Genomic DNA, 50,281 nt, shown 5'->3' on the forward strand with positions numbered 1-50,281 from the left:
TTTTCCTGTGCGGGTTTTTTTTTTTTTTTTTATTATCCCCCTTTCTCCGGGCCGCCCCCCCCCCGCCCCCCCCGCCGCGCCGCCCGCCGCCCCCCCCCCCCCCGCCGCGGTGATCCCGACCGAGAACCCGGCCAGAGGCAGCACTTCGGTCATGGCGACCCCACGTGCACCACGCCGTTGACGACGCGCACGGGGTAGGTCTGCACGGACACGCCGTCCTCGTCGAGGCATCGCCCCGTCTCGAGGTCGAACTGCTGCTTGTAGATCGGCGACGCGACCACCGGGACACCGGCGCTGTCGCCGACGATCCCCCGCGACAGCACGGCGGCGCCACTGAACGGGTCCACATTGGACAAACCGAAGAAGTCCTTGCCGGTACGGAAGATCGCCACCTGTGTCCCGTCGGCCAGCAGCGCGGCGACGCCGGCGCCGGTGGGCACCTCGCCTGCCGGGCACACGGCGACCCAGGATCGCTCCACGGAAACGGTCATCGTCCCACCACCTCGGGAATGCCCAGCATGACCGGGACCTTCTGCTCCCGCTCGGTGCGGAAGGCGATGCTCGGGTCCGGCACACCGGGCGCGTTGACGAACGAGCTGAACCGCGCCAGCTTCTCGGGGTCGTCGAGCACGCCGCGCCACTCGTCGGCGTAGGTGCCGACGTGCTCGGCCATCGCCGCGTCCAGCTCGGCGCAGATGCCGAGACTGTCGTCGACGATCACCTCGCGCAGGTGATCGAGCCCGCCTTCGAGCTCCTCGATCCACGGCGCCGTGCGCTGCAGCCGGTCGGCCGTGCGGATGTAGAACATCAGGAACCGGTCGATCACCTTGATCAGTGTCTCGCTGTCCACATCGGACACGATCAGGTCGGCGTGCCTCGGCGTCGTGCCGCCATTGCCGCCGACGTAAAGGTTCCAGCCCTTCTCGGTGGCGATGACGCCGAAGTCCTTGCTGCGTGCCTCCGCGCACTCCCGCGCGCAGCCCGAAACCGCGGACTTGAGCTTGTGCGGCGACCGCAGGCCCCGGTAACGCAGTTCCAGCTCGATCGCCATGCCGACGCTGTCCTGCACGCCGTACCGGCACCACGTCGACCCGACACAGGATTTGACCGTGCGCAACGCTTTCCCGTACGCGTGCCCGGATTCGAACCCGGCGTCCACCAGCCGCCGCCAGATCTGCGGCAGCTGGTCGACGGTCGCGCCGAACAGGTCGATCCGCTGACCGCCGGTGATCTTCGTGTACAGCCCGAAGTCACGTGCGACCTCGCCGATCACGATCAGCTTCTCCGGCGTGATCTCCCCGCCGGGGATCCGCGGCACCACGGAGTACGTGCCGTTGCGCTGCATGTTCGCCAGGTACTTGTCATTGGTGTCCTGCAGCCCGGCCTGCTCGCCGTCGAGGATGTGCCCGTTGCCCAGCGAGGCCAGGATCGACGCGACCGCCGGCTTGCAGATCGCACAGCCCGCGCCCGTGCCGTGCTTGCGGATCAGCTCGCTGAACCGGTCGATCCTGGTCGCGCGCACGATCTCGAACAGCTCGGCACGCGACTGCGTGAAGTGCTCGCACAAGGCCTTCGACTGCTCGACGCCGCACGCGGTCAGCAGCTTGCCCAGCAACGGCACGCAGGAACCGCACGCGGTGCCCGCCCTGGTGCAGGCCTTGACCTTGGCGACCGAGTCGCAACCCTCGCCGATCGCGTGCGTGATCGCGCCCTTGGTCACCGCGTTGCAGGAACAGATCTGCGCGGCGTCCGGCAGCGCGTCGACGCCGATCGCCGCGCCGGAGGCTCCCGCGCTCGAGATGATCGAGGCCGGATCGGCGGGCAGCCGCTCGCCGACGAGCGCGCGCAAGGTGTTGTACTCGCTCGCGTCGCCGACCAGCACGCCGCCGAGCAGCGTCTTGGTGTCGTCGGAGACCACGAGCTTCTTGTAGGTCCCGCCGACCGCGTCGTTGACGACGACCTCGAGCGCGCCCTCGGTCGCCGCGTGCGCGTCGCCGAAGCTCGCCACGTCGACGCCCATCAGCTTCAGCTTGGTGGAGGTGTCCGGGTCGGGGAAGGTCGCCTCGCGCCCGGTGAGCTGCGCGGCGACCACCTCGGCCATCGCGTAGCCCGGCGCGACGATGCCGTAGACCTTGCCTTCGACGGCCGCGCATTCGCCGATGGCGTAGATGTTCTCGTCGCTGGTGCGGCAGCTCCGGTCGACGAGGATGCCGCCGCGCTGGCCGAGGTCCAAACCGGACTCGCGGGCCAGGTCGTCACGCGGGCGGATGCCCGCGGAGAACACCACGAGGTCGAGGTCCAGCTCGGTCCCGTTGCCCAGCCTGGCGAACAGGCGATCGCCGTCGGCCTCGATCGCGTCGGTCGAAGTTCCCGTGTGGACGGTCACGTCGAGCCCGGTGATCAGCCGCCGCAGCAGCCCGCCGCCGCCCTCGTCGACCTGCAGCGGCATCAGCCGCGGCCCCATCTCGACGACGTGCGGCGACAAACCCATGTCCCGCAACGCCTTCGCGGCCTCCAAGCCGAGAAGACCACCACCGACGACCATCGCGGACCGGCGCCCGCGACCGGGCCTGGATGCCCGTTCACGGATCGCGTCGAGGTCCTCGATGGTCCGGTAGACGAACACGCCCGGCAGGTCGTGGCCCTTGACCGGCGGCACGAACGGCCGCGAGCCGGTGGCCAGCACCAGCGCGTCGTACGCCTGCTCGAACCCGGCCGCGGTGACGACCGTCTTGCGCTCGCGGTCGACCCGGACCACCGGGTCGCCGAGCCGGAGTTCGACGCGCCGGTCGCCCTCGTAGTCCGCTCCGGGCATCGCGAGCTTGGCCGCGTCCCAGCCGTCCACATAGGACGTCAGGGCGACCCGGTCGTAGGCGGGGCGGCGTTCCTCGCCCAGCACGACCACCCGCCAGGCTCCGGCCAGGTCGTCGGCGCGTACGGCCTCGACCAGCCGGTGCGCGACCATGCCATGTCCAGCGACTACCAGGGTCTTCATGATGCTCAGACCTCCGCTCCGGCGAGTGCCAGTCCTCGGGTGCTCGTGACGGTCGAGGGCTGCTTGCGGAGGTAGACCGCCCAGGTCACCACGAAGCAGACCCCATAGAAGGCCAGGAAGCCGATGAACGCGGGCACGCCGCTCTTGGCGCTCGCGAACGACTCACGGAAGGCCAGGTTGATGAACAGCCCGCCCAGCGCGCCGACCGCGCCGGCAAGCCCGATGAGCGCGCCGGAAAGCTTGCGTGCCTTGAGAAGTTCCGTGGTCTCGTCCGCGCCTGCCTCGATCGCGACCTTCGCCTTGGCGCGGAAGATCGCCGGGATCATCTTGTACGTCGAACCGTTGCCGACGCCCGTCAGTACGAAAAGGACGATGAACGCGATCGTGAACAGCGCCAGTGACTTCGCGTTCGACGCGATGATCAGCACGACCGTCGCCGAGCCCATCAGCGCGAAGGTGCCGAAGGTGACCTTGCCGCCGCCGAGCCGGTCGGACAGCCAGCCGCCGACCGGGCGGGACAGCGAACCCAGCAGCGGGCCGAGGAACGTCACCGCGACCGCCTGCAGCGGCGTGCGGCCGAACTGGTTCTGCAGCACCAGCCCGAACGCGAAGCTGTAGCCGATGAACGAACCGAAGGTACCGATGTAGAGGAACGACATCACCAGCGAGTGCGGGTCCTTGATCACCTCGCGCATCGCCTTGGTGTCACCGCGCACGGTCGACAGGTTGTCCATGTACAGCCACGCGAGCACGGCGGCGACCACCACGAGCGGGATGTAGATGTAGAGCACCAGCCGGGGCTGCGCGGCGCCGACCGTGCCGATCACCAGCAGGCCGACCAGCTGGACCGCCGCCACGCCGAGGTTGCCGCCACCGGCGTTGAGGCCGAGCGCCCAGCCCTTGCGCTTCTCCGGGAAGAAGGTGTTGATGTTCGTCATCGACGACGCGAAGTTGCCGCCGCCGACACCGCCGAGCGCGGCGACGATCATCAGCGTGCTCAGCGAGACGCCGGGTTCCAGCACGATCGCCGCGAGGATCGTCGGGATCAGCAACAGGACCGCGCTGATGACCGTCCAGTTGCGGCCGCCGAACCGCGCCACCGCGAAGGTGTACGGCAGCCGCATCAGCGCGCCGACCGCGGTCGGCGTCGACACCAGCAGGAACTTGTCTGCGGCGGTGAACCCGTAGTCCTTGCCCATGAACAGGACCATGACCGACCACAGTGTCCACACCGAGAACCCGATGTGCTCGGCCAAGATCGAGAACCAGAGGTTGCGCGAGGCCACCTTCTTACCGGTGGATTCCCAGAACTGTTCGTTCTCTGGTTCCCAGTGCTCGATCCAGTGCGAGCCGGTCCTGCTGCCCATGCCATTCTCCTTCGTCGTCACTGGGAACCGAGCCAATCGGCGATCCCGCGGACCGCGTCGCCGCAGCCACCGCAGCCGGTCGTCGCGCGGGTCGCGGTCGCCAGCTCGGCCACCGAACAGGCGCCGGACTTCCACGCCTCGATGAGCCTGCCCTTGGTCACGGTGTTGCAGCGGCACACCACCGCGGACGCGGGCAGGTCGGCCGGGCTCGACGCCGGTGTCGAGACTCCGGGCAAAGATCGTCCTAAGAGGACACTTAACCGATCCACGGGCACCGGTGTCCCGCGGTCGTAAAGCTGGGTGATGGTCGCGGCCGCGTCAGGGATGCCGAGCATGATCGCGCCGGCCACCTTGTCCTTGCGCACCACGAGTTTCGCGTAGCGGCCGCCCGCCGGGTCCGCGAAGCAGAGCACCTCGGACTGCTGGTCGCCGACCTCGGCGCCGACCTCGCCGAGCGACGCGAGATCGATGCCGCGCGCCTTCAGGCGGGTCACGACCGAGGTGCCCCGGTACCGGGCACGCATGTCGGTGCCGGTCAGCAGATCCGCCAGCGTTTCGGCCTGCTCCCAAGCGGGCTGCACGAGCCCGGAGATCGTGCCGGGATGCTGCGCGCAGTCGCCGATCGCGTGGATGCGGCCGTCGCTGGTGCGCAGCGCGTCGTCGACCAGCACGCCGCGGTCGACCTCGAGCCCGGCTTCGACGGCCAGCGCGGTGTCCGCGCGGACACCCGCCGAAACCACGACCAGGTCAGCCGGGACGTGACTGCCGTCGTCGAGCTTCAGTCCGTCGCCGGGAAGATACCGTGCCGCGCTCGCGCCGAGGCGGAAGTCGATGCCGAGCTTTTCCAGTGAACGCACCAGAACCTGGCTCGCTCCGGGGTCGAGCTGGCGTTCCATGATCGTCGGCAACGGGTGCACGACCGTGACGAAGTTGCCGCGACCGGCGAGCCCGCGCGCGGCTTCGAGGCCGAGCAGCCCGCCGCCGAGCACGGCCACCGGGGCGCCGAACTTGGCCGCTTCGAGGATGCGGTCGCAGTCGTCCAGCGTGCGGAACGCGACGACGTCCTTGCCGAGTTCGAGCCCCTCGACCGGCGGCAGCCACGGCCTGCTGCCCGTCGCCAGCACGAGCACGTCATAGTCCACTGTGGAGTAGTCGCCGAGCACGACCTGGCGCGCGGACCGGTCGATGCTCGTCACGCGGGTGCCGACACGCAGGTCGACACCGGCCTTGTCCGCCCAGCCTTCGTCATGCAGGCGAACGGTTTCCGGGCGCATCGTCCCGGCGACGACCGCCGAGAGCAGCACCCGGTTGTAGGCGTGGTGCGGTTCTTCGCCGATGACGGTCAGCGTGACCCGCGCACCGTCGGGGTCACGGCGGCGGATCTCGTCGGCCAGCCGCGCGCCCGCCATGCCGTAGCCGAGTACGACGACCTTGCGTGGACTCATGCCGGATCCTCCTCGTCACGGGACAGGGAAACCGCACACACCTTGAACTCGGGCATCCGGCTGATCGGGTCGAGCGCGGGATTGGTGATCAGGTTCGCCCGCTGCGCGCCGGGGAAGTGGAACGGCAGGAACACGACGTCCGGCCGCATCGACGCGACCGCGCGCACGCGCGCCCGCGTCTCGCCGCGCCGCGACTTCACCAGCGCCCAGTCCCCTTCGGACAGTCCGGCCCGCGCGGCGGTGTCGGGGTGCACTTCGACGAACACCTCGGGCACCGCCCGGTTCAGCTCGTCGACCAGCCGGGTCTGCGCACCGGATTGGTAATGCTGCAACACCCGGCCGGTGGTGGCCTGCAAGGGAAACTCGTCATCGGTCGGCTCGGCGGGCCCGGAATGGTCGACCGCGACGAACCGAGCGAGCCCGTCGGCGTGCGCGAACCGGTCGAGGAACATCCTCGGCGTGCCAGGATGATCGACTTCCGGCACGGGCCAGTACAACGCCTCACCGGCACGCAGGCGCTCGTAACTGACCCCGGAATAGTCCGCGAGGCCACCCCGCGAAGCCTCACGGAGCTCGGTGAACACCGTCTCGGCGTCCGTGGGGAACCGGCCCTCGGGCTGGCCGAGCAGCGCGGCGAGCCCGGCGATCACGTCGAGGTCGGTGCGCACGCCCGCGGGCGGGGTGACGGCACGTTTCCTCAGCAGGACCCGGCCTTCGAGATTGGTCATCGTGCCGTCCTCCTCGGCCCACTGGGTCACCGGGAGCACGACGTCCGCGAGCGCGGCCGTCTCCGACAGCACGAGATCCGCGACCACGAGCAGATCCAAGGCGGCGAGCCGGTCCGCGATGTGCGCGGCGTGCGGCGCGGACACGACCAGGTTGCTGCCGAAGACCATCAAGGCTTTGGGGCCGTTTTCGGTACCGAGCGCGTCGAGCAGTTCGTAGGCCGACCGGCCGGGGCCCGGCAGTGAATCCGCGGGCACGCCCCACACACCGGCGACGTGTTCGCGCGCGGCGGGGTCGTCGATCTTGCGGTAGCCGGGCAGCTGGTCGGCTTTCTGGCCGTGCTCACGCCCGCCCTGGCCGTTGCCCTGACCGGTGATGCAGCCGAACCCGGAACCTTTGCGGCCCGGCAGGCCCAGCGCGAGCGCCAGATTGATCCACGCGGTGACCATGTCGGCGCCGCGCGCGTGCTGTTCGGTACCGCGTGCGGTGAGGATGTACGCGTTGCGTGCGGCCGCGAGCCTGGCGGCGACCCGGCGCTGGTCGGCGGCGGACACCCCGGTGACGCGTTCGGCCCGTTCCGGCCACCACTGGGCGACGACCCGCCACATGTCTTCGAAGCCGGCGGTTCGCGAGTCCACATAGGACTGGTCGAGGTGGCCGTCGGCGACGACCGCGTGCAGGATTCCCAGCGCCAGCGCCAAATCCGTACCAGGAGCGGGAGCCAGGTGCAGGGCCGCCAGTTCCGCGGTAGCGGTACGCCTCGGGTCGACGACGATGAGTTCACTGCCACGCAGGTGCTGGGTGAACGGCGGCATCGTCTCGGCCGGGTTCGCGCCGATGAGCAGCACGACATCGGCCTCGGCGAGATCCGTGACAGGGAACGGCATCCCCCGGTCGAGCCCGAACGCCCGGTTGCCCGCCGCCGCGGCCGACGACATACAGAACCGGCCGTTGTAGTCGATCTGCGACGTGCCGAGCGCCACCCTGGCGAATTTCCCCAGCAGATAAGACTTCTCGTTGGTCAGCCCGCCGCCGCCGAACACGGCCACCGAATCCGCGCCGGAATCGGCACGCAGCTGAGTGAGCCTGCGAGCGATCAGGCCGAGCGCGTCGTCCCAGCTCGAGGGCACCAGCTCGCCGTCCACCCGCACGAGCGGGGTGGTCAGCCTGGCCGGTGAGTTCAGGAGGGCGCCGGAGGTCCAGCCCTTCTGGCAGAGCCCGCCCGCGTTGGTCGGGAACTGGCGGGGCTGGACGTCGCTGCCGCGCAGGCTCATCCCGCACTGCAGTGCGCAGTACGGGCAGTGCGTAGCCACAGCGGTGGTCGGCACAACGGTCGCGGTCACAAGCGTGACGCTAAGCAGCGCTTGTTACCTGGAAATGCCCTTATGTTTCAGGGAGTTGACATTGCCTGCCGCCGCAGCGCCTCACATCGTGAGAAACAGCGTGCTGGATGTCACACGAGTTCGCTGACCTCACGCGCCGCGGCACGCAATCCGTCCAGCGCCGCACGCGTCGACCTGGGGTTCAGCGCGTGCGCGGCGAGCCGGAACAAGATCGCCCGCAACAGCAGCTGTGGCCATTCGGGCAGATGCGCCCAGCGATGCAACAACTGGATGTCGGCGCCGCCCCACGCGATCGCGTCGACCGCCACCACGGCCGCGCCCCACTCGGCAGGCCGGAAATAAGGGACGAAGTCGACGATTCCGGGCGCGGCCTTGCCCGAGTAGACGACGCTGGCGAGCAGGTCGCCGTGGACCACCTGGTCCGGCAGCTTGACCGGACGGCGCGCGCCGGCGAGCACCTCGAACCAGCGGCCGCCCCTGGTCTCCTCCAGCGGCACTTCCAGCTCGCCCCACGCGACGCGGTCGGCGACGGCCTCGGGTTCGTCGCGGGTGGCCAGGAAGGACGGGCGCGAGAGCCGCGCCGTCGCCTGATGCAGCTTCACCGCGGCGAGCACGGTCTCGTCCGCGCGAGGTTCCGGTGTGCCAGGCACGTACTTGTTCGCGGCCCAGCCCGCGACGATCCAGCGTCCGTCCGAAGCGCGCACCGGCCGCGCGATCCGCAGGTCCGGCGCTTCGATCAGCTCCAGCGCCCGCGCCGACCAGACGGCACGGCTCTTGTCGGCCACGGGTTTCACCACGATGTCGCCACACCGCCAGACCGTCCCGCCAGGCAACGGCTCCAGCTCGGCCGGATGAGCGCCGAATGCCGAGCAGACATGCTCCGGGGGACTCTGATGTCTGACGACCACGGCCACACACGTTACCTCGCGGACGGCTCCACGAAAGAGAACGAACCAGCGTCCCCGCAGTTGAGTAGACCTACGGATGCACGGGGACCGCGAGGCCCGACAAGATGCCCGCATGAACATCACCAGGGCGAGCTGGGTGCAGCTTGCCTCACTGTGGGGAGCGGCCGTCCTCGTACTCGTGACGGCGGGCTGGCTGCTGTTGCTCGCCGGATTCTTCGGCTCGCCGCTGCTGGCGGCGCCGGTGCCGTTCGTGCTGGTCGGCACGGCATACGGGCTCGGCTCGGCCTTCCCGTCCGCGTCGCGGCTGACCGAGAACAACGGCAGCCGCCTGCTGTGGGCCTGTTTGGTCGGACTCCTCGGCTTGGCGGGCACGTTCTTCGTGTTCGCCGCCTTCGACGCCGCGGACATCGACCATCTGCCGTGGGTGGCGATCATCCTGTGCGGGCTGCCTTATCCGCTGGTCGCGGGCATCCTCGCGACTCCGTGGCCGTTCCGCGCGGGCGCCGCCGCGCTCACGGCCGCGCTGATCGTGTTCGGCGTCTGGCTCCCGGTGAGCCGCGACAAGCCGGCGTCGACGGGCGACCGGTTCGCGGAAATGGTCCACGACGTCTTCATCCCGCACAAAGCGAAGCAGATCAAGTTCGATTTCCGGAGCTGATACGGCAAGGGCACGTTTGAAATGTTGAGCATTTCAAACGTGCCCTTGCCGAACTCGAGATCAGTAGGTCGGCAGGCTCTGGTCGATCTGCCTGGCCCAGGCGAGTACGCCACCACCGAGGTGGGTCGCATCCTTGAACCCGGCCTGGTGCAGCGCGGCCAGCGCCTCGGCCGAGCGCGCGCCCGACTTGCAGTGCAGGACGATCGGCTTGTCCTGCGGCAGCTCCGCGAGCGCCTCGCCCGAGAGGATCCGGTCCTTCGGGATGAGCGTCGCGCCCTTGATGTTCACGATCTCGTACTCGTGCGGCTCGCGGACGTCGATCAGCGCGAAGTCCTCGCCGCTGTCGAACTTGGCCTTGAGCTCTGCGGGGGTGATCGTGCTGCCCGCGGCGGCGTTGGCCGCCTCGTCGGACACCACGCCGCAGAACGCGTCGTAGTCGATCAGCTCGGTGATCTTCGGGGTCTCCGGGTCCTTGCGGATCTTGACCTCGCGGTACTTCATCTCCAGCGCGTCGTAGCTGATCAGCCGCCCGAGCAGCGGCTCACCGATGCCGGTGATGAGCTTGATCGCCTCGTTCACCATGATCGAGCCGATCGACGCGCACAGCACGCCCAGCACCCCACCCTCGGCGCACGACGGGACCATGCCGGGAGGCGGCGGCTCCGGGTAGAGGTCGCGGTAGTTGAGGCCCTTGCCGTTCGGCGCGTTCTCCCAGAACACGCTGACCTGGCCCTCGAACCGGAAGATCGAGCCCCACACGTAGGGCTTGCCCAGCAGCACGGCGGCGTCGTTCACCAGGTAGCGCGTGGCGAAGTTGTCGGTGCCGTCGACGATCAGGTCGTAGTCGGCGAAGATCTCCAGCGCGTTCGTGCTGTCGAGGCGGTCCGTGTGCAGGTAAACCTTGACGAACGGGTTGACCTCGGCGATCGACTCCTGCGCCGAAGCGGCCTTGAGCTTGCCGATATCGGACTGGCCGTGGATCACCTGACGGTGCAGGTTCGACTCGTCGACCTCGTCGAAGTCGACGATGCCGAGCGTGCCGACACCGGCGGCGGCGAGGTACAGCAGCGCGGGGCTGCCGAGGCCACCGGCGCCGATGACCAGGACCTTCGCGTTCTTCAGCCGTTTCTGCCCGGTCACCCCGACGTCGGGAATGATCAGGTGACGGCTGTAGCGAGCCACCTCTTCCTTGGTGAGCTCGGCGGCCGGCTCAACGAGCGGCGGCAGCTTGCCAGACATCCGGGTCCTCCATATCGCGCGTTATCGCGTTCGCATCCCAGTATGTCTAACGCGCGCGGGCAAGCCGTACTTCCCGTTGCCCACTTCGTGGGATTCAAGCGCCGGGCTTGCCAGAGGGATTAGGCCACGCGTTGGGCTTGCAGACCTTGCCGTCAGCGGGCACCTTGCCCTTGTCACCACCGGGGATGTTGTTCAGCTTCTCGACGTAGTCGTTCGCGACGCCGAAGGACTGCTGCATCATCACCGGCGCGAGCCCGCCGTTCTCGGCGCAGCCGACGTGCTTGCCGCCGAGCGCGTGGCCGACCTCGTGGTTGATCGCGTACGCGCGATAGCCGCTCAGGTCGGTCTCCCACGCCTTCGCGCCGCGGATCCACCTGGCCACGTTGATGATCACCCGGCCGGCACTGCTGCGGTAGCAGGAGGCCTCGAACTTGATCTGGTAGCCGCACAGGTCCGCACGATGTGAGGTGTTCGGGCTGGTCAGGCTGACCTTGAAGCTGGGGTTGGGGAAGTTCGCGTCGACACGCTGCAGGGTGTACTTCCCGGTGCCGATCCAGCTCTGCTGGCTCGACAGGGTGTTCTGCACCGAGGCCGCGAAACTGTCGTCGCCCTGGTAGGTGGCCGGATCGAGGCCGTCCTCCGCCTCGATCGTGTAGGTGAACAGCGCGCCGCCGGTGCCCTTCTTCTCCGGCGGCGGGCCAGTGAGCGGGATGGCGTGCCAGGTGCCCTTGCCGGACTCGGTGATCGGATTGCCGTCCGGCAACTCGGCCGTGTCCACCTTGAGGTCGATCGGCGCAGGCGGGTTTTCGACCAGCACATCGCCGCCGTTGCCGTCCCCCGAGCCGTCGCCTGCGCCGGCTGCGGCACCCGAGGTCTGCCCGGCCGCCTCGCTGACGGGCTCCGCCGGGCCGCTGGCGGTCCGGAACACGACGAGCACGGTCAGCACGACCAGGATCGGCACGGCGTACATGCGCCAGCCGTAGACCTTGCCGAGTTTGGAGAGCTTGCTCTTGTCAGCGGGCCTTCGCTTCGGAGGCTCCGCCTTGGGCTCCCAGGCCGCCGTCAGCGGCTGCGCGGATGTGCGGCGGGAACCGGGGCTGTAGCGCTCCTCGGTGACCCGCGAGGTGCTCGCGCGCTGGCTCGGCCGGTACTGACCGGTGTGCGGTGCGCGGCGCTGAGCCGACGGATACTGAGCCCGCCGTTCCTCGCCTCGCGCATCCTTCGTCACCCGGTCCACGCACCAAGAGTGCCATAACCAAACCGTGATGCTTCGAGCGACTGGCGGAATACCGAAGGAATGATATTCACTCGAATGGGCTACCAAGTCCTATTTTCGACACTTTCCCACATGCCCAGAACGGCCCTCGCTACGGCAACCGGGCGTTCCATCTGGGCCACATGGCCAGTTCGGGGTAGAACGAGTAGCCGCGCGTGCGGCAGGGCCTCGGCGGTGCGCACGGCGCGTTTGGCGGAGATCACTCGGTCGTGGATCCCCCACACGACCAGGGTGGGAACGGTCACACTCCGCGCGACCGACCACAGCGAGGCCTCGCCGCGAGCGGTCCAGGTCCGGAAGATCCCGAAAGTACTGCGGGCGAGCGCGGGCGTCGCCCATTTGAACTCGGCACGCTCGCTGTGTTCGGCTTCGAGTTCATCGAGCCGGCTCTCGGCGAAGACGTCCGGCTCGGCGTAGCAGAGCTTGATGACCTGCCTGGCCCGCTCACGCGGACCGAGCGCGGCGAGCTGTTTGCGGACCCGCCTGCCCACGAGCGGCAGATACGCGAGCGCCATCCGCGGGTCGGAAAGCCGACGCGGGTCCAGGCGGCGATCCGGCATCGCGGGCGAGATGAGGGTGAGCGTCCGCACGAGCTCCGGCCGTCGCGCGGCGAGCAGGAGCGCGACCGCACCGCCCATCGAGTTGCCGAGCAGGTGCGCCGGCTTGCCACCCTGCTCTTCGACGTACCTGCCGAGGATCTCGGCGTGCGCGTCGAGGCTGAAGTCGAATCCGGGCTCAGGCTCGGAGAATCCGAATCCCGGCAGGTCAACGGCGGTGCCACCGGCGAACGGCGAGAGCTGCGCCGCCAGATCCGTCCAGTTCGTCGACGAGCCGCCGAGCCCGTGGACGTAGACGGCGGTCGTGTCCGCCGGGCCCTCCGTACGCCGGACCGCGAGCCCCATCTCGACCGTCCGCGGGTAGGGCGGGCGGGCCCCGTCGAGCGGCGGGAGCGGGGTGTTCGACAGCGGAACGTGGGTCAGCGGCGAGCGGGTGACACCTGGGCTGGAAACTGTACGAGACACCAGACCAGGATGCCTCACCCTTGGCGGTAGAGGTGTACCGGCGAGTAATGTCGGGTGAGCTTCTGGTGGCGGCGACCTCGCCACCGGCGGAGGGGTCGCTCGACGTGGAGGAAGCATGACGGAGATGGCGCGTTTGCAGCAACGAGGAGTCCGCCTACCCCGGACCGAACGCCGCGCTCAACTGCTGGCGGCAGCGCAACGCGTCTTCGCCGCCAACGGCTACCACGCGGCGGCGATGGACGAGATCGCCGAGGAGGCCGGCGTCAGCAAGCCGGTGCTCTACCAGCACTTCCCCGGCAAGCTCGACCTCTACATCGCGCTGCTCGAAAGCCACGTGGACGAGCTCGTCCGCCGCGTCAAGGAGGCGCTCGAGTCCACCACGGACAACAAGCAGCGCGTCCCGGCGACCGTCGGCGCGTTCTTCGACTTCGTCAACGGCGACGCCGGCGCGTTCCGCATGGTCTTCGAATCCGACCTGCGCGGCGAGCCGGCGGTCCAGGAGGCGGTCGACAGGGCCACCTCGGCCAGCGTCGACGCGATCACCGACACGATCACCGCCGACGCGGGCCTCGACGAGGACAAAGCCCGCCTGCTCGCGGTCGGACTGGTCGGCCTGAGCCAGGTCAGCGCCCGCTTCTGGCTCGCCCACCACCAGTCGATGAGCCGGGAAGAAGCGGTCGCGCTGACGGCCAACCTCGCCTGGCGCGGCATCGGCGGCGGTTTCCCGCTCCAGCACCAAGAGTCGTGAGTGATGCGGCCGGTGAGAACCGGCCGCATGGCTTGGTGAGGCCCCCTCCCGGGTCACTTGAAGGAATGAAAGCCACGTTCACAACGCTGAGCGACACAAACGCCCCGTTCATGCCGTCCAGCCCGCCCCACAATGCGGGCAAAAGCGACAAGGTGGGGGCAAAAATCGCGAGCGCGAGTCCTTTGTGGACGTTTCGCGGCCACCTGAGGCAAGTTGATCTTCGTGAAACCCGAGTTTGGGCCATTGAATGGCCCAAACTCGGGTTTCACGTATCGCCGGGGCCTGCCGTGCACGGTCAGCCGATGCAAGGACACAGTTCGCTGACTTTTGCCCTAAGTTGTCGCATTTGCCCGCATTCTTGCAGGCTCTGGACGGAATGACCGGCGCTTATGCGTCGCTCAGCGTTGTGAACGATGCGTTCATTCCTTCACCCGACCTGCCCCAGTCCCACTCAGGCTGAGGCCCGGCGCGGCCCGGCACACGCGCGGGTCAGCGCGCCGAGGCGAGCGGCGACCTCGTCCGCACGCTCTTGCGGGAGCATGTGACCGGCGCCCGGGTACAGCGCGAAGCCGGCCTGCGGCAGCTCATCGGCGATCACCCGAGCGTGCTCGACCGGGCAGAGCCGGTCCTTCTCCCCCGCCAGCACGACCGCCGGGACGTGCCGCAGCACGGCCAGCGCGACGCGGCGGTCGTGCCGGGAGATCGCATCCTGAAAGCCCCCTACGCTCGCAGGGTGCGCGCAGAGCAGCTGCTCCGCGACCGAGTGGACGTCCTCGCGGCGCGGATGGTCGCCGAACACCAGCAGCCGGGCGCCCGGCCGGACCATCGACGGCGGCAACGGCAGCGCTTCCGCGCGACGCCGTGAAAGCAGCTTCGCCAGCCGCCGCTCGAAACGGGCGGCTCCGCGACCGGCCACGCCGGGAAGGCCGAGCGTGATGCGGTCCATCTGGCCTGACGAAGTCGCCACGAACGCCACGCCCGCGACACGTTTCGAAACGAGCTCCTGGTGCCGTTCGGCCAGTTCCATGATCGTCATGCCGCCCATGGAGTGCCCGGCCAGCACGACCGGGCCGTCCGTGCGGGCCGCGATCAGCTCGGCGAGGTCGTCGGCGAGCTGCGGGATCGTCGCGGTGTCCGGCGAGGCCGGCGCCGAGCCGCCGTGGCCGCGCAGGTCGTAGCGCAGCACGCGCACCGACGGGTCCAGTCGCTCGACGACCGAATCCCAGGTCCGGTGATCCTGGGTCCAGCCATGGACGAGCACCAATGTCAGCGCGGAGTCCAGCGGGCCGGACGTCCTGACGTGCAGCGCGGTGCCGTCCGCGGTGACGAAGCGATGCGCGCCTGCCGGGTTCCGGCGCGTCTCGACCGTGGTCATCGGAGGAGGAAGGACTTGCGCCAGAAGTACATTCCCGGCTTGCCGACGAGACCGGACTCCTGCAGGAACGGCATGATCTTGCCGCCTGCCCAGTGGATGGTCTCCTGCCAGTGCTCGTTGTTCAGCGCGGCCTCGACGCCGTCGCGCGGCCTGATGCCGACGGCCTTGTAGACGCCGGGGTTGATGAACGCCCGTGTCACGAAGTACGAGATCAGCGCGATGATGAACTGCTGGTAGACGATCTCCTTCTTGGACAGCTTCGCCATCCCGCGGGTGACCTCTTCGCGCGCGAAGGTGACGTGCCGCGCCTCTTCGAGCACGTGGATCCGGTTCACCATCCGCACCAGCGGCTGGATGTCCGGGTCGTTCATCTGCTCGCGCTGCAAACGGTCCAAGACCTCTTCGGCGACCAGGATCGCGCCGTAGCGGGCGGGGCCGTAACTGATGGTCGGCATGAGCTTGGCGAGCCTGCGCAGCCACGGAACCGGGCCGTACGCGGGACAGCCGATGCGCGCGGCCATCCGCGCGAACATGGTCGAGTGACGGCACTCGTCGGCGACCTCGGTCAGCGCGTACTGCGCGTGCGCGCTCGTCGGGTCCTGCTCGTAGACCTCCTTGAGCAGCATCTGCATCAGCAGGATCTCGAACCACAGCCCGGTGGTCGCGACACTCGCGACCTCGTGCTTGCCGAGCTCGATGCGCTGCTCCGGGGTGAGCTTCTCCCACAGCTCGGTGCCGTAAAGCGAGGACCGGTGTTCCGGGATGAAGCGCTTGCCCTCGACGAGCGGCGCGGCCCAGTCGAGGTCGACATCGGGGTCGTAGAACTTGGTCGCCGACGACTTGAGCAGCCGTTCGGCGGTCTTCTCCCGGTCGGGTTCCCTGAGCGTCCGCGTCATCGCGTCGTCCTCCCAATTGCATGTAACTTGAGGTAACAGTTACCTCTGGTAGCATGACTTCCGTGATCGAACGTGTCAAGCGCACCAGCAAGCAGGCCAGCAAGCGCCCCGCGGGCGACGAAGACACCGGCGACGCCCGCCGCGACCGCTGGCGCAAGCACCGCATCGCGCGCCGCGCGGAGTTCGTGGAGGCGGCACTGCGCGCGCTCGACAAGCACGGCCCCGAGCTGGGCATGGAGGACGTCGCCGCCGAAGCGGGCGTCACGAAACCCGTGCTGTATAGGCATTTCGACGACAAAGCCGACCTGTACGTCGCACTCGGCCAGCGCGGCACGGAGATCCTGTTCCAGCGCCTGATCCCGGCCATCAACGCCGAACTCGCGCCGGTGCCCCGCATCCGGATGGCGCTCGACGCGTTCTTCACCGTGATCGAGGAGCACCCGAACCTGTACCGCCTGCTCGCGCGTGGTTCGTTCCTGGACAAGCCGGTCGATTCGGACATCGTCGCCGAGGACAAAGAGGTCATCGCGACGGCGCTGACCGCACTGCTCGGCGACTACATGCGCATGTTCAACATGGACTCCGGCGCAGCCGAGCCGTGGGCGCACGGAATCGTCGGAATGGTCCAGAACACCGGGGAATGGTGGCTGGACCGGCGATCGATGGGCCGCGACAGCGTGGTCGAGTACCTCACGCAGATCATTTGGGCCGCCATCGACGGGCTCACCCGGCAGCAGGGCATCGTGATCGATCCGAACCTGCCGCTCGAGGAGAACAAGGTCATCCAGATGAGCAAAGCCAAGGAGGCCCAGTGACCGAGCACGACGAAGACGGCTATCGCGGCGAGGCGGTGCTGGTGCTCGACGGCACCGAGTACGCGGTGGAAGTCGACCTGCGCGGCCATTTCCAGCCGATCGACGGCTTCTACCGCTGGTACGGCCGCATCAAGGCCGACGACCGCATCGCCGAGATCGCCGGCGGCAAGAAGAAGGCCGCCGAGATCCGGATCCCGGAAGGCTCGGCGTCCGGCGAGATCTCGGACCCCGACCCGTGGGGCCGCTACCGCATCATGGGCACGAGCACCCCGCCGTTCCACGTCCCGACCTCGCTGGCCGAGCTCGAAGACGCCTAGGCCCCACAGGGGTCGTGAGTGGTATCGCCGGTTAGAACCGGCCGCATCACTCACGACCCCCGGCGGCATCAGCTCGCGAGCTGCGGGTAAAGCACCGAGACGTCCTGGGACAGGCCCGCCTTGACCTGGCGCGTCAGGTCGTCGGCGAGCACTTCGTGGGCACCGGATTCGATGCCGTCCAAGGCCTGCTTGGCGACCGACTCCGGCGAGCTCTTCGGCGCGTCGATGTGCGCGGCCATGTCGGTGTCGATGTACCCGACGTGCAGGCCGGTCACCCCGATTCCCTTCGGCTTCAAGTGCAGCCGCAGCGAGTTCGACAGCGACCACACCGCGGCTTTCGACGCGCTGTAGCCGTCGGTCAGCCCGACCCACGACAGCACCGAGTGCACGTTGAGCACGTGCCCGCCGCCGTTGCGCTCGATGATCGGCGCGAACGCGCGGACCAGGTGCAGCGGGCCGTAGAAGTTGGTCTCGAACTCGGCGCGCACGTCCTCCACCGGGCCGTCGAGGAACGACGCCGAAGTCGACACGCCCGCGTTGTTCACCAGCACGGTCACGTCCTGGGCCAGCTCGGCCGCCGCGGCCACCGAAGCGGGATCCGTGACCTCCAGCACGAGTGGCACGACGCGCGGATCGCTGCTCGGCTTCGGCGAGCGCGCGGTGGCGTAGACCTTCTTCGCTCCTCGGGCCAGCAAGTCGTCTACCAGCGCTTTCCCCAGCCCTCGGCCGCCGCCGGTGACCAATACGGTGGCGCCCTGGATCGCGGTCATGAGCTTCTCCTCAACTAGGAAACAGATCGGTTTCCTCCAAGGTAAACCGATCTGTTTCCAAGCGCAAGGTTTCGCCGTATGCTCGGGTCATGACCAAGGCACCGACCCGCGAACGGCTGCTCGACACCGCCGCGGAGTTCTTCTACCGGGATGGCGTGCACATCGGGATCGACGCGTTGTGCAAGGCGGCCGGCGTGTCGAAGCGGTCGATGTACCAGCTGTTCGACACCAAGGACGCGGTGATGGCGGCGAGCCTCGACCGCATCGCGGGCGACTACGAGGCCAAACTGCTGCCACCGGACGGCGACGGCCGTTCGCACTACGACCGCGTCCTTTACGTCTTCGAGCAGCTCGACGAGGCGTCGGCGACGGACGGCTACCGCGGCTGCCCGTTCGTCAGCACGGCTTTCGAGCTCAAGGACCCCGAACACCCGGCGAGCGTCGTCGCGCGGCGCCACAAGCAGAGCCTCACCGACTTCTTCCGCCATGAGGCCGAGCAGGCGGGCGTCGCCGATCCCGAGCTGCTCGCGATCCAGCTGACCATGGTGTTCGACGGCGCGGGCGCGCGCGTGGTCGTCCGCGCGGAACCGTTGCGCGGGCTGGCGAAGGAGACGGCGAAGGCGGTGTTAACCGCGTCTGGCTGGCTCGGGGGCGGGCAGTAGGTACTTCGGCCAGTTCGACAGGTGGTGCAGCGCCCATTCGAGCGGGCCGCGGCCGATCCACTTGCGCCAGGCCATCGCGGCGAGGATCGCCACCGCCGAGAACTCGAGGAAGTGCGCCAGGCTGTAGACGCCCTCCTCGCCTTCGTGCCACAGCAGCGCGATCGCGACGAAGTGCAGGACGTACGCGCTCAGCACGCGGCCACCGAGATCGGCCAGCGGCCGGACGGCGCGGGTGAACCGGGCGGCGACCAGCTGGCAGCCGCCGATCACCGCGGCCGCGATCCCGATCGAGATGACGAAGTCGAACGGCGTGTACGAGGCGCCGGTCGGCAGCAGCTCCCACGCGAGCGTCGTGGTCGGCGGGGTGCCGTGGATCCAGGTCTGGTTGAGCGAGAACAGCTGCTCCGGTGACATGCCATAGTGCGCGGCTTCGGCGCCGAGCGAGCGGTAGATCGCGTTCATCCCGCCCAGCAGGTCGGTCGCGATCCACGAGACGAAATACCCGAGCCCGGCGAGCGCGGCACCGCCGAAGAAGAGGCGGCGGCACACTCGCGTCGATCCGAGGTCCAACCGGCCCAGCGCCATCCCCGCGAAGATGTAGGTCATCAGGTTCAGTGCGGGAAAGGTCCCGGTGATGACCAGGATGACCGCCCCGCGCAGGAAGGCGGGCGACGAGCCGAAGTCTTCGAGTGTGAGATCCGGCGGCAGGAAGGTGAGCCCGCGCGGCTCGATCTGCGCCCGGATCAGGAACGAGATGAACGGGAAGACCGCGGCCGCCACGACGGCCATGCCGGCCAGCACTTTCACGCCGAAACGCAGCCAGGGGATCGCGAAGAGGAAGCAGACGCCGTAGTAGGCGAGGATGACCAGATAGCCGGTGTCGAGGTTCGTCAGCCAAAGCCCGAGAGCGACCAGCAGCGGGGCGCGCGTGCCGAGCCGCAGCATGACGGTGGTTCTCGCCCGGCCGGTCTTCGGTCTGCGCCCGCCCGACATCAGCGAGATCGACACACCGGCCAGCACCGCGAACAACGCGGCCGAATGGCCTTCGAACACCCGGAAGAAACTCGCGTAACCGCCTGCGGCCGGATCAGGCCCGACGTGCACGGCGTACATGCCGAGCACGGCCAGGCCGCGCGCGACATCGATTCCGGTCAGCCGGACTGTCTTCTGGGGAACCGGGGCGACGGGCGTGTCGTGCACGCCCGTCGCGCGATCGGCCAAGACGGTTACGTCGTCCACCTCGTCTCTCGGTCAGCTCCACTGAAAACCATTCCCCGAAAGGGTGGTGGGTGAAACTGAGAGAGACCTGAATCTGCCCGGTGTCCGAGCTGTGATTTACGTCAGCGCAGGTCAGGAACCTACGGCGAAACCGACCTTGCGGACGTCCGAGGGCGCGATCTCGATGTAAGCGATGCGCTCGGCGGGCACGATGTACTTCCGGCCCTTCTCGTCATCGATACGGAAGATCCCGTCGCTGGACTTCAGCGCGTCGGCGACCAGCTTCTCGACCTCGTCGGGAGACTGGCTGCTGGAGACCACGAGCTCTCGCGGAGTCTCCTTGATGCCGATCTTGACCTCCACGTGCGACCTCCGCATTTTCGAGTGGCGTAGCAGGACCAGGCTAGCCGAGTCCGAGCACCTGCATCCGCTTGGTGTGTCCCTGCTGCAACCGCCGGAACAGCCCCGCGATTCCCGCCAGATCACCGGATCCCGAGATGATCAGCTCGGCGAGCCCGTCGCGCTCGGCCACCACGTACTGGGCCTGGGTCAGCGCCTCGCCCAGCAGCCGCCTGCCCCAGAGCGCCAGCTTGTCGCGCTCACGCCTGTCCGCCTCGATGCCCGCGGCGACTTCGCGCTCGGCGAACGCGGAATGCCCGGTGTCGGCGAGCACGCTGAGCACCAGGTCCTTGGTGTCGGGGTCGAGCCAGTGCGCGATCTCGCGGTAGAGGTCGGCGGCGAGCCCGTCGCCGACGTAGGCCTTGACCAGCGACTCGAGCCACGAGTTGGGTGCCGTCGACTGGTGGAAATGGTCGATGTGGTTGATGAACGGCTCCATCGCGCTCTCGATGGAGACGCCGTAGCCGGCCAAATGCTTCTTCAGCAGGTCGTAGTGCCCGATTTCGGCCGCCGCCATCGACGCCAGCGCGGCCCGTCCGGACAGATCGGGCGCGGTGCGCGCGTCCTCGGCCATCCGGTCGAACGCGGAAAGCTCGCCATACGCCAGCACGCCGAGCAGGTCGACGACGCCTTCGTTGATTTCTCGTGCCTCGGTCACGTCCGAGAGGGTATCGGGCGTGGCCAGAGATGGATCCCACTCGAGGTTCGGCGCGCCTATGACTGTCGCAAAAGGCCTGACCAGGTACACTGCGTGGGTATTTGACTAAAGTACCCGCTCCTCGACGGCCAGGCTCCTACACACCTCGTAGCCGGGCCGCGACCTTCGAAAAGCCGTCGTGAGCTGCGGAGACAATGTGCGTGCACGCCTCGATAAGGCATTCCCGCGAACCACATTTCGGTGCGGTCGAGTGTCGAGTAGTGACCAGGCAGTGCGCGCTGGCATGAGAGAGGCTGATCACCCTGACCGCACAATCAACCGACCCCGTGGCGCTCGAACACAGCGAAAACGGACCGGCCATGCTTGACACCTCGCACCCGCTGCAAGCCGGTGCGCCCGTCGAGCCCGAAGCTCCCACCTTCGAGTCCTTCGGCGTCAAGCCGGAGATCGTCAAGGCGCTCGCCGAGGCGGGCATCGAACGCACCTTCGCCATCCAGGCGCTGACATTGCCCCTGGCCATGGCGGGCGACGACCTCATCGGCCAGGCACGCACCGGCATGGGCAAGACGCTCGGTTTCGGCGTCCCGCTGCTGCACCGCGTCGAGACCCCCGGCGACGGCACCCCGCAGGTGCTGGTCGTCGTTCCCACCCGTGAGCTCTGCGTCCAGGTCGCCAACGACCTCAAGGGCGCGAGCAAGCACCTGGGCATCCGCACGCTCGCCATCTACGGCGGCCGCCCGTACGAGTCGCAGATCGAGGCGCTGCGCAAGGGCGTCGACGTCGTGATCGGCACCCCCGGCCGTCTGCTCGACCTGGCCGAGCAGCAGCACCTGGTGCTCGGCAAGATCCGCGGCCTGGTCCTCGACGAGGCCGACGAGATGCTCGACCTGGGCTTCCTGCCCGACATCGAGCGCATCCTGCGGATGGTGCCCGAGAAGCGGCAGACGATGCTGTTCTCGGCGACCATGCCCGGCCCGATCATCACGCTGGCCCGCACCTTCCTCACGCAGCCGACGCACATCCGCGCGGAGGAGAACGACGCGGGCGCCATCCACGAGCGCACCACCCAGTTCGTCTACCGGGCGCACTCGATGGACAAGCCCGAGCTGATCGCCCGCGCGCTGCAGGCCGAGGGCCGCGGCCTGTCGATGATCTTCACCCGCACCAAGCGCACCGCGCAGAAGGTGGCCGACGAGCTGGTCGAGCGCGGTTTCGCCGCCGCCGCCGTGCACGGCGACCTCGGCCAGGGCGCCCGTGAGCAGGCGCTGCGCGCGTTCCGCTCCGGCAAGGTGGACGTGCTGGTCGCCACCGACGTCGCCGCCCGCGGCATCGACGTCGACGACGTGACGCACGTGATCAACTACCAGACGCCGGAGGACGAGAAGACCTACGTCCACCGCATCGGCCGGACCGGCCGCGCCGGCAAGACCGGTGTCGCGGTCACACTCGTCGACTGGGACGAGGAGCCGCGCTGGAAGATGATCTCGGACACGCTCGGCCTCGACAAGCCGGAGCCGGTCGAGACGTACTCGTCGTCGAAGCACCTGTTCGAGGACCTGGGCATCCCCGAGGGCACCACCGGCCGCCTGCCGCTGGGCCAGCGCACCCGCGCGGGTCTCGGCGCCGAGGCCGAAGAGGACTTCGGTGGCAAGAAGCGTGGCCGTGGCGGCCGTTCCGGCCCCGCGCCTGCCGACGCCGAGGCCGCGCCCAGGAAGCGTGCCCGCACCCCGCGCAAGCGCACCCGTGGTGGCGCCGACGCGGCAGCCGCGATCGAGGCGGCCGACGCCGCCGCGAAGACCGGCGAAGGCGAGACCGGCACCGAGCCCGGTGAGGCGAAGACGCGCACGCGCCGTCGCACCCGCAGCGCGGCCGCGGGACCCGCCGTCGAGGCGTCCGGCCCGGCAGCGGAGAAGGAGACCGGCGAGAACGGTGAGCGTCCCGCGCGCCGTCGGCGCCGCCGTCGTCCCGCCGGAGCGTCGGCCGCTGGAGCAAACGCCCCCGAAACAGAGTAGTTTTTATGCTCATTCTTTCAGATGAGCACTGTCAGATGAACGCCGTCAGGCCGTCCCGGCCTGGCGGCGCTCGTACTGGCGGGCCGACAGCTGAGGGCGGGGAGTGGGCGTGAGCGAGCCCCTTGACGGTGGCAACGACGGCGGCAGGCATCGGCATGACCTGCCGGTGCTGGACTACGGCATCGAGGACGTACTCGCCAACCAGGGAGCGACGCGCGCGGCGCCCAAGCACGCGGTCAAGGCACGCAAGTCGCCGTGGAACCGCAAGCGGGACCGGCTGACCGCGCTGGGCATCGCGGTGGCCGTGCTGGTCGCGGCACTGGTCAACTGGCTCACCAGTGACAACCGGGCGACGAGTTCGACCATGGCGTCGCCACCGGCCGGGCTCTCCGAAGCACCGCAGGCGGTGCCCGGTTCGCTGACCGAGATCTGGCAGGCGCCCAGTTCCGCCACGCCCGTGCCGATCGGCGAGGGCAACTCGGTGGTGACCGCGGACGGCAGCGAGGTCGACGGCCGCGACCCGCAGACCGGCGAGATCCGCTGGCACTACGCGCGTGACCTGCCGTTGTGCACGGTCGCGGTGGCAGGCGCGCGCGTCAACGCCGCGTACCGCAAGGACACCGGCTGCAGCGAGGTCACCCAGCTCGACCCCGGCACCGGGCGCCGCACCGCGCAGCGCAACGGCGACGCCGAGCTCGGCACCCAGCTGCTGGTCGACGGCAACCACACCACCACGACCGGCAAGAAGCTGCTCAACGTCTGGCGCGAAGACCTCGTCAAGAGCATGGAGTACGGCGAAGTACCGGCCATCGTGAACCCGCAACGGCAGCCGCGCACCGGCTGCACCTACGGCTCGACCGCGGTGGGCAGCGGCAAGGTCGGCGTGATCGAGCGCTGCGCCGGCGACCCGGCCGACCGGTTGACCGTCTTCAAGGACACCGGCGACGACGCGGACGCACCCAAGGTCGTGTTCAGCTCGGTGCTGGCGGGCAAGTCCGCGAAGGTGATCGCGATGACCGGCGACTTCACGGCGGTCGCACTGCCCGAGCAGAAACTTCTGGTCATCTACGGCGCCGACGGCAACCAGCGCTCCGCGTACCCGTTGCAGCTCCCCGATTCCGACCTCGCGCAGGACCCGCCGGGCGGCGCGATGATCACCTCGCGCACGCAGGACGCGATCTACTGGTTCACCGGTTCCAAGACCATGGCGCTGTCCGCCGAGGACCTCACCCCACGCTGGTCACTGGAAAACGCGACCGGTCCCGGCATCACCTTCGCCGGTCAGCTCGTGGTGCCGATCAAGGGTGGGCTCGCGGTGCTCAATGAGGACAACGGGTCCACGATCAGGACCGTCGGCGTCGACCGCCGCGGCTACACCGGTCCGGTGCGGCTGGCTTCCGTCGGCCCCGTGCTGCTGGAGCAGCGCGGCGACACCCTGGCGGCGCTGCGCTGATGTTCACCAGTCCCTATGGGCCGATCGCCCAGCTCAGCACCCCGCCCGGTGACGCCGTCGCGTTGCTCGTGCCCGGTTACACGGGCTCGAAAGAAGACTTCACGCCCTTGCTGGACGGTTTCGCGGCCGCGGGTTTCCAGGCCATCGCGATCGACCTGCCCGGCCAGTACGAGTCACCAGGCCCCGAGGATGAGGCCGCGTACTCCCCGAGGGCACTCGGCACGATCGTCGCGTCGGTGATCGCGAGCTTCGACCAGCCGGTGTTCCTGCTCGGCCATTCCTATGGCGGCTTGGTCGCGCGCGGCGCGATCCTCGCGGGCGCGAAGGTGGCCGGCCTGACGTTGATGGACACCGGCCCCGGCCCGCTCACCAGCCTGCCTCGCCTGGAAGCGTTGACACTGGGCGAAACCCAGCTCCGCGCCGGCGACGTCGAGGGCGCGTACGCGATCCGCGACCAGGTCCAGTCCCGGTTCCCCGGCTGGGTCGCGCTCGACGAAGAGCTGAAAGCCTTCTACCGCAAGCGTTTTCTCGCGACCCACCCCGCGTGCCTGCTCGGTATGGGCCACTGGCTGCGCTCCGAACCCGACCTCGTCGACGAACTGACGCTCGCGCTAGGCAAGACCCCGAGCGTGGTCATCACCGGCGAGCACGACGACGCCTGGTCCGTCGCGGAGCAGCAGGAAATGGCGCGCCGCTTGAATGTCCCGTTCCTCAAGGTCCGGGGCGCGGCCCACTCCCCCAACACCGAAAACCCGGCCGAGCTACTCGCCCAGCTCATCCCACTCTGGCGAACCTGGCTCAAGCTCGGCTAACCCCAAGCGCGTTCACGTGAACGACGCTTTCACAACGTTGAGCGTTGCGAAAGCGTCGTTCGCATCGTGCGAACCGGGTGAGCTAGGCCCACCAGAAGAGCCACACCGCGACCACGGTGATCACGAGCACCGACAAGGCGGCCACCGCGGCGGGTCCGCCGCGGTGGCGGTCGGCGTAGCGCTGGGCCAGCAAGGCGAGTCCGGCCGCGATGAGGTGGCCGAACAAGGAGAACGCGCCGGGGCCGTTGATCTCGGTGAAGAGGCTGAGGACGCCCGAGCAGGTGACGCCGAGCGCGAGCAGGACGAGGCCTGCCGCGACCGATCCGCTCAGGCCGCGCCACCAGCGGCCGGTGGGCCGGGGCGGCTTGCCGCCGGAGCCGGGTTCCGGTGAGGGCATCGGCGTCGTGGCCGTTTCGGATTCCGTCACCAGCGCGTCCTCTCCTTGTGCCCGGTCATGGCGCGAGCAGGTCCCATGGCTGCGAGGCGGGGGCGGCCTGCTGGCCCGCGGCGCAGCTGGGCCGGAAGTCGCACCATGAGCAGTGCTTTCCGGTTCGGGCGGGGAAGAGCTCTTCCGCGTCGCCACCGGCTGCCAGGGTATCCGTCGCCGCGCGCAGGTCCTCGGCGGACTCCTCGGCGCGCTTGAGCTGGCGCTGCAGGCTCTCGGTGCTGTGCTCGGCGGTGGCGACCGTGCCGGACGGCAGGTGGTGCAGCTCGACCTGGTGGCATGGCTTGCGCAGGGTGCGCGACGCGGCGACCGCGTACAGCGCCAGGGCCTGCGAGTAGCGGGCGTCGTCGTCATCCGGCGGGCGGCGGCCGGTCTTGTAGTCGACGATCACGAGCTCACCCTCGCGCAGGTCGATGCGGTCGGCCCTGCCTTCGACGATCATCGTGGGCTGGGCGCCCGGCTTGCCGCTGACCGGCGCGGACACCCAGCGCTCGACGCCGATCGGGTCCTCGCTGAGATCGTGGCGCTCGACGTACTCGGTGACCCAGCCCTTGGCGCGGGCGCGATACGTCGCGGCCTGCTCGGCGTCGGCGAAGCCGTTGTCCTTCCACTGCTCGGTGACCAGCACGGCGGCCCGCTGCGGCGAACGCTTGGCCGCGGGCAGGTCGAACAGCGCGCGCATCGCGTTGTGCACCACGGCGCCCAGCGTGCTGTGCGCCCACGCGCCGGTGCGCTGCGGCTGCGGGCGGTCCAGATACGTCATCCGGTACCGACGGCGGCAGTCCTCGAAGGTGCCGAGCTTGGCGGGCGTCACCTTCACGAGTTTGCGTGGCTGTTCGACTCCGAAATCGAACCCGAGTTGGTCCATGCCGCCAACGCTACGCACACCCACCGACACTTTCGGAGAGGGCCTAGGTCCCTGCGATGAAGCCCTTGACCGAGTTCGCGATCAGCTCGACCGCGATGGCGGCCAGCAGCAGACCGGCGATCTTCGCCACCAGCGTGATCCCGCTTTCCTTGATCAGCCTGATCACCACGCCGGAATAGCGCATGCAGAGATAAATGAAGAAGTGCACGACCAGGATCGCCAAGCCCAGCGCCACATACGCGCCGGCGTGACCGTCCGCCTGCCGCACGAACACGATGGTCGCCGCGATCGCACCAGGACCGGCCAGCAGCGGCGTCCCGAGCGGCACGAGTGCGACGTTCACGTCGTCGCCCGCCGACTCGGACTCGCCGCCGGTCTGCCCGGTCAGCAGCTGCAAAGCGATGAGCAGCAACAGAAGACCGCCCGCGCCCTGCAGCGCGGGGATGCCGATGCCGAGATACGACAGGATCGCCTGCCCCGCCACCGCGAACAGCGTGATCACCAGCAGCGAGACCAGCACGGCCTGCCGCGCGGCGCGCGCACGCGTCGCGACCGGCTTGCGGCCGACGAGACTGAGGAACACCGGCACCGTGCCGGGCGGGTCCATGATGACGATCAGGGTGATCGTCGCGCTCATGAACAGCTTCGCGTCGAAGAAGTCGGTGATCGCCATGGTCAGCCCACCACTACCGAAGAGCCGGTCGCCCGCGAGACGAGTTCCTCGTAGGCGCGCGGATCGGTCGTCTCCGCGCCGATCTTGGTCGGCTTGTTGGTGCCGTGGTAGTCGCTCGACCCGGTCACCAGCAGGCCGAGATCCGCGGCGAGGCCACGCAGTTCCGCCCGCGTCGGCGCGTCGTGGTCTGGATGATCGATCTCGACCCCGGTGAGGCCGTGCGCGGCGAGGCCCGCGAGTGTCTCCGGCCGGATGACCGCGCCCCGCGACCGCGCGAACGGGTGCGCGATGACCGTGACGCCGCCCGCCGCGGCGATCATGTCGATCGCTTGCTCGATCGGGGTGTCCTCGCGGCCGACGTAGTAGCCGCTGCCCTTGGCGAGGTAGCTGTCGAAGGCCTGGCTCACCGACGCGACCAGCCCGGCGCGCATCAGCGCCTGCGCGAGATGCGGGCGCCCGCCCGCGGCGTCCGGCGGGAGCCGGTCCATCACGTCGTCGGGGTCGACGGGCAAGCCGTCCGCGGACATCTTCTCTGCCATGCGGCGCAGCCGGGTGCGTCGCTCACTCCGCAGCCGCGTCTGCTCCCGCATGATCGCGGGTGAAGCAGGATCGAAGAGGTACGCGAGCAGGTGGACGCTGATCTGCCGCCCGGTCACCGGATCGGCCGAGACGGTGGACAGCTCGGCGCCGGGCACCAGCGTCAGGCCTGGTGGAACCGCCTTCGCGGCCTCCGCCCAGCCCGCGGTGGTGTCGTGGTCGGTGAGCGCGACGACGTCGAGTCCGGCCTTGACGGCGGCCTCGATCAGCCCAGCCGGGCTGTCGGTTCCGTCAGACTCGTTGGAGTGGGCGTGCAGATCGATGCGCATTACGACCATTGTGGACGATGCGGTACGTCACAGCGACCCCGGGACCAGGCGTTTAGCCGACCGCTTTCTTGCCTCGGGCGGCACGCTGCGCCTTGATCATCGAGAACCGCTCCTGCTGCTTCTGCTTGTCGCCGAAGACCAGCTCGGAGATGGTGTCGTAGAACTCCTCCGGGCGCGGGAGGTAGTCGATGCGGTTGAGCGCCTGGATCTGACCGGCCGACTCGACGATCATGGTGCCGTAGCCCATCATGCGGCCGGTCGCCGTGCGCTCGTAGGTGAGGTCGGTGACCTTGGTGATGGGCATCATCAGCACCTTGGTGGTGAACACCCCGGTGGTCATGACGAACCGCTTGTCCGTCACCACCAGCCGTTCGACCCACCACTCCATCACCACGTACGCGAACCGCAGGATCACCAGCAGCGCGACGTACCAGAGGATGTTCTGCACCAGCCACATCGAGGGCGGCAGCAGGTAGGACACCAGCACGCAGATCGCCAGCAGCGCGGCGGCCTCGAAGGTGTCCCACAGCAGGACGGCCCAATGACGGCGGATCCGGATGACCCGCCGTTCGGTGTCGAGTAGGTACTCGTCGGGATCGCGTGGGGCGAACATCAGCCCAGACTATCCGCAGATACCTACGCGAAGACGCCGCTGACGAAGCTGATCACCGATTCGGCGGCACTCCGGAGGAAGCCGATGATGTTGTTGACAAGGCCTGCCGCCTGTCCAGGCTGGGCGATCACGAAGAAGAGAACCAACGCGACACCAGCGAATACCGCGAGCTTTTTCGCGTTCACAACGATCAGTCCCGTCTGTTGAGCCGACAACCCGAAAACATCTAGCTGCTCACTTTGTACCGCACCGCGCTCACACACGGGAGGAATGTCCCGCGCTTGGGTCAGCGGCTGCGGTAAAGCGTACCTCACGGCTACTCTCCGTGTACAGGACAGTACTTGTCAGTACGTCATCTGGATAAGCTCGTTCTATGACGGCTACGCCATCCGGCAGCGTGCGCTGCGTCGGCGGCATCCTGCTCGACCCGGCGCGGGGATTACTGCTGATCAAGCGCGCGAACGAGCCGGGACGCGGACTGTGGTCCGTTCCGGGCGGCCGCGTCGAACCCGGCGAAACGGACACAGAAGCCGTGGTCAGGGAGCTGCGCGAGGAGACGGGGCTGGACGTGATCCCCCGCACACTCGTCGGCACGGTCACGCGTGGTCCGTACGAGATCCACGACTACGCCTGCGACGTGGCGGGCGGCCTGCTCCAAGCAGGTGACGACGCCAGTGACGCGCGCTGGTTCACCCTCGAAGAGCTGGGTGAGTTTGATGATCGCGGCGCCCTCGCGGACCGCCTGCTGGTCACGTTGCGCGACTGGGACGCCCTCCCGGCGCCCGCCACCCGTCCTGTTTAAACCCTTCGCGCTAGTCCCATCACCGGATGTGACCGGCTGGCTACCCGAGCCAGGTCATGCGCTGGCCGTGGGGAGCCGTTCGCGCCAACGCACGAGCGTTCGCCCGGCCGTCCGACCACGACGTCAACCCCAAGGTGCACATCGCGCCCGCGCCTTCGAACGCCAGATCGTCGCGGCCGGGGAGCACGTACTTGAGCGCGCCTTCATAAGCCTCTTCGCTCACCCACCACAGTGGGCGAGTTCCCGCGAGTGCCGCGAGCGCGTCGATGAACTCTTCGCGTCGATCCGGGAAATAGGTCAGGACGTGGCTGGTGATCACCACGAGCGGCGCGTCGGCAGGCAGCCGGTCGACGGCGACGCCGAGGTCGTCGATGGCATCGCCGGTGACGAGCTGCGGCGGGTACTTCCGCTGCGCGGCGGCCGCCGAGCGCAGGAGGCGGATGCGGTCCGGCTGGTCGGCCCACACGCACGCTTCGAGCCAGGCGAGCTCTTCCTCGTCGTCGGCGTCGACCGGCGCGCGGTCCAACCCGACCGAAGCGATCACGTTCAGCTTCTTGGGCAGCTTCGGCAGCACGGCGCCGGGCGCGAGGTCGAGCGCGCAGTGCAGGCCGACCGCGGCCTTGGCGGGGCCCGCGGTGAGCTGCTCGCCGCCATCGGCCTGGTAGCGGTAGGAGAACTTGTCGAGCCCGAGCAGCAGCCCTGCACTGCAGCCGACCTCGAGCAGCGCGATCTTGCCGCCGGCTTCCTTGGCCGCCTGCGCAACGGCCGGATACAGCAGCGCGGCACGGCGGACCTCGTTGGTCTGCGTGTAGCGCGACGCGATGATCTTGCGGGCCTTGTCCTCCCGGCTGAGCAAGAACTCACGGAAAAGGGGCCAGGTCTCGCTGTCGACGCCGTCGAAGCCGCCGAGTGAGGGGTAGTACCGCGAGAGCGGGTGGATGGGGTCGGCCTGGATCAGCCGGTGCGCGGTCGCCATCAGCAGCGTGCCGCGAGCCTCGCCGTCACGCGCCGAGGTGAGCAGGCCTGCGATCTCGTCGTCCTCGGACGCCTTGGTCGCGAGGTGCTCGTACAGCGGCGAGACGACGCCGCCGGCCTCTTTCACCGCGAACGACCGGATCGCGTCCTTGATCTCCGCTAGCCCCACCATCGAACGGTCCCCTCTTTACGCGTGCGGAACCGGACGGCCAGGCTGTTCGCCGCCCCTGGCATCACCATAGGACCGCTTCGGCACCATGACCTTGCGACGGAAGACACACACGATCGTGCCGTCCTGCTTGTAGCCACGCGTCTCGACGTAGACGACGCCACGGTCGTCCTTGGACTTCGACGGCGTCTTGTCGAGCACCTCGGTCTCGCCGTAGATGGTGTCGCCGTGGAAGGTCGGCTTCACGTGCTTGAGCGATTCGACCTCGAGGTTCGCGATCGCCTTACCTGACACATCCGGCACGGACATGCCAAGGAGCAAGGAATAAATGTAGTTCCCGACCACGACGTTCTTGCCGAACTCCGTGGTCTCCTCCGCGAAGTGGGCGTCCATGTGCAGCGGGTGGTGGTTCATGGTGAGCAGGCAGAAGAGGTGGTCGTCGTACTCCGTGACCGTCTTGCCCGGCCAGTGCTTGTAGACGGCACCGACCTCGAATTCCTCGAAATATCGCCCGAACTGCACCCAAACCTCCAAGGCGGAGTAACGCCGCGAGAGCCTGCGGCGACAGCCACTTATGTTGAGGAGTACCCTCAACCATTGGTGTTCGCTCGTCAACGCGACCATCACCACTTCAGGCCCTTAGGAGGTGAGGAACACAGATGAGTAGTGGCGATAGTCCGCTCCCTAGTAGTCCCAGCGTTCCCACCTCTCTGGCCGGTCTCCCCGGTTTCTGACCCCGGCTTTCCGGGAACGCTGGTAGTGCCGGCCAGGCCGGCACGTCGTCTGTGCGCACGCCCGGGAGGTCGTGCGCGGTCGTGCACGACACAGCCAGGAGATCCCATGCCTGCGATTCCTTCACTCGGCGGCCTGCGAGGCCGTGGCAACGGCAAGGCCAAAGGCACGCCTGCCGAGCGGCCGATCCCCGTCCCGCTCTCGGCGTACGTCGTCGACTGCGCGGTGTACGTGGACGGCAAGCGCCTACCTGGGCGCTGGACGCACGCCGAAGCCATCAAAGAGGTGCGCAAGCGCCGTGACGGCTTCGTGTGGATCGGGCTGCACGAACCGGACGCCGAGCAGATCCAGGGCGTCGCCGAGACGTTCGGGCTGCACGAGCTGGCCGTCGAGGACGCGCTCGAGGCGCATCAGCGGCCGAAGCTGGAGCGCTACGACGACACGCTGTTCATGGTGCTCAAGACCGTGCGGTACGTCGAGCACGAGTCACCGACCACGGCGAACGAGATCGTCGAGACCGGTGAGCTGATGGCGTTCCTCGGCCGCGACTTCGTGATCACCGTGCGCCACGGAAACCACTCCGGGCTGGCCAGGCTGCGCCGCGAGATGGACGAGGAGCCGGAGCGCCTCGCACTGGGCCCTGCCGCCGTGCTGCACGCGATCGCCGACCACGTGGTCGACCACTACCTCGATGTCACCGAGAGCATCGAACAGGACATCGACGAGATGGAGACGCAGGTCTTCGCGCCGCGTTCCCAGGTCAGCGCCGAGCAGATCTACTTCATGAAGCGCGAGGTGCTGGAACTGCGCCGCGCGGTCATGCCGCTCAAGACGCCGTTGCAGCGGCTCGCCGAGGGCTACAGCAGGCTGATCCCCGACGAGGTCCGCTCGTACTTCCGTGACGTCGACGACCACCTCACCACGGTTTCGGAGCGGGTGGTCAGCTTCGACGAGCTGCTGACCACGCTGGTCGACGCGACACTGGCGAAGATCACGCTCCAGCAGAACACCGACATGCGCAAGATCACCGCGTGGGCCGCGATCATCGCCGTACCGACGGCGCTCGCCGGCATATACGGGATGAACTTCGACTACATGCCCGAGCTGCACTGGCAGTTCGGCTATCCGCTGGTGGTGGCCACCATTCTGGGCATCTGCCTGCTGCTCTACCGAATATTCCGAAAGAACCAGTGGCTCTAACTGTTTCTTTCCACCCGGTCGAGTTACAGGAGTTCTGTCATGCCGAAGATTCTGCTCAACCTCAAGTTCTGGGCACTCGCCGTCGGCGTCGTGTGGGTCATCGTGATCACACTGGTCATCATGAAGGACCCCGCGTTCGCACACGGCGTGAAGTAGCGCCCATGCCCTTATCCTGGGCTTATGGTCAAGGCACTGGTGGTCGCCGACGAGGTCGACGAGCGACTGTGGACAGACGCCGTCCGCGGTTTCCCGGTCGACCTCGTGATCGGCGCCGGTGACCTGCCGTTCAAGTATCTGGAGTTCCTGGCCAGCGCGCTGGACAAGCCGTGCGTGTTCGTGCCAGGCAATCATGATCCGGATCTGAGCGGCTTCACCCGCTACGGCGGACTGTCCATGAAGGACGGTTTCCCGGTCGAATGGCCAGGACCGCAAGGCGGGATCAACGCCGACGGGCGCGTCGTGGACATCGCGGGCCTGCGCGTCGCCGGGCTCGGCGGGTCGATCAGGTACAACGACGGGCCGAACCAGTGGACGCAGCGCCAGCAGGCGCGCCGGGCACGGAAACTGGTGCGGCGCGCGGAATGGAAGCGGCACCGCGACGGCCGGGGGGTCGACATCCTGCTCACGCATTCGCCGCCGCTGCATCTCGGCGACCGTGACGATCCGCCGCACCGCGGTTTCGACTGCCTGCACCGCACGATCGCGCGCCTGCGCCCGAAATGGTTGCTGCACGGGCACATCCACCCGCACGGCGAGGCCGTGCCCGATCGCGTGGCCGGCTCGACGCGGCTGCGCAACGTCGTCGGCCACCAGGTGATGGAGTTCTCGATATGAGCAGGGACACCGGTTTTCCCCGCGCGGACGCCGAAGCCGACTTCCTGCGCGCCCGCCGCCGCCAGGTCATGTCCCGGCTCGCGAAGTGGCTGCGCGGCGAGCCCGACGACGTCAACATCATGTTGCCGTTCAAGGAGGTCGTCGACGCGCTCGGCTATATGAGCGAGCGCCGGATCGGCACGCGGGTGATCAAATTGGACTCGATCGTCGGCAGCGTGGACCGGGGACGCGATTTCGACCGCCGGTTCCGGCCGACCTCGGGCCGGGTGCGTGAGCGCTGGGAACGCCTCGCGCTGGCGGCGCGGCGCGGCGAGTCGATCCCGCCGATCGAGGTGTACCGGATCGGCGACCTGCACTTCATCATCGACGGCCATCACCGGGTTTCGGTGGCGCACGCGATGGGGATCCGGGCGATCGAGGCGGACATCGTCGAGGTGCGGACCAAATTGGACCCGAGCGGCATCCGGTACCGGGGCGACCTGATCGTCAAGGACTACCGCAGGCTGTTCCTGGAGCGGGTGCCGCTGACCGGCCAGTCGCGTGCTTCGGTCGTGTTCAGCGACGCATGGGACTACTCGCGGCTCGGCGAGCACGTCGAGGCGTGGGGCTTCCGGCTGATGCAGGACGAAGGCGTCTTCTCCGACCGCGCGACCATCGCGAAACGGTGGTACGACGAGGAATACGAGCCGGTGGTCGGGATGATGCGGCAGGCGGACCTGATCGGCGAGCGGACCGAGGCCGAGGCCTACCTGTGGGTCGCGTGCGAGCGGTACCGCTTGATCCGCACCCATCGCTGGGACGACGACGTGATCGAAGCGGTCCGCTCGCAGAAACGCTGACCTGTCTAGACGTGGACCACTGTCGGCGCGCCTTCGAGTTTGGGTGCGCCGGGCTTGAGCAGCAGCCCGGTGATCACGGCACCGGCCACGAAGATCACGCCTGCCCAGGTGAACGCGGTCGTGTAGCTGTGCACGGCGGCCTCGGCGGCCAGCTGCTGGGTCGGCGCCTTGCCCTCGATGAACGAGGTCGCGGCGTTCGCGGCCAGTGTGGACAGCAGCGCGGTGCCGATCGAGCCGCCGATCTGCTGCATGGTGTTGACCGCGGCCGACGCGACACCCGCGTCATGCTCGTCGACACCGAGTACCGCGACGCTCATCGCAGGCGCCATCGCCAGTCCGATACCGACGCCCATCACCATGAGCGGCAGCAGCACGCCGCCGGTGTAGGTGCTGGTGGTGTCGATCGCGCTGAGCCAGAACAGGCCGGCGGCGGCGATCACCATGCCGGTCGGCACCAGCGGCCTGGGACCGACGCGCGGCAGCAGGATCGTGGTCGCGGAGGTCGCCGCGATCATCAGCGTGGCGACCATCGGCAGGAAGGCGACGCCGCTTTCGACCGGGCTGAACCGCAGGTTCTGCTGCACGTAGAAGGTCAGGAACAGGAAGATCGCGAACATCCCGATGGCCAGCAGGAACATGGCCAGGAACGAGCCGCCGCGGTTGCGGTCGAGCAGCACTCGCATCGGCAGCAGCGGGTGTTCCGCGCGCTGCTGGATCATCACGAACGCGGTCAGCAGCACCAGGCCCGCGGCCAGGAAGCCCCAGACCGAGGCGGACGACCACGAGTCGCTCTGCGCGTTCGAGAAGCCGTAGACCAGCGCGAACAGGCCGGCGGACGCGGTGATCGTGCCGGGGATGTCGAGCTTCGGCCGCTTCTCGGACGGCTGGGACTTGAGCAGCACGGCCGCGCCCGCGAAGGCGATCACCGCGAAGATGATGTTGACGAACATGCACCAGCGCCAGTCGAGGTACTCGGTGAGCACGCCGCCCAGCAGCAGCCCGAGCGCGGCCCCGCCGCCGCCGATCGCGCCGAACACGCCGAACGCGCGGCCGCGTTCCTTCGGGTCGGTGAAGGTGGTGGTCAGCAACGAGAGCGCGGCGGGCGCCAGCAGCGCGCCGAAGACACCCTGGGCCGCTCGCGCGATCAGGAGCATTTCGATGCCGTTCGCGGCGCCGCCGATGGCCGAAACGACCGCGAAGCCCGCCAAGCCGACCATGAGCGCGTTCTTGCGTCCGAACAGGTCAGCGACGCGGCCGCCGAGCAGCAGCAGGCTGCCGAACGCGAGCGCGTACGCGGTGACCACCCACTGGCGCGCGTCGTCGCCGAACCCGAGGCTGTGCTGCGCCGACGGCAGGGCGATGTTCACCACGGTGGCGTCGAGCACGACCATCAGCTGGGCGATGCCGATCACGGCCAGGATCGCCCACCGGCGGGCGTGATGCGGGTTCTCCGAATGGTGGGCAGGTGGTACGGCGACAGCCGTTGCTGAGTCAGGCATGAAGTGATGTCCCTTATGTGGAGTAAGCGTCTCCCCTTATGTAGATCAATGTACACACTAAGCGGAGAAGGCGTCTCTACTTTGCTAGACTGGAAACCATGACACGGGACACAGCTCCCGTCGCACGGACGCGGCCGCTGCGGCGAGACGCCGAGCTCAATCGCCGCCGGATCATCGCCTCGGCCCGCGAGGTCTTCGGCCAGCGCGGCCTCGACGCGACCCTCGACGACATCGCGCACCACGCCGGACTCGGCGTCGGCACCGTCTACCGGCGCTTCCCGAGCAAGGAGCACCTGGTCGAGGCGATGTTCGCCGAGCGGCTCGAAGAGGTCCGCCTGCAGGCCGAGGAAGCGCTGCTCAACCCGGACCCGTGGGACGGCTTCGCGAGCTTCGTCTGGAAGATCGTGGGACTGCAGGCCGAGGACCGGGGCCTGCGCGAGGTGATGCTGTCCAACGCCTTCGGCCACGCGCAGGTCGCGGAGGCGAAGGAGCGGATGATCCCGGTCTGCACCGAACTCGTCGAGCGCGCGAAGGCCAGCGGCAAGCTGCGCGCGGATTTCGCGCCGACGGACCTGCCGCTGATCACGCTCATGATCGGCTCGGTCGCGGAGTACACCCAGCTCGCCGAGCCCGGCCTGTGGAAGCGCAGTCTCGGCCTGCTGCTCGACGGCCTGCGTGGCGCGCCCGGCGCGCCGTCCGAGCTCGCGCACGAGCCGCTCGACACCGAAGCGCTCGACAACGCGATGTGCTCCTGGCGCAAACGCGGCTCGTGAGCGAGCCTTTCGGCCGACCGGAACCGGTCATTCAGCTGAGGTGACGCGGTTCGCCACCAGGCCACGCTGGACGTATGCGTAGTGGACTAGTGGCATTCGCGGTCGTCGTGCTGGCATTGACGGCGGCCTGCGGTGGGCGGACCTGGCAGGTCCGCATGGAAGTCGACGGCCCGGGGACGGCGAAGGTCGTGTCGAGCCTGGCAGGCGAGTCGAAGAACCCGGAGCCGGTGGAGCGGCAGCTGCCATGGCAGCGCGACTCGCCGGTCGGCGCCGGGTTCAACAACATCAGCGTGCGCGGGGGCGCTCCGGGGACCGTGTGCCGCATCTTCGTCGACGGCAAGCTCGTGAGTGAGCGAGCCGTCGACGCGAGCGGGGCCGCCGACTGCGCCGCGGCGACTCAGGAATGAGGTCAGTCCGACTCGGGGATGGCCACCCACAGGACCAGGTACAGGATGAACTGCGGCCCGGGCAGCAGGCAGGACAGCAACGCGAGCAGGCGGACCGTGCCCGGTTTCATGCCGAAACGGCGGGCGATCCCCGCACAGACGCCGCCGAACACGCGGCCGTGGCGAGGTCGGGTGAGCCTGGTGGTGGTCGTCGTGGTCATTTCGAACTCCTTGTCGGTTGGTAACACCGACTTTGCCCGTTCCGCGCCACTCGCGGCATCAGGCTCCACACCGATCTTTTTCCCCTAGGGGTCCGCCGATGCTGCGAAGCGGCGGGTTTCTGCGTACCGTCATAATCGATGTCCACCTTGTGGGGAATCTCTTTCGACGCCGCCCCGATTTCCGGCCTGGTCGTTGAGTTCGTCAAGACCGCGCGCCTGTTCCGGGATCGAGGCGTTCGCGTGCGCCTCGACCTCGGCTATGACATCAAAGCGGACAAGAACGCGTTCTTTCGGCCGTACACGGACGAAAGCGCCCACTTGCCCGGCTGGGTGCGCCTCGACCGCGTTGACGGCGTCGAGCGGCTGGACGGGTACACCGCCGACTTCGTCACCGAGATACTTCAAGGCGTGGTTCAAGGTGGAAATAAGCTGCCACCGCGTGCCGAAACCCTCACTGAGCAGCTGAAGGACCTACTGCTGGCGACGTGGTCCAGTGCGGACGTTTCGTCCGTGATCGTCGAGAACGGGACACTGCCGGAGAACGTCATCTACACGAAGGCGCTCTACCTGGCCATCGAGGAGTACGGCAGACGCAAGGGCCTCGGCCGGTTCGTGTTGTGGCGTGACCACGACCTGATGTGGCAGAGCGAACCCGGCACCGGCAAATACGGAGAGTTTCCTTATCCCGGCACCATTCGGCCGCGTGAATCCCCGTTCATCCACTATGTGGTCCAACATCAGGACGCTTTGGACCACATGCTGGAATGGGTGCCGGGACTGACGAACATTTCCGTGCTGCCCAACACGTTCAGTCACATTCCGCTGCCGAGAAACCCGCGTTTCCGGAGCGCGCACGGCATTCCCGATCACGCCCCGCTCATCGCCCGCTGCACGCGGATCATCCCCCAGAAACGGATCGACCGTGATCTGCACCTGCTCGCCGTGCTCACCGGCCGGGTCGACGCCTACCTCTTCGTGGCAGGCGACATCGGCGAAGCACCCGACGAGTACGCGAAGCTGACCAGACTGGCCGAAGACCTCGGAGTGCGCGAGCGCGTGGTCTTCGGTGGCAAGCTCGCGCCTCGCGAGACGGTCTCGCCGAACGGCTATTCCGTGCGTGATCTGCTCGCGCACGCGGACATCGTCTCGTTCCTCACCTCCTACGACTACGAGAGCTACGGCAACCCGATCGGCGAGGCCATCGCGTCGGGTGTCCCGTACCTCACTTCGCGGTACGAGTTGTACGACACGGTGTACGGCTCACACGGCTTCCGGGCGCCCGTACTCGACATCACCATCCACGACCTGCCCACCGAGTCCTTCGTGGCCGAGGTGGCGGACCTGTTGCTGGACGAAAGGAAACGTGCCCAGATGGCGGAGTTCAACCACCGGCTCGGCGAGCGGCACTTCGGCCGTGACCGCGCGGAGGAGGCGCTGGCCGCGCTGCTGCCCGCCCCGATGGGCGAGCGGACCAGGATGAGCGTGGTCATCCCGGTGTTCAACGAGGCGGCGAACCTGCCGTCGGCGCTGGCGTCGCTCTACGACCAGCGCGACTCCGGCGGCATGCCGCTCGACCACGCGCTCTACGAGATCGTGCTGGTGGACAACAACTCCACCGACGACACCACCGAGGTGGTGCGCGCGTTCACCGCCGCGCACCCCGACCTGGCCGTCCACCTCATCCCCGAGCCGGAGCAAGGCCCGGCCTGCGCGCGCAAGACAGGGATGGACTTCGCCGCCCTCCGCAGCCGTGGCCGCGAGGACGGCGCCCGGTTCTATCTCGTCGGCGCCGACGCCGACTGCCGCGTCGCACCCGACTGGCTCGGTGAGCTGTTCGCGGCCATGGAGTCGAGCAAGGCCGCGATCGGCGTCTGCGACTACTACTACGCGGCGGAGCACTTCACGCACCGGCCACGGCTCTGGACCGAGATCCAGAAAACGTTGCGCTGCCGTCAGGTCACCTTCTCGCTGTTCGGCGGCTTCCCCGACGGCAAGGGGTTCGCGGTCGACCGGGACGTCTACGACCAGGTCGGCGGGATCGAGATCTTCTACCAGCTCTCCGGCGGCCGGTTCGTCAACCATCTCTCGGACGACTGGGACTTCGGGATCAAGGTGCGCGCGTCCGGTGAGGACATCGTGTACGCGCCGAAGTCGCGGGTCGAGATCAACCCGAGGCGGGTCAACCACGCGATCGAGGAGGTGATCACTGGCCGCGCCTACGGTTCGGACGGGGTGATCGTCATGCGCGACATCCGGGTGGCGGATCCGGTCGTCGACCTCGAAGGCGACCTCACCGAGGCGGAAGCCTTACAGGCGTGGGAATTCTCGATCAAGGACTTCACGCCGAAGAACGTGATCCTGCCGGTGCTGCTCACCCCGTCACTGCTCGACGACGCCGGAGTGATCGAGTTCTTCGGGCCGTCGCTGGCGAAACGGCTCGCCCAGCGGATCGCGGAGATCACCGAGGAGATGCGGATCGTCGACTTCACGCCGATCCACGCGTACAAGACGCCCTCGTTCCGGCTGTACTTCGAGTTCGCGGACGAGATCTTCGCGCGGCTGCGCGAGACCGTCGGCGAGGACATCGGGTATCCACCGCCACTTCCGCCTTGCCTGGCCGAAGTGCCGGCGGAACGGTTCACCGAGTTAGTCCACTACTACTGCGAGGACAGGGAATCCGGCGAAGCGCACAATTATTTCGGAAACGGCGGGGTGTTCTGAATGGACTATGTGGAAGCGCTTACTTCCTTACGCGAGACGGACACCGGCTACCCGGTTCCCGAGGTGTCGCAGTCACTCACCGCGCCGGTCAACCGGCATCTGCTCGACTACGTGACCGAAGACCCGTTCGGCGCGCATGTCTTTCCTGGCAACGAAACGTACTCGACCGAGGACTTCCTCGACGACCTCGGCAAGCAGCTCGCCGACACCGCGCCGATCCACCTGTGGTCGTACATCCCGACGTGCGCGTACCGCTGCCGGTTCTGCCAATACCCGGTCGTGCTGGTCAAGGGCGCGGTCGCGGACGACAAGGCGACACAGTGGGTCGACTGGAACATCCGCGAGGCGGAGCTCTGGCTCAAGCGGGTGCCGAACCTGCGTGACGCGCCGGTGGGCGAGTTCAACGTCTTCGGCGGGACACCATCCCTGCTGCCCGCCGACGCGATCCGGCGGCTACTCGACTTCTACCGCGAGAACTTCGGGTTCACCGAAGACACCACGATCCGGTTCGAAGGCGACCCCAGCACGTTCACGCCCGAAAAGCTCGAACTGCTGCGCTCGCTGGGCTGCACGAAGCTGTCGAGCGGCGTCCAGTCGTTCGACGACGAGGTATTGCGGCAGTGCGGGCGTGAGCACAGCTCGCAAATGTGCGTCGACTTCCTGCGTAACGCGAAGGCGTTCGGCTTCGACTGGTACAGCATCGACCTGATGTACGGGCTACTCGACCAAACCGTCGACAGCGTCCGCCGCGACCTCGACATCGTCCTCGAACACGAGCCGCCCGCGGTGGTCTGCACGAAGCTGCACCTGAAGTCCTACACCGACACCAGAACCGGCGTGGCGGGCGTGCAACCCGCGGCGTGGCAACTGCCGGACTATCGCGACAAGCTCGTCGGCCAAGGTCATCGCTGGCCACCACTCGGCGAGCAGTACCAGATGCGCGCACTGCTCACGGATGGCTTGCAGGCGGCGGGTTATCGCGAGTACCCGACGATGTACTTCGCGCGCGGCGCCGAGCCGGAGAAGTGGAAGGCCATCATGGTCGACCAGGACAAGCAGGAGGCCGAGGTCGCGATCGGGCTCGGTGGCAGTTCGAGCTGCCGGGAGTCGGAGGCCATCACCGACGTGCACTGGCAGCGGTACTCCCATGCCGTCGACGAAGGCCGGATCCCGCTCGGCTCGGCGACCCGGTTCTCGCCGGAGGCCCAGGAGTCCCGCGCGATCAAGATGGCGCTGACGACGCTCGCGCCGGTCCGGGATTCGCTGCACAGGGCGCGGTTCGGGCGTTCACTGTTCGACGAGCCGTGGCTTTCGCGGTTCCGCTCGCTGGCCGAGCGCGGGCTGCTCGTGCTCGAGCCCGATCAGATCTCGTTGACCACCAACGGGAAAACCCTCGTCGAGGCCATCATCAACACTGAGCTGTGAGGACTCGTGAGTGTTTTCGCCGGTTAGAACCGGCCGTACCACTCACGAGTCCTGCTAGCGGGAGACGACTTGGGCGAGCACGGCGCGGAAGACCTCCGGGTCGATCGCGGCGGGCCGCTCGGCCAGCCAGTCGCCGATCTCGATGACGAACTGCTCCGGCGTCATCAGCAGGTCGGCGTCGGCCGTCACGACTCCGGCGCGGTTGGGGTAGATGAGCAGCGCGCCGATGACCTCGACGTCCGGGAGCAGGCGTTTGTACTCGGCGATCGCCTCCGGCAGCGAGCTGGAGCCGCCGCGGAACCGGTTTCCGTTGCGGTACAAGGACTCTTCGTCCATCTCGTAATGTCCGGGCGGCCAGGACTTCGACTGGACGAGCACCAGCCGCCTGCCGACGAGCACGGCGTGGTCGATGTCGGCGAACACCGAGCCCGGCAGCGCGAGGCTGTGGAAGATCCGCACCTCGGGCAGCTGGGTGAAATACCGTCGCAGCAACTCCGCCGTGCGGCGCTCGCCGATCTGGTCCGCGTCGGCGCCGACCCGGCCGAACTCGGTCGTGGTGCCGAACTCGGCGGAGATTCCGCGCTCGGTGCGCACGTCGGCGACGTAGCCGCGCGCCAGCCACGCGGCGCTCCCGGCGACCACGACCACCAGCAGCACCCAGACGCCCCAGGCCATCGGCACGAACAGCAGCAGCACGCCCGCCACCACGATCAGCCACGGCGCGTGCCCGTTCCCCTCGCGCTGCGCGCGCCGTGACGCGGGCCTGGCGACCAGGTCCCACCACGGGATGACGTCGGGGTCCAGCACCACCGAGGGCGGCTCGAACGCGGGATCGGCGCCGAACTCGCGCCGCCGCGTGCGGACCGGCGAGCGTGGCCGTGGCGGGGCGATGACGTCGCCGGGCGCGCGGTCGTAGACGGCGCGTTTGGCCGGGTCCGACAACGTTCCGTAAGCCTCTTGGAGCAGCCGGAAGGTACCGGCGGTGCCCCCGGCGTCGGGGTGCATCGACTTGGCCAGCGCCCGGTACGCGGACTTGATTTCCGCTGGTGAGGCCGTTTTCGCCAGCCCGAGCAGCTCGTAGTAGTCGAACCCCTGCACGGCGTGAGCCTACGCGGCGTTGACATGTGACCTTTTGGTCACCTATTCTCGGAGCGTGTCCGACGACGACTTGGTGTTCAAGGCCTTGGCCGACCCCACGCGTCGCCACCTGCTTGACCAGCTCTTCGAGCGCGACGGCCGCACGCTCACCGAGCTGGAGTCGGAACTGGAGATGACCAGGTTCGGTGTCATGAAGCACCTGCGCCTGCTGGAGGAGGCGGGCCTGGTCACCACGCGCAAGGAGGGCCGGGAGAAGCGGCACTTCCTGAACCCGGTGCCGATCCGGCTGATCCACGACCGGTGGATCGACAAGTACACGGAGCACCACGTCTCGGTGCTCGCCGACCTCAAACGAGAACTGGAAGCCGATCATGACTGAAACCGTCACCGAGACCCGTACCCAGCAGGTCTACCGGATCTACATCAAGGCCACCCCGCAGGCGGTCTGGGACGCGATCACGAAGCCGGAGTTCACGGCGAAGTACGGCTACACCGGGCTGGTCGACTACGAACTCAGGCCAGGCGGAAAGTACGTCACCCGGTCGACGCAGGAGTGGCTCGACATGGGCATGCCCGAGGTGATCGTCGACGGCGAGGTCATCGAGGCCGACCCGCCCCGCAAGCTCGTGCAGACCTGGCGGCTGGTCATGTCGCCCGAGATCATGGCCGAGGGCTTCACCAAGCTCACCTACGAGATCTTCGAGACCAAGGCGGCGGGCACCCGTCTCACGGTCACCCACGACGTGACCAACGCGCCGGCGACCGCCCGCATGATCGCGGGCACCGACGAGGACGAGACCAACGCGGGCGGCGGCTGGGCCTGGATCCTCTGCGACCTCAAGTCGCTGCTGGAGACCGGCTCCAACATCGCCGGCTGATCCGGGGTTGAGAAAAGCCCGAATGTGGCTTTCGTCAGATGCGATCTGACGAAAGCCACATTCGGGCCAGGACAACTTACTCCGAGTAGGTCAGGTTCTTGCCCGACGAGGGGTCGAACAGCTTGACCTTGTCGGCGTCGAACCAGATGTCGACCGGCTGGCCTTCGGCCGCGGCGGAAGCCGCCGAAAGCCGTGCCACGACCGCCGATTCGCCGCCGGGGACGTCATCCGACCCGCTGTCCGCGGCCAGCTCGGCGAGTTCCGAAGACGTCGCCGACTCACCCTCGACCGTGAAGTGCGCGTACTTCTCCGACCCCATCGACTCGAGCACGTCGACGGTCGCCGTGAACGTCGCACCACCCTGCCGCTGAGCGTCGTCGAGCAACGCGACGTCCTCGAAATGCTCAGGCCGGATACCGACGATGACCTCACGCGGCGCGTCGGCCGCCTCAGCGAGCCGCCGGACGCGATCGGTCAGCGCCACGGTCCCGAAAGCGCTCCGCAGCGACCCTTCCTCCAAAGTCGCCGGGACGAAGTTCATCGAGGGCGACCCGATGAACCCGGCGACGAAGAGGTTCGCCGGGTTGTCGTACAGGAACTGCGGCGACCCGATCTGCTGCACATACCCGGCCCGCAGCACGACGACCCGGTCGCCGAGCGTCATGGCCTCGGTCTGGTCGTGCGTGACGTACAGCGTGGTGGTCCCGAGCTGCTTCTGGATCTTCGACACCGACGTCCGCATCTGCCCGCGGAGCTTGGCGTCCAGATTGGACAGTGGCTCGTCCATCAGGAACGCCTTGGGGTTACGGACGATCGCCCGGCCCATCGCGACGCGCTGCCGCTGCCCACCGGACAGGTTCGCAGGCTTGCGGTCCAGGTGCCCGGTCAGGTCGAGGATCTGAGCCGCTTCCTCGACCTTGGCGCGCACCGTCTTGTCGTCCACCTTGGCCAGCCGCAACGGGAACGCCATGTTCTCCCGCACGCTCAGGTGCGGATACAGCGCGTAGGACTGGAACACCATCGCGATGTCGCGGTCCTTCGGTGCCTTCTCGTTGACACGCTTGCCGTCGATGCGCAGCTCACCGCTGGAGATGTCCTCCAGGCCCGCGACCATGTTCAGCGTGGTCGACTTCCCGCAGCCGGACGGGCCGACGAGAATGATGAACTCGCCGTCGGCGATCGTGATGTCCACTTCGGACACGGCGAGCGCGCCGTCGGGGTACTTCTTGGAAACCTTGTCCAGGACGATTTCAGCCATGTCTTACCCCTTCACCGCACCGGACGTCAGCCCCGCCACGATGCGGCGCTGGAAGAACAACACGAAAATGATGATCGGGACGGTGATCACCACGGCTGCCGCGGAGATCGTCCCGGTCGGGTCCTCGAACTGCGAGGACCCGGTGAAGAACGACAACGCGGCCGGCACCGTGCGCGACGCCTCGGTGGACGTCAGCGAGATGGCGAACAGGAAGTCGTTCCAGCAGAAGATGAACACCAGGATCGCCGTGGTGAACACGCCGGGCGCGGCCAGCGGCGCGATCACCTTGCGGAACGCCTGCGCCGGTGTCGCGCCGTCCATCTTCGCCGCTTTCTCGAGCTCCCAGGGGATCTCGCGGAAGAAGGCGGACAGCGTGTAGATCGACAACGGCAGCGCGAACGTGATGTACGGCAGGATCAGGCCGGGCCAGGTGTCGAACAGCCCGAGCTCGCGCTCGATGTTGAACAACGGCGTGACCAGTGAGACCTGCGGGAACATCGCGATCAGCAGCGACAACCCGACCAGCAGCTGCTTGCCGGGGAAGTCGAGCCTGGCGATGGCGTACGCCGCCATCGTGCCGAGCACCACCGCGATCACCGTGGCGATGATCGCGATGCCGATCGAGTTCACCAGCGCTCTGATGAACTCCGTCGTCTGGAAGATGTCGGCGTAGTTCTGCAGTGACCATTCCTTCGGGATGAAACTCCCGTCGGCGATCGTCGCCTTGGTCTTGAACGACAGTGAGATCACCCAGAGCACCGGCACCAGCGCGAACACCAGCACCAGGATGTCGACCAGGCCCCACTTGACCTTGCGGCTCGTCGTGACCGCTCCACCCATCACCATCAGCGCTTCCCCCCTTCGTCCGACCCGGGCGCGGCGGTGCCGAACACCTTGATGAAGATGAACGCGATGATCGCCACCGTCAGGAAGATCAGCACGGCCATGGTCGACCCGATACCGAGGTTCAAGCCCTTCACCAGGTTGTTGTAGGTCTGCATGGATACCGACGCCGTATCTTGCGCGCCTTTGGTGAGCACGAAGATGTTGTCGAAGATGCGGAACGCGTCGAGTGTGCGGAACAGCAGCGCGACCAGGATCGCCGGCTTCATGACCGGCAGCATCACCTTGGTGAACCGCTGCCACGCGGTCGCGCCGTCCATCGCCGCCGCCTTGAGCAGGTCGTCCGGCACCAGCGCCAGCCCTGCCATCAGCAGCAGCGCCATGAACGGCGTGGTCTTCCACACCTCGGCGGCCACGATGACCGCCAGCGACGCCCACTTGTCGGTCAGCACGGCCGTGTCCGAGCCGAACCAGGTCAAGATGTTCGCGAGATAGCCGGTTTTCGGAGTCCACGCGTAGAACCACGAGAACGCCGCGACGACCGTGACGATGCCGTACGGGATCAGCGCGACCGTCCTGATCAAGCCACGCGCGACGAGTGTGCGGTGCATGATCAACGCCAGTGCCATGCCGAGTACGAACTCGATGATCACCGAGACCACCGTCAGCAGCATGGTGATGCCGAACGCCGTCCACCAATAGCTGTTCGTCAGCACCGAGACGTAGTTGTCGAATCCGATGAACTCCTGCTGTGCCGGGAAACGCAGGTCGTAGCGCTGCAGCGAGAGCCAGACCGAGTAGATGATCGGATAACCCGTCACCGCGACCATCACGATGAACGCGGGTGCGCACAGCAACAGGCCGAGTTTGCGCTCGGCCTTCTTTCCTTCGCTGAGCGCGGGTTTCGCCTTCTTGCTGCCCGCCGCGGCGGGAGCCTCCTTGACCGCATGGCTCACGGGATCACCCCTTTCGAGTTCAGCGCGTCGCCGAGCTGGGCACGCAGCTTGTCCGCGGTGGCCTGCGGATCGATGTCCGACGGCGGCGACAGGATCTTCGACATCAGCGTGGACGCGTTCTGGTACGCCGGGGTCAGCGGCCGGACGGCGGCCGACTTCAGCGCTTCCAGAATCGTCATGCGCATCGGGTATTCCGTGTCCATGCTCGGGTTGTCGGCGCTCGCGGGCTTGCTCGCGTCGAGTGGCTTGGTGTCGGTGTAGACCGACTCGATGGTCGGCGGGACACCGGACTTGAGCGCGGAGAACTTCTGGTTGTCCGGGTTACGCAGGCACAACGCGGCCTCGAACGCCTCTGGCTTGTGTTTGGAGTACGTGCTGACCGCCAGGTTCGCGCCACCGATGGTGGTCTTGGCCGGCTTGCCCGCCTCCGCCGCCGGATAGGTCGTCCACTTGAAGTGCGGCAGGTCCGCCTTCTTGTCCTTCGCGTACGCCGCGTAGACGAACGGCCAGTTCAGCTCGAACCCGGCGTTGCCACGCTGAAACGCCTGGCGGACGTCGTCCTCCTGCGAGTTGGTCAGCGACGCGTCGGTGACGTTCGAGGTGGCGATCTTCTTGAGCAGCGCCAACGCCTTGATCGCGCCGTCGTCCATCACCACGGACTTGCCGTCGTCGGAGAGGATGTGCCCGCCGAACGACTCGACGAGGGTGTTGTAGAAGACGACCAGGCCTTCGTACTGCGCGCCGGTGAAGACGATGTTGCCCGGCTTGCCCTGTGCCTTGAGCGCCTGGGCCTGCGAGATCATCTCATCCCACGTCTTCGGCGGCGTCGGGCTGAGCCGGTCGTCGTACCAGAGCAGCTGGACGTTGGTGTTCTTGGTGGCGGCGTAGAGCTTTCCGTTCCACATGGCCGTTTCCTGCGGCCCCGGCAACACTCCCGCGGACGCCTTCTCCTTGTTGGCGCCCGTCCACTCCTCCGCCCAGCCCGCCTCGGCGAATTCGGCGACCCAGGTGACGTCGAGATAGAGGAGGTCGAGTGAGGTGTCGCCGGCGGCGAGCCTGCGCACCATCTGCTCGCGCTGACCGTCCGAGCCACGCGGGAGCTTGTTGTAGACGATCTCGTAGCGGCCTGCCGCCGCCTTGTTGCAATTGTCCACTACGGACTGCAGGTTGTCCTCTGGCGCGTGGTACAGGTTGATCTTCAGCCCACTGTCCGAACCGCAAGCGGTGAGCAGGCTCGCCGCGACGAGCCCGGCGCCCGCCAGCGCCGCGACCCTGCCCGGCGAGCGCCCCCGTTGCTTGCCCGCGATCGCTTTCCCCATCAGGCCTCCTAGCGGCGCGCACGACGAGGCCCGGAGTACTCCGGCAGGCTGAACGATCACCCGCGCCAGCACCCCGACGTGCTAGTGCTCGGGCGGAACGGTGGAGGCCGTCCCGCCCGACTGGTGTGAGCAACCTATTCCGGCCGATCACAGCCCGCAAGCGTCATCCGCAACGATTCAGAGACCTGGTAGTACCGGGGTAGATCATCTCACCCGGTCGAGGGACTGGGCCGCATGGCGAGTTTCGCCAGCAAGTCACGGCCTTGCTCGGCCGTGCGCGGCTGGCACAGCACGTCGTAGCGGCCGGCGACCAGCTGGCTCGCCGAGGAGAAATCGCGGCGGCCTTTGGACATGCTGTACCCGATTGCCGCAAAGACGACGCCGGACAGCACACCGAAGACGAGCCCGGTCAGCATCGGCTGCCAGGCGAATCCCTGGTTGTTGAACATGCCGAGCAGCAGCCCGACCACGAGCCCGAACCAGGCACCGGACACCGCGCCGGTGCCGAGCACCCGTCCCCAGGAAAGCCTGCCGATAACGCGTTCGACCAGCATGAGGTCGACGCCGACGATCGTCACGTCCTCGACCGAGAACTCGCTCTCGGCGAGGTAGTCGACGGCGCGCTGCGCCTCGCCGTAGGTCCCGTACGACCCGATCGGCCAGCCGCTCGGCGGGGTCGGAAGCCGAGGCTGCCCCGCGGGCTGCTTGCCACCAAAGGGACTGCTCAAGCTGACCACCTACGCACTCGTGAGGATTGTGCGTCCCATCCTCTCAAGTCCGGCGCGAGCGTGCGAACCAGGCGTCAGCCGTCCCAGTCCAGCCGCAGCGCGGTGACGTCGACGCCGACCGGCGTCGCCTGGATCCGGGTCGACTCCTCCGGCAGCCGCCAGCGTCCCGGCAGCCGCTCGACCAGCGCCGCGAGCGCGATCTCGGCCTGCCATCTGGCCAGATGCGCCCCGAGGCAGAAGTGGATCCCGTGCCCGAACGACAGCTGCGCGCCCGCGGCCCGCCGAGGGTCGAAGCGGTGCGGATCGGCGAAGACCGCCGGATCGCGATTGGCGGAGATGATCATCGCGACCACCCGCTCGCCCTGGCTGATCGCGTGCCCGCCGATACTCGTCGCGGTGGTCGTGAACCGGTCGGTGCCACCCGACGGTGGCAGGAACCTGAGCACTTCTTCGACGATGCCCGTGACCGGCGCGGCGCGCAGCCACGGATACCGGTCGAGGCACAGCAAAGCGTTCACCAGCAAGGTTTTCGTGGTCTCGTGGCCGTTGATGAGCAGCAGCGCGCAGAAGTCGACCAGTTCGTCATCGGTGAGCCCGCCGGCGGCGAGCAAGGTGCTGATCACGTCGTCGCGTGGCGCCGCCCGGCGTGCTTCGAACAGCTCGCGAAAATAGCAGGCTAGTTCGTCATATGCCTTCTCGAATTCGGCCCGGCGCGAAGGGTCGCGCGCGAACGAACCGGCGAACGAGGTGACCGCCTCCGCCCAGCGCACGAAGTCCGGCTGCCGTGCGGGATCGACGCCCAGCAACGCGGCGATGGTGCTGATCGGCAGCGGATAGGCGAACCCGTCGATGAAGTCCAGGCTGTTCGTCTTGGGTGCGTCGAGCAGATCGCGAACGGTCGCGGCGATGCGTGGTTTCAGCGCCTCGATCGCCCTCGGGGTGAACGCGCGGCTGACGATCTTGCGTTGCCGATGATGCTCGGGCGGGTCGAGCGCGAGCATGGTGCGCAGCAAGGGATTGTCCGCGTGCGGCACGGCCTCGGCGCTGTACCGCAGCTCATCGGACGAGAACGTGGCGTGCTCGGTGAGCACGCGATCGACGTCGGCGTGGCCGTGCACGAACCAGGCGCCATGCTCGAACCGGACCGGCTCACGCAGCCCGTCGCCCGCGGTCCGTTCGTGGAAATCGAAGATCACTTCAGTGCTGGTCATCAGCCGATCGTGACGACGGCGGCGCGGCCATGGCTTGGAGAAAACGGCCATCGGCCAAGGCGCCGGGCAGGCATCCCGCCGACCGCCGGAACTCGGCGAGCAGATGCGGCTGGTCGTAGAACCCATGCCGCGCGGCGATGTCCGCCCAGTGCGGCGGCTTGCCGAGCGTGAGCGATTCGCGGGCCGAGTCGACGGCCCGATGCAACCGGGTCACCCGCAGATAGGCCTTGGGCCGCAGCCCGACGGCCTGACCGAACCGTCGCCGCAGCTGCCGTTCCGAAAGACAGGCCAGGTCCGCGTGCTCGGCGACGGTGAGCTCCGGCCGTGCGTCCATCGCGCGCACCACCCGCAGCATGAGTTCGTCAGGCTCGCGCTTGGGCTCGAGCCGCCCGGCTTCGAGCGCGCGTGCGTCGCGGGCGCCCAGCAACTCCTCGATCGGCGCACCGCCGACCGGGACCTCGTCGGCCGCCACCCCGAACCAGGCCAGGCAGGCACCCGGCCGCAACCGGAAGCCGGTCAGTTTCCCGCCCGGCGGCAGCGACCCCTGCCTGGCGACCTGCTCGGCACCCGCCAGCCAGAGCCCCCTGCCGGGAATGACCAGCAGGTCCACGGCGGGTTCCGGGAGCGACGGCGGAAGCGGGCCCACGTCATCGCGAAGCCAGCGCGCGACCACGTGTGCGCGCAGGCCCGGCGTCGGCGTGAACCCGATCATGCGACCAGCGTAAGTCGTGAGTGTTCCCCCCGGGTATTGACCACGCGGGAACCCAACCACCCCAAAAACACCCACAGGGTACAAGAGAAAAAAAAAAAAAAAAAGGAACCACCAAAGAAGAAA

The 50,281-nt window shown here is 68.0% G+C and carries 51 protein-coding genes; 18 read left to right on the forward strand and 33 right to left on the reverse strand.

From position 1 onward, the window contains the following. Window positions 1–149: 149 nt before the first annotated feature. The 6 genes from nirD to ACFV15_RS13585 all read right to left on the reverse strand — a co-directional run bounded on the left by nirD (window position 150) and on the right by ACFV15_RS13585 (window position 8,784). Entirely contained in the window at window positions 150–491 is a 342-nt protein-coding gene (nirD, locus tag ACFV15_RS13560) for a nitrite reductase small subunit NirD (RefSeq protein WP_378350530.1), read from the reverse strand. Beyond that, a complete protein-coding gene (gene nirB / locus ACFV15_RS13565) occupies window positions 488–2,995 on the reverse strand; it encodes a nitrite reductase large subunit NirB (protein WP_378350532.1) in 2,508 nt (835 codons plus the stop codon). Before nirB ends, nirD begins: the two co-directional genes overlap by 4 nt. A gap of 5 nt (window positions 2,996–3,000) precedes the next feature. Beyond that, window positions 3,001–4,362, reverse strand: coding sequence for a nitrate/nitrite transporter (locus ACFV15_RS13570; RefSeq protein ID WP_378350533.1), 1,362 nt, complete (start codon window positions 4,360–4,362; stop codon window positions 3,001–3,003). 17 nt (window positions 4,363–4,379) lie between these two features. Then, the gene (locus ACFV15_RS13575; protein ID WP_378350535.1) at window positions 4,380–5,807 is read right to left on the reverse strand and encodes an FAD-dependent oxidoreductase; all 1,428 of its coding nucleotides are present in this window, start codon (window positions 5,805–5,807) and stop codon (window positions 4,380–4,382) included. Beyond that, window positions 5,804–7,807, reverse strand: coding sequence for a molybdopterin oxidoreductase family protein (locus ACFV15_RS13580; RefSeq protein ID WP_378350667.1), 2,004 nt, complete (start codon window positions 7,805–7,807; stop codon window positions 5,804–5,806). The genes ACFV15_RS13575 and ACFV15_RS13580 overlap by 4 nt, the downstream gene beginning before the upstream one ends. Window positions 7,808–7,986: 179 nt before the next feature. After that, complete coding sequence (locus ACFV15_RS13585) at window positions 7,987–8,784, reverse strand: TIGR02569 family protein (protein ID WP_378350536.1); 798 nt, start codon at window positions 8,782–8,784, stop codon at window positions 7,987–7,989. A gap of 112 nt (window positions 8,785–8,896) precedes the next feature. Here ACFV15_RS13585 and ACFV15_RS13590 point away from each other — a divergent pair, with 112 nt between their 5' ends. Then, window positions 8,897–9,442, forward strand: a complete 546-nt coding sequence (locus tag ACFV15_RS13590; RefSeq protein ID WP_378350537.1) for a hypothetical protein — start codon at window positions 8,897–8,899, stop codon at window positions 9,440–9,442. 60 nt (window positions 9,443–9,502) lie between these two features. Here the strand turns inward: ACFV15_RS13590 and moeZ are convergent, their stop codons facing one another. The 3 genes from moeZ to ACFV15_RS13605 form a co-directional block, all read right to left on the reverse strand. Further along, on the reverse strand, window positions 9,503–10,681 hold the full coding sequence (gene moeZ / locus ACFV15_RS13595; protein WP_378350539.1) for an adenylyltransferase/sulfurtransferase MoeZ: 1,179 nt from the start codon (window positions 10,679–10,681) through the stop codon (window positions 9,503–9,505). A 94-nt stretch (window positions 10,682–10,775) separates the two neighbouring features. Then, window positions 10,776–11,918, reverse strand: a complete 1,143-nt coding sequence (locus ACFV15_RS13600) for a DUF3152 domain-containing protein (protein ID WP_378350540.1) — start codon at window positions 11,916–11,918, stop codon at window positions 10,776–10,778. 80 nt (window positions 11,919–11,998) lie between these two features. Continuing rightward, window positions 11,999–12,859: an alpha/beta fold hydrolase gene (locus tag ACFV15_RS13605; RefSeq protein WP_378350668.1), complete on the reverse strand. Its 861-nt coding sequence runs from the start codon at window positions 12,857–12,859 to the stop codon at window positions 11,999–12,001. A gap of 235 nt (window positions 12,860–13,094) precedes the next feature. Between ACFV15_RS13605 and ACFV15_RS13610 the strand changes: the two genes are divergently transcribed. Next, window positions 13,095–13,727 (forward strand): TetR/AcrR family transcriptional regulator, encoded by a 633-nt coding sequence (locus ACFV15_RS13610; RefSeq protein ID WP_378350541.1) that lies wholly within the window; start codon window positions 13,095–13,097, stop codon window positions 13,725–13,727. 451 nt (window positions 13,728–14,178) lie between these two features. Here ACFV15_RS13610 and ACFV15_RS13615 read toward each other — a convergent pair whose 3' ends face one another. Beyond that, window positions 14,179–15,102: an alpha/beta fold hydrolase gene (locus ACFV15_RS13615; RefSeq protein WP_378350542.1), complete on the reverse strand. Its 924-nt coding sequence runs from the start codon at window positions 15,100–15,102 to the stop codon at window positions 14,179–14,181. Continuing rightward, window positions 15,099–15,998 carry a diiron oxygenase gene (locus tag ACFV15_RS13620; RefSeq protein WP_378350543.1) on the reverse strand — a complete coding sequence of 300 codons (900 nt, stop codon included), beginning with the start codon at window positions 15,996–15,998 and terminating at the stop codon, window positions 15,099–15,101. The genes ACFV15_RS13615 and ACFV15_RS13620 overlap by 4 nt, the downstream gene beginning before the upstream one ends. Before the next feature lie 53 nt (window positions 15,999–16,051). On the opposite strand from ACFV15_RS13620, the gene ACFV15_RS13625 reads away from it, so the two are divergent. After that, entirely contained in the window at window positions 16,052–16,813 is a 762-nt protein-coding gene (locus ACFV15_RS13625) for a TetR/AcrR family transcriptional regulator (protein WP_378350545.1), read from the forward strand. Then, a complete protein-coding gene (locus tag ACFV15_RS13630; protein WP_378350546.1) occupies window positions 16,810–17,130 on the forward strand; it encodes a DUF4873 domain-containing protein in 321 nt (106 codons plus the stop codon). The genes ACFV15_RS13625 and ACFV15_RS13630 overlap by 4 nt, the downstream gene beginning before the upstream one ends. Before the next feature lie 68 nt (window positions 17,131–17,198). Here ACFV15_RS13630 and ACFV15_RS13635 read toward each other — a convergent pair whose 3' ends face one another. Next, entirely contained in the window at window positions 17,199–17,900 is a 702-nt protein-coding gene (locus ACFV15_RS13635; RefSeq protein WP_378350547.1) for an SDR family oxidoreductase, read from the reverse strand. Window positions 17,901–17,989: 89 nt separating this feature from the next. On the opposite strand from ACFV15_RS13635, the gene ACFV15_RS13640 reads away from it, so the two are divergent. After that, entirely contained in the window at window positions 17,990–18,562 is a 573-nt protein-coding gene (locus ACFV15_RS13640; protein ID WP_378350549.1) for a TetR/AcrR family transcriptional regulator, read from the forward strand. On the opposite strand, the gene ACFV15_RS13645 is transcribed toward ACFV15_RS13640, so the two are convergent. The 3 genes from ACFV15_RS13645 to ACFV15_RS13655 form a co-directional block, all read right to left on the reverse strand. Beyond that, window positions 18,527–19,801, reverse strand: coding sequence for a heparan-alpha-glucosaminide N-acetyltransferase domain-containing protein (locus ACFV15_RS13645; protein ID WP_378350550.1), 1,275 nt, complete (start codon window positions 19,799–19,801; stop codon window positions 18,527–18,529). The genes ACFV15_RS13640 and ACFV15_RS13645 overlap by 36 nt on opposite strands. Before the next feature lie 111 nt (window positions 19,802–19,912). Next, a complete protein-coding gene (locus ACFV15_RS13650) occupies window positions 19,913–20,143 on the reverse strand; it encodes a DUF3107 domain-containing protein (RefSeq protein WP_370946844.1) in 231 nt (76 codons plus the stop codon). Window positions 20,144–20,183: 40 nt separating this feature from the next. Beyond that, window positions 20,184–20,837 (reverse strand): ferritin-like fold-containing protein, encoded by a 654-nt coding sequence (locus ACFV15_RS13655; protein WP_378350551.1) that lies wholly within the window; start codon window positions 20,835–20,837, stop codon window positions 20,184–20,186. A 359-nt stretch (window positions 20,838–21,196) separates the two neighbouring features. Here ACFV15_RS13655 and ACFV15_RS13660 point away from each other — a divergent pair, with 359 nt between their 5' ends. The 3 genes from ACFV15_RS13660 (at window position 21,197) to ACFV15_RS13670 (ending at window position 25,114) form a co-directional block, all read left to right on the forward strand. Further along, a complete protein-coding gene (locus ACFV15_RS13660) occupies window positions 21,197–22,849 on the forward strand; it encodes a DEAD/DEAH box helicase (protein ID WP_378350552.1) in 1,653 nt (550 codons plus the stop codon). A gap of 166 nt (window positions 22,850–23,015) precedes the next feature. Next, window positions 23,016–24,302: a hypothetical protein gene (locus ACFV15_RS13665; RefSeq protein WP_378350669.1), complete on the forward strand. Its 1,287-nt coding sequence runs from the start codon at window positions 23,016–23,018 to the stop codon at window positions 24,300–24,302. Next, the gene (locus ACFV15_RS13670) at window positions 24,302–25,114 is read left to right on the forward strand and encodes an alpha/beta fold hydrolase (RefSeq protein ID WP_378350554.1); all 813 of its coding nucleotides are present in this window, start codon (window positions 24,302–24,304) and stop codon (window positions 25,112–25,114) included. Before ACFV15_RS13665 ends, ACFV15_RS13670 begins: the two co-directional genes overlap by 1 nt. A gap of 82 nt (window positions 25,115–25,196) precedes the next feature. On the opposite strand, the gene ACFV15_RS13675 is transcribed toward ACFV15_RS13670, so the two are convergent. From ACFV15_RS13675 to ACFV15_RS13700, 6 genes are read right to left on the reverse strand one after another with little or no spacing between them, the layout of a single operon-like run. Continuing rightward, window positions 25,197–25,541, reverse strand: coding sequence for a hypothetical protein (locus ACFV15_RS13675; RefSeq protein WP_378350555.1), 345 nt, complete (start codon window positions 25,539–25,541; stop codon window positions 25,197–25,199). A 25-nt stretch (window positions 25,542–25,566) separates the two neighbouring features. Further along, a complete protein-coding gene (locus ACFV15_RS13680) occupies window positions 25,567–26,427 on the reverse strand; it encodes a RecB family exonuclease (protein ID WP_378350556.1) in 861 nt (286 codons plus the stop codon). 43 nt (window positions 26,428–26,470) lie between these two features. Beyond that, a complete protein-coding gene (locus ACFV15_RS13685; RefSeq protein ID WP_378350557.1) occupies window positions 26,471–27,100 on the reverse strand; it encodes a MarC family protein in 630 nt (209 codons plus the stop codon). Between the two features lie 2 nt (window positions 27,101–27,102). Beyond that, window positions 27,103–27,966: a PHP domain-containing protein gene (locus ACFV15_RS13690; protein ID WP_378350558.1), complete on the reverse strand. Its 864-nt coding sequence runs from the start codon at window positions 27,964–27,966 to the stop codon at window positions 27,103–27,105. Window positions 27,967–28,018: 52 nt separating this feature from the next. Beyond that, window positions 28,019–28,579 carry a PH domain-containing protein gene (locus ACFV15_RS13695; protein WP_091299419.1) on the reverse strand — a complete coding sequence of 187 codons (561 nt, stop codon included), beginning with the start codon at window positions 28,577–28,579 and terminating at the stop codon, window positions 28,019–28,021. A 23-nt stretch (window positions 28,580–28,602) separates the two neighbouring features. After that, window positions 28,603–28,893, reverse strand: a complete 291-nt coding sequence (locus ACFV15_RS13700) for a hypothetical protein (RefSeq protein WP_378350677.1) — start codon at window positions 28,891–28,893, stop codon at window positions 28,603–28,605. Between the two features lie 59 nt (window positions 28,894–28,952). On the opposite strand from ACFV15_RS13700, the gene ACFV15_RS13705 reads away from it, so the two are divergent. Beyond that, window positions 28,953–29,381 carry an NUDIX hydrolase gene (locus ACFV15_RS13705; protein WP_378350559.1) on the forward strand — a complete coding sequence of 143 codons (429 nt, stop codon included), beginning with the start codon at window positions 28,953–28,955 and terminating at the stop codon, window positions 29,379–29,381. A 40-nt stretch (window positions 29,382–29,421) separates the two neighbouring features. Here the strand turns inward: ACFV15_RS13705 and ACFV15_RS13710 are convergent, their stop codons facing one another. Further along, window positions 29,422–30,528, reverse strand: coding sequence for a DUF2332 domain-containing protein (locus ACFV15_RS13710; RefSeq protein WP_378350561.1), 1,107 nt, complete (start codon window positions 30,526–30,528; stop codon window positions 29,422–29,424). A gap of 15 nt (window positions 30,529–30,543) precedes the next feature. After that, window positions 30,544–31,047, reverse strand: a complete 504-nt coding sequence (locus tag ACFV15_RS13715) for a MaoC family dehydratase (protein WP_378350562.1) — start codon at window positions 31,045–31,047, stop codon at window positions 30,544–30,546. Window positions 31,048–31,365: 318 nt separating this feature from the next. Between ACFV15_RS13715 and corA the strand changes: the two genes are divergently transcribed. From corA to ACFV15_RS13730, 3 genes are all read left to right on the forward strand, one after another. After that, on the forward strand, window positions 31,366–32,457 hold the full coding sequence (gene corA, locus ACFV15_RS13720; protein ID WP_378350564.1) for a magnesium/cobalt transporter CorA: 1,092 nt from the start codon (window positions 31,366–31,368) through the stop codon (window positions 32,455–32,457). Window positions 32,458–32,637: 180 nt separating this feature from the next. Beyond that, entirely contained in the window at window positions 32,638–33,291 is a 654-nt protein-coding gene (locus ACFV15_RS13725) for a metallophosphoesterase (protein ID WP_378350565.1), read from the forward strand. Next, on the forward strand, window positions 33,288–34,130 hold the full coding sequence (locus tag ACFV15_RS13730) for a chromosome partitioning protein ParB (RefSeq protein WP_378350566.1): 843 nt from the start codon (window positions 33,288–33,290) through the stop codon (window positions 34,128–34,130). The genes ACFV15_RS13725 and ACFV15_RS13730 overlap by 4 nt, the downstream gene beginning before the upstream one ends. A gap of 5 nt (window positions 34,131–34,135) precedes the next feature. Here the strand turns inward: ACFV15_RS13730 and ACFV15_RS13735 are convergent, their stop codons facing one another. Further along, a complete protein-coding gene (locus tag ACFV15_RS13735) occupies window positions 34,136–35,629 on the reverse strand; it encodes an MFS transporter (protein WP_378350568.1) in 1,494 nt (497 codons plus the stop codon). A gap of 98 nt (window positions 35,630–35,727) precedes the next feature. Here ACFV15_RS13735 and ACFV15_RS13740 point away from each other — a divergent pair, with 98 nt between their 5' ends. Both ACFV15_RS13740 and ACFV15_RS13745 read left to right on the forward strand, forming a co-directional pair. Beyond that, on the forward strand, window positions 35,728–36,402 hold the full coding sequence (locus tag ACFV15_RS13740) for a TetR/AcrR family transcriptional regulator (protein ID WP_378350569.1): 675 nt from the start codon (window positions 35,728–35,730) through the stop codon (window positions 36,400–36,402). Between the two features lie 74 nt (window positions 36,403–36,476). Then, window positions 36,477–36,809, forward strand: a complete 333-nt coding sequence (locus tag ACFV15_RS13745; RefSeq protein ID WP_378350570.1) for an MmpS family transport accessory protein — start codon at window positions 36,477–36,479, stop codon at window positions 36,807–36,809. Between the two features lie 2 nt (window positions 36,810–36,811). Here the strand turns inward: ACFV15_RS13745 and ACFV15_RS13750 are convergent, their stop codons facing one another. Beyond that, a complete protein-coding gene (locus ACFV15_RS13750; protein WP_091299451.1) occupies window positions 36,812–37,009 on the reverse strand; it encodes a PspC domain-containing protein in 198 nt (65 codons plus the stop codon). 138 nt (window positions 37,010–37,147) lie between these two features. On the opposite strand from ACFV15_RS13750, the gene ACFV15_RS13755 reads away from it, so the two are divergent. Both ACFV15_RS13755 and ACFV15_RS13760 read left to right on the forward strand, forming a co-directional pair. Then, complete coding sequence (locus ACFV15_RS13755) at window positions 37,148–39,730, forward strand: glycosyltransferase (RefSeq protein ID WP_378350571.1); 2,583 nt, start codon at window positions 37,148–37,150, stop codon at window positions 39,728–39,730. Next, complete coding sequence (locus ACFV15_RS13760) at window positions 39,731–41,155, forward strand: radical SAM protein (protein ID WP_378350572.1); 1,425 nt, start codon at window positions 39,731–39,733, stop codon at window positions 41,153–41,155. Window positions 41,156–41,209: 54 nt separating this feature from the next. Here the strand turns inward: ACFV15_RS13760 and ACFV15_RS13765 are convergent, their stop codons facing one another. Further along, window positions 41,210–42,253 carry a DnaJ domain-containing protein gene (locus ACFV15_RS13765; RefSeq protein ID WP_378350573.1) on the reverse strand — a complete coding sequence of 348 codons (1,044 nt, stop codon included), beginning with the start codon at window positions 42,251–42,253 and terminating at the stop codon, window positions 41,210–41,212. A 55-nt stretch (window positions 42,254–42,308) separates the two neighbouring features. On the opposite strand from ACFV15_RS13765, the gene ACFV15_RS13770 reads away from it, so the two are divergent. Continuing rightward, window positions 42,309–42,632: an ArsR/SmtB family transcription factor gene (locus tag ACFV15_RS13770; RefSeq protein ID WP_378350574.1), complete on the forward strand. Its 324-nt coding sequence runs from the start codon at window positions 42,309–42,311 to the stop codon at window positions 42,630–42,632. Further along, window positions 42,625–43,131 carry an SRPBCC family protein gene (locus ACFV15_RS13775; protein ID WP_378350575.1) on the forward strand — a complete coding sequence of 169 codons (507 nt, stop codon included), beginning with the start codon at window positions 42,625–42,627 and terminating at the stop codon, window positions 43,129–43,131. The genes ACFV15_RS13770 and ACFV15_RS13775 overlap by 8 nt, the downstream gene beginning before the upstream one ends. A 76-nt stretch (window positions 43,132–43,207) precedes the next feature. Here ACFV15_RS13775 and ACFV15_RS13780 read toward each other — a convergent pair whose 3' ends face one another. The 7 genes from ACFV15_RS13780 to ACFV15_RS13810 all read right to left on the reverse strand — a co-directional run bounded on the left by ACFV15_RS13780 (window position 43,208) and on the right by ACFV15_RS13810 (window position 50,158). Next, window positions 43,208–44,389, reverse strand: a complete 1,182-nt coding sequence (locus ACFV15_RS13780; RefSeq protein WP_378350576.1) for an ABC transporter ATP-binding protein — start codon at window positions 44,387–44,389, stop codon at window positions 43,208–43,210. Between the two features lie 3 nt (window positions 44,390–44,392). Further along, window positions 44,393–45,235 (reverse strand): carbohydrate ABC transporter permease, encoded by an 843-nt coding sequence (locus tag ACFV15_RS13785; RefSeq protein ID WP_378350577.1) that lies wholly within the window; start codon window positions 45,233–45,235, stop codon window positions 44,393–44,395. Beyond that, the gene (locus ACFV15_RS13790; protein ID WP_378350578.1) at window positions 45,235–46,188 is read right to left on the reverse strand and encodes a carbohydrate ABC transporter permease; all 954 of its coding nucleotides are present in this window, start codon (window positions 46,186–46,188) and stop codon (window positions 45,235–45,237) included. Before ACFV15_RS13790 ends, ACFV15_RS13785 begins: the two co-directional genes overlap by 1 nt. Then, window positions 46,185–47,507: an ABC transporter substrate-binding protein gene (locus ACFV15_RS13795; RefSeq protein ID WP_378350579.1), complete on the reverse strand. Its 1,323-nt coding sequence runs from the start codon at window positions 47,505–47,507 to the stop codon at window positions 46,185–46,187. Before ACFV15_RS13795 ends, ACFV15_RS13790 begins: the two co-directional genes overlap by 4 nt. Window positions 47,508–47,716: 209 nt before the next feature. Next, window positions 47,717–48,235: a general stress protein gene (locus ACFV15_RS13800; protein ID WP_378350581.1), complete on the reverse strand. Its 519-nt coding sequence runs from the start codon at window positions 48,233–48,235 to the stop codon at window positions 47,717–47,719. A gap of 74 nt (window positions 48,236–48,309) precedes the next feature. Next, the gene (locus ACFV15_RS13805) at window positions 48,310–49,446 is read right to left on the reverse strand and encodes a cytochrome P450 (RefSeq protein ID WP_378350582.1); all 1,137 of its coding nucleotides are present in this window, start codon (window positions 49,444–49,446) and stop codon (window positions 48,310–48,312) included. Further along, the gene (locus ACFV15_RS13810) at window positions 49,433–50,158 is read right to left on the reverse strand and encodes a helix-turn-helix transcriptional regulator (protein ID WP_378350583.1); all 726 of its coding nucleotides are present in this window, start codon (window positions 50,156–50,158) and stop codon (window positions 49,433–49,435) included. Before ACFV15_RS13810 ends, ACFV15_RS13805 begins: the two co-directional genes overlap by 14 nt. Window positions 50,159–50,281: the final 123 nt, after the last annotated feature.

The sequence above is a fragment of the Amycolatopsis sp. NPDC059657 genome (assembly GCF_042734395.1).
Classification (GTDB): domain Bacteria; phylum Actinomycetota; class Actinomycetes; order Mycobacteriales; family Pseudonocardiaceae; genus Amycolatopsis.

Coding starts and splice junctions, on each gene's coding strand:
- ACFV15_RS13660 (WP_378350552.1), top strand. CDS start 21,197: ATGCTTGACACCTCGCACCCGCTGCAAGCCGGTGCGCCCGTCGAGCCC.
- ACFV15_RS13695 (WP_091299419.1), bottom strand. CDS start 28,579: ATGTTCGCCCCACGCGATCCCGACGAGTACCTACTCGACACCGAACGG.
- corA (WP_378350564.1), top strand. CDS start 31,366: ATGCCTGCGATTCCTTCACTCGGCGGCCTGCGAGGCCGTGGCAACGGC.
- ACFV15_RS13570 (WP_378350533.1), bottom strand. CDS start 4,362: ATGGGCAGCAGGACCGGCTCGCACTGGATCGAGCACTGGGAACCAGAG.
- ACFV15_RS13685 (WP_378350557.1), bottom strand. CDS start 27,100: ATGGCGATCACCGACTTCTTCGACGCGAAGCTGTTCATGAGCGCGACG.
- ACFV15_RS13730 (WP_378350566.1), top strand. CDS start 33,288: ATGAGCAGGGACACCGGTTTTCCCCGCGCGGACGCCGAAGCCGACTTC.
- ACFV15_RS13615 (WP_378350542.1), bottom strand. CDS start 15,102: ATGACCACGGTCGAGACGCGCCGGAACCCGGCAGGCGCGCATCGCTTC.
- ACFV15_RS13725 (WP_378350565.1), top strand. CDS start 32,638: ATGGTCAAGGCACTGGTGGTCGCCGACGAGGTCGACGAGCGACTGTGG.
- ACFV15_RS13705 (WP_378350559.1), top strand. CDS start 28,953: ATGACGGCTACGCCATCCGGCAGCGTGCGCTGCGTCGGCGGCATCCTG.
- ACFV15_RS13810 (WP_378350583.1), bottom strand. CDS start 50,158: ATGATCGGGTTCACGCCGACGCCGGGCCTGCGCGCACACGTGGTCGCG.
- ACFV15_RS13780 (WP_378350576.1), bottom strand. CDS start 44,389: ATGGCTGAAATCGTCCTGGACAAGGTTTCCAAGAAGTACCCCGACGGC.
- ACFV15_RS13590 (WP_378350537.1), top strand. CDS start 8,897: ATGAACATCACCAGGGCGAGCTGGGTGCAGCTTGCCTCACTGTGGGGA.
- ACFV15_RS13690 (WP_378350558.1), bottom strand. CDS start 27,966: ATGCGCATCGATCTGCACGCCCACTCCAACGAGTCTGACGGAACCGAC.
- ACFV15_RS13735 (WP_378350568.1), bottom strand. CDS start 35,629: ATGCCTGACTCAGCAACGGCTGTCGCCGTACCACCTGCCCACCATTCG.
- ACFV15_RS13755 (WP_378350571.1), top strand. CDS start 37,148: ATGTCCACCTTGTGGGGAATCTCTTTCGACGCCGCCCCGATTTCCGGC.
- ACFV15_RS13745 (WP_378350570.1), top strand. CDS start 36,477: ATGCGTAGTGGACTAGTGGCATTCGCGGTCGTCGTGCTGGCATTGACG.
- ACFV15_RS13680 (WP_378350556.1), bottom strand. CDS start 26,427: ATGGACCAACTCGGGTTCGATTTCGGAGTCGAACAGCCACGCAAACTC.
- ACFV15_RS13750 (WP_091299451.1), bottom strand. CDS start 37,009: ATGACCACGACGACCACCACCAGGCTCACCCGACCTCGCCACGGCCGC.
- ACFV15_RS13640 (WP_378350549.1), top strand. CDS start 17,990: ATGACCAAGGCACCGACCCGCGAACGGCTGCTCGACACCGCCGCGGAG.
- ACFV15_RS13620 (WP_378350543.1), bottom strand. CDS start 15,998: ATGACGCGGACGCTCAGGGAACCCGACCGGGAGAAGACCGCCGAACGG.
- ACFV15_RS13795 (WP_378350579.1), bottom strand. CDS start 47,507: ATGGGGAAAGCGATCGCGGGCAAGCAACGGGGGCGCTCGCCGGGCAGG.
- ACFV15_RS13740 (WP_378350569.1), top strand. CDS start 35,728: ATGACACGGGACACAGCTCCCGTCGCACGGACGCGGCCGCTGCGGCGA.
- ACFV15_RS13670 (WP_378350554.1), top strand. CDS start 24,302: ATGTTCACCAGTCCCTATGGGCCGATCGCCCAGCTCAGCACCCCGCCC.
- ACFV15_RS13575 (WP_378350535.1), bottom strand. CDS start 5,807: ATGAGTCCACGCAAGGTCGTCGTACTCGGCTACGGCATGGCGGGCGCG.
- ACFV15_RS13580 (WP_378350667.1), bottom strand. CDS start 7,807: ATGAGCCTGCGCGGCAGCGACGTCCAGCCCCGCCAGTTCCCGACCAAC.
- ACFV15_RS13635 (WP_378350547.1), bottom strand. CDS start 17,900: ATGACCGCGATCCAGGGCGCCACCGTATTGGTCACCGGCGGCGGCCGA.
- nirD (WP_378350530.1), bottom strand. CDS start 491: ATGACCGTTTCCGTGGAGCGATCCTGGGTCGCCGTGTGCCCGGCAGGC.
- ACFV15_RS13710 (WP_378350561.1), bottom strand. CDS start 30,528: ATGGTGGGGCTAGCGGAGATCAAGGACGCGATCCGGTCGTTCGCGGTG.
- ACFV15_RS13805 (WP_378350582.1), bottom strand. CDS start 49,446: ATGACCAGCACTGAAGTGATCTTCGATTTCCACGAACGGACCGCGGGC.
- nirB (WP_378350532.1), bottom strand. CDS start 2,995: ATGAAGACCCTGGTAGTCGCTGGACATGGCATGGTCGCGCACCGGCTG.
- ACFV15_RS13775 (WP_378350575.1), top strand. CDS start 42,625: ATGACTGAAACCGTCACCGAGACCCGTACCCAGCAGGTCTACCGGATC.
- ACFV15_RS13605 (WP_378350668.1), bottom strand. CDS start 12,859: ATGGGGCTCGCGGTCCGGCGTACGGAGGGCCCGGCGGACACGACCGCC.
- ACFV15_RS13610 (WP_378350541.1), top strand. CDS start 13,095: ATGACGGAGATGGCGCGTTTGCAGCAACGAGGAGTCCGCCTACCCCGG.
- ACFV15_RS13760 (WP_378350572.1), top strand. CDS start 39,731: ATGGACTATGTGGAAGCGCTTACTTCCTTACGCGAGACGGACACCGGC.
- moeZ (WP_378350539.1), bottom strand. CDS start 10,681: ATGTCTGGCAAGCTGCCGCCGCTCGTTGAGCCGGCCGCCGAGCTCACC.
- ACFV15_RS13785 (WP_378350577.1), bottom strand. CDS start 45,235: ATGGTGATGGGTGGAGCGGTCACGACGAGCCGCAAGGTCAAGTGGGGC.
- ACFV15_RS13625 (WP_378350545.1), top strand. CDS start 16,052: ATGACTTCCGTGATCGAACGTGTCAAGCGCACCAGCAAGCAGGCCAGC.